Genomic DNA, 56,648 nt, shown 5'->3' on the forward strand with positions numbered 1-56,648 from the left:
GGTTAGTCCCTCCCCCTTGTGGGGAGGGGTTGGGGAGGGGTTTCTCTGGACGCAAACCTTGCCTTCCTCACGTCGCATAAACCCAATCCCAAAAAGCCTCTGCGTCATTCTGACGAATAGACTGGCAATCTGCTTTCAATGTAACTATATTGTATGCATACATAATGAGGCATTGAATGGATTTGCCGATGCCTCGCAAACGCTGAAAGCGAGATCGCCATGGACGCCGAATATCCTCCTCTCCCTCCGATGCAGACCGGCATCCGGGGCCGCTGCCCGCGCTGCGGACAGGGGCATATGTTCAAGGGTTTCCTCACGCTGCAGAAGGAATGCGAAGTCTGCAGGCTGGATTATTCCTTCGCCGATCCGGCGGATGGCCCTGCCTTCTTCGTGATCTGCTTCGCCTGCGTGCCGAGTGTGCTGCTCGGCGTCTGGCTTGAAGTTGCCTTCTCCGCGCCGCTTTGGGTCCAGCTGCTGGTCACCGGTCCCTTCATGTTTGCCACCTGTATTCCGCCATTGAGACCGCTCAAGGGATGGCTGGTCGCAAGCCAGTATTTCTACAAGGCCGAAGAGGGCAAGCTCGCTTGATCCCGGAGAGCCAAAGATCCGTACCTGTCAGGCACACTGACCCCTGGTATGAAAGGCCGTTCGAAACGTCGAGCGGCCTTTTTGCTGTCCGGGCCGCCCTGGAAGCCAAAATGCCGCAGGAAACGAGTACCCAAGTCCCTTGCGCTTAATGTACTGATCGGTACAATGCATGACGAAAGGTACAGATCAATCAAGGAGACCAGGTATGCCTGCACCGCTTCCTCCCTTCACTCGTGAAACTGCAATCCAGAAGGTCCGCCTTGCCGAAGACGGCTGGAATAGCCGCGATCCGCAGCGCGTGTCGCTCGTCTACACGCCCGAAAGCCAGTGGCGGAATCGCGCCGAATTCGTCACCGGCCGTGCCGAGATCGTCGCTTTCCTCACCCGCAAGTGGGTAAAGGAGCTGGATTACCGGCTGATCAAGGAGCTCTGGGCTTTCACCGATAACCGCATCGCCGTGCGTTTCGCCTATGAATGGCATGACGACAGCAACAACTGGTTCCGTTCCTACGGCAACGAGAACTGGGAATTCGATGCCGAGGGCTTGATGCAGCGCCGTTTCGCCTGCATCAACGATCTGCCGATCAGGGAATCGGATCGCAAGTTCCACTGGCCGCTGGGCCGGCGGCCCGACGATCATCCGGGCCTTTCCGACCTCGACCTCTGAGGCCGAGGTGACCCAAAGGTGAAGCGTGAAGACGGTTTATGAACGTGCCGATGTCGTGCCGCTGCTTGCCGAGGTCTTCCGCGAGCTCGGCTACGAGGGCACGACGCTGAGCCGCATCACCGAGCGCACCGGCATCGGCAAGGGCAGCCTCTATCACTTCTTTCCCGGCGGCAAGGAGGAGATGGCGGCCGCCGTCCTTGCCGATGTCGACGGCTGGTTCGAACGCGCTATCTACGAGCCGTTGCGCCGTGACGATGCGAAGGCGGCGATCGATGCGATGTGGGCGAATGTGATGGACTATTTCCGCTCGGGCAGCCGCATCTGCCTCGTCGGCGCCTTTGCACTCGATGAAACGCGCCAGCGCTTCTCCCCCGCTATCAGGGATTATTTCGTTCGCTGGATCGAGGCGCTGCGCCAGGCGCTGGTCCGCGCCGGCTGCGCCGAAGATGCCGCCCTTGCCGCGGCCGAAGAGGCTGTCTCCGGCATTCAAGGTGCGCTGGTGCTCTCACGGGCTCTGGATGACAAGGAAATGTTCCGCAGAACTTTGGGCCGGCTGGCCGGCAGGCTGGCTGCGACGAAACTTGGGAGATAGGCAAACTTGGGAGATAGGCGATGGCCGCTGCCTTGGCAGGCGCACGAATGCCGGCGCCGCGGGGAGCTGCGGGTGAGGGTTCTACGGCGCCGCGCGTCTTTTCAGACGCGCAAAGGACGCTGTAGCACTTTAGATTGCTGGATAATCTCATCCCCAAATCGATTCCGATTTAGGGAATTATGCGACATGGCGTCCTCACCCGTCATGATTGTGTTTAAGCGTCGTTCTGGGAGGGCAGGCGGACCGGGCGCGGATTCTCGCGCTGCGTGCGTACCTGGCGCCACTCGTTTTCCATCTGGTCGACGACGTGCTGGGGGATCCTGGTCGGAGTTTCTGCGGTGGTCTGCATCGTATACCTCTGTTCCTCAGCAAGGGTGTGCTTACGGATTGATGCATTGCACAACAAAAACCGCGTGTAAATCGACCCCGGTCACACTTGAAACGATTAAAAAAATTTCAATCGATTAAGCCGGCGTTAACCACAGCAGACCTCGGAGAAGCGTATCATGACTGCCTCACTCGATCGGCAATTCTTCTTCGACACGGTACAGCACGCGCTGTTCAAGGGCAGTCTCGCGCCGGCCCAGATCGAAGGCATGAATGCGATCCTCGACTACTGGGACGCGAATTTGGCGACTGCAGACCGGCGCTGGCTGGCCTATATATTAGCGACGGCGTTTCATGAGACCGCTTACACGATGCAGCCTGTGCGCGAGACATTGGCAACGAGCGATTCGCGCGCCGTCGAGATCCTCGAATCCGCCTTCGCGTCCGGCCGGCTCTCCTGGGTAAAGTCGCCTTACTGGCGAGCGGACGAGGACGGCAAGTGCTGGCTCGGCCGTGGGCTGGTGCAGCTTACCCATAAGCGAAACTACGAGGCGATGAGCGACGTGACCGGCATCGATCTCGTCGCTGAGCCCGATCGTGCCATGGAAATGGCGCCGGCTGTGACGATCCTGATCGAGGGCATGCTGCGCGGCAGCTTCACCGGTCATCGGCTTTGCGATCACCTCAATGAAGAGCGGGAAGACTGGGTCAATGCCCGCCGCATCGTCAACGGCACCGACAGGGCGGAAAAGCTTGCCGGCTATGGACGGGTTTTCCTCGCGGCGATCCGATCACATCCAGCTCTTTGAACGGAGGGCATAGGCTTGACGCGGCATTGTGGCCCGGTTGAAGGCCCGGGCGGCGCGTGTTATCGCCGGGCTTGGGCCTTGAGAGCCCGGGCTTGGAGAATTGCCACAGGAGTGCCCCGCTTGATCCGCCATATCGTCTTCTTCACCGTGCCGGAGGAAAACCGCGAAGCGGTGCGCAAGGGGCTCTCCATCCTGACAGGCATTCCGCATGCGCTGAAGCTGGAGATCGGCGAAAACGTCAAGACGGACCAGTGGGGCAACGCGGTCGATTTCGTCGTCTACGGCGAATTCGAAAGCGAGGAAGCGCTGGCAGCCTACAAGGCGCATCCCGACTATGACCGTTCCACACGCACCGTAAAACCGCTCCGTGATACCCGGACTGCAGCGGATTTCGATAGCGGCAGGGCGGTCACGAGGCCCCTGCGGGATTGACGCCAACGGTTGCGCCGGTCTAACCGGTTGAATCTGAATAAGAATATTCGATAGTACCCGCTTATGTCGGGAACTTTCGGGCTAAGTCATTGATTCTGAATAAGTGACGCATCAGGCCTGGACTTTTTTATAGTAATTTTCATTCAGCAAAGACTGCTTCTATTTTGAAATTTCCTTATGCGAAATTATGAGGCTAAGTGGATCACTTATTCAGGATCAATGACTTAGCCCGAAAAACACGGCAAAAAAGGCAAATTTCGAAAATTCTTATTCAGGATCAAATGGATAGGGGGACTCAGGAGACAATGCCGGCGGCAGATGATTCAATCTGTGAAGAACCTGAATCAGTCTTTTAGAGAAGAACTGTAAATGATTCAGAAGCTTAATGGATTGACCGCTCTCGATGCCGCAGGAGCGGGCTCCTTTCGCCTGACAGCAGGCACCGGTTCTTCGGCTGCTTATGAGAATATTCTAATTAACGGATATTAAGAATGGCTGATCTTGAGCGAAGCATCAGCCGCTGGCAGGCGAGCGCCGCCTTGCCCCCTGCCGGTCAGGCCGGCTGCGCGCTCGGCCTTGCGCTGCGCACCAATGCCATCAGCATCAGCACGAAAACCAGAGCGATGGCCGCAAGCACTGCGCAGGTTATGATCGTCGGGCCGGCGCCGGCGCGGTCGAGGAAGGCGGTGAAGATGACGGGTGCGATGGCGTTGGCGAGGTTCTGCGGCATCGACAGACGGGCAGCCTGCAGCCCATATTCCTTGGCCGAGAAGAGGGCGAGCGGCAGAAGCGCGCGGGCAACCGCCAGCACCCCTGAGCCGAAACCGTAGAGCAGCACGAAGGTGATGAGCAACGGTATCGACGGCGAAACGAGGAAGAGCATCAGGAAGCCGAACAGCATCAGGCTGACGCCCATAATCGATGTCAGGATCGGATTGCCGCGCCTGCCGAGCAGCATGTCGAGCGCGCGCGCCGAAATGCCGATCACGCCGCGGGCCGAACCGAGCTGCAGGGCAAGGGCTGGCGATGCGCCGGTCTGACGGAGAATTTCGAGCAGCGATGGAGAGACGCCGAAAGTGATGAAGGTGCAGAGCGTGGTGGAGACGGCAATCAAAAGGAACGCCTTGCGGCGGTCGGCCGGCGAAAGCGCCACCGACGCTGTTTCGGCCGCTGCCCCCTGTATATGGCTTGCGACCGGCTTCGGCAGACCGAAGAGATGCAGCGGCAGGCAGACGAAGAACTGCAGGCCTGCGGAGATGAGAAAGGTGATGCGCCAGCCGAAAGTCTCGTTGAGCAGCGTCAGGATCGGCCAGAAGATGGTCGCCGAAAGACCGGTAAACAGCATGAGGATGGCGATGACGCGTTTGCCGTTTACCCCTTCGCGCTCCACGACGGCCGTGTAGCAAGGCGCCGAAAGGCCGAGCGCGCCGCCAAATCCGATCACGACCCAGGCGATGGCATAGGCAACGATGTTTGTCGTGGCGGCAAGCAGCAGCAGACCGATCGCGAAGGTGATCGACGAGGCGGCCAGCACTTTCGCCGCGCCATAGCGGCCGAGCCAGCGCCCGGTGACCGGACCGGCAAAGGCGCTGATCACCATCATGATTGTCAGTCCGGCAAAAATCGCTTCGTTCGGAAGCCCCAGGGAAGGCGCGATGACACGGCCCATGACCCCAAGCATGTCGAAGGTCGTGCCCCAGCCGATCAACTGGGTGACTGCCAGCACGCCAACTAATTGCGCTGTACGAAGCGGAAATGATGTCTGCATGATTCTGAAATGACGAAAGGGGCGGTAAAGCGATAGCAGTTTCAACCATTCGGTGAAAGGTTTGATGGAACAGATGCCGTGCGAATTTGGCCGATACCGAGATTTCCCTTGTGGCTGAGGGACATGCGCCAATCATTCGGGAATTATGCATATTTCCCGCAATAGTCGAGAATTGTTCTAAAAAACCTGCGTTACCGTGCATTCATTTGCCATTCAGGTCGCTTGAGTACATATTCGGGCCAAGTTGGCACTACATTGAAAGCACAGCACATGGCCTCTCTTCTGAGCGTCGCAGCACTGGCCGCCGGCCTGGCGGTTTCGGCGCCCTCGCCGGACGATACGCACACGCTTGTCCTGCGTGTGTCGGGCGATTGCAGCGCCGCGGCCCAGCAGGTCGTGGAGGAGACGGGCGGCCAGCTTCTTTCCGTGCAGCCGGTGGGCAATACTTGCATCATAACCGTTCTCGTCCAGGGTAACGGCCAGCGTCCGCGCAAGGTGACGGTAAAGGTTCCGATGTAAGCGGAATCGGCTTATCAAGGTTCCAGTGATTTGCAGCGGAAGAAGGCGAAACGATGCGCATTCTGGTAGTCGAAGACGACGTCAATCTGAACCGGCAGCTCAGCGACACGCTGAAAGAGGCGGGCTATGTCGTCGATCAGGCCTTCGATGGCGAGGAAGGCCATTTCCTCGGCGACACCGAGCCTTATGACGCGATCATCCTCGATATCGGCCTGCCGGAAATGGACGGCGTCACCGTACTCGAAAAATGGCGCGGCGCCGGCCGCACGATGCCGGTTCTGATCCTGACTGCCCGCGACAGGTGGAGTGACAAGGTCGCCGGCATCGATGCCGGTGCCGACGACTATGTGACCAAGCCCTTCCATGTCGAAGAAGTGCTCGCCCGCATCCGCGCGCTCATCCGCCGCGCCGCCGGCCACGCCTCCTCGGAAATCGTCTGCGGCCCGGTGCGGCTCGACACCAAGAGCTCAAAGGCAATCGTCAACGGCGTGGCGTTGAAGCTCACCTCGCACGAATACCGGCTGCTTGCCTATCTCATGCATCACATGGGCGAGGTTGTTTCTCGCACGGAGCTCGTCGAGCATATGTACGATCAGGATTTCGACCGCGATTCCAATACGATCGAAGTCTTCGTCGGCCGCCTGCGCAAGAAGATGGGTGTCGATCTGATCGAAACGGTGCGCGGGCTCGGTTACCGCATCCAAGCGCCGACCAATGCGAATTAAGTCGCTCACCGCACGCGTGCTGCTTCTGACCACAGTCTGGTCGACGGTGGCGCTGGTGGTGATCGGCCTGCTGATTTCGACGCTCTACAGACGAAGTGCCGAGCGCGGCTTTCAGGACCTGCTGCGCGCCCAGCTCTATAATGTCATCAATTCCGTGACGATCGGCGATCAGGGCGCGCTGTCTGGCAGCCCGCAGCTCGGCGACCTGCGCTTCGCCCAGCCGAAGACCGGTTGGTACTGGGTGGTCGAGCCGCTCGGCACCTATACGACCGCACCGCTCGTCTCGCCGTCGCTGGGTTCCGCGACGATCCCTGTATTGTCGGTCGTCGAGGCGCCCTTCGACAAGAATTACGAGCGCTATTATCAGGTGATGGATGCCTCCGGTAACCGCGTGCAGGTGGCAGAAACGGAAGTGGTGCTCGACACCGATGGCCGTGCCGCCCGCGTCCGTGTGACAGGCAATGTCGATGTCGTGGAAGACGATGTCCGCAATTTCTCCCATCGCCTCTATCTGGCGCTTGCCGGCTTCGGTGTGGGCAGTCTCATCGTCAATGCGCTTGCCATTCTCTACGGCCTCAGACCGCTGGATAAGGCCCGCGCCGCCCTGGAGCGCATTCGTGCGGGCGAGAGCGAGCAACTGAAGGGTGATTTCCCCCGCGAGATCCTGCCGCTTGCCAACGAGGTCAATGCGCTGATCGACAGCAACCGCCGCATCGTCGAGCGGGCGCGCATGCAGGTTGGCAATCTCGCCCACTCCCTGAAGACTCCGATCGCGGTGCTGCTCAACGAAGCCCGCGTGCTTGAGAGATCGCATGGCGATCTCGTGCGCAACCAGGCCGAGGCCATGCAAGGCCAGGTGCAATCCTACCTCAACCGCGCCCGCATCGCCGCCCAGCGCGAATCCGTGCTTGCGCGTACCGATGCCGAGCCGGCGCTGGAACGATTGGTGCGCGTCATGCGCCGCCTGAACGTCGATACCGAATTCGAGCTGATCGTCCAGCCGCCGCACCTGGCTGTCGCCATGGAGCAGCAGGATCTCGAGGAAACGGTCGGCAACCTTCTGGAAAACGCCGCCCGTTTTGCCAAGAGCAAGGTGCGTCTCTCGGCGGTCGAAGCCGGTGATGACGTGAAGGGAATAGAGGCAAGTCCCCGCAAGCATTGGGTGGAGCTTGCCGTCGAGGATGACGGTCCGGGGCTGGAGCCCGACCAGATTCGCGAGGCGCTGAAGCGCGGGCGCCGGCTGGACGAGAGCAAGCCTGGTACCGGCCTCGGCCTCTCCATCGTCACGGAGATTTCCAACGAGTACCAGGGCCGTCTGGAGCTCACGCGCGGGGAGTGGGGCGGGCTGAAAGCCAAGCTTATCCTGCCGGGTGTGACAAAGGATGTTGCATGAGCAACTGCTTGATGTCACAAAGATAGTGGCAAATGTATAGCATGCATTGCCTTAATGCTGACACGGGGACACTGCACTTCGATCGGCTCAACTGACACCCCTGATCGTGGTTCGATTGCAATGACTCTAAGTTCGCAAGGCATGATCGTTTCTTCCCTTCTCGTCATCGTTGCGCTCTCTGGCTGCACGACGACGAAGGGCGCTACGACAACGCATGGTCTCTTTGGCGGCGGCAAGCCCCCGGGTTCGGCTGCTTTCATCTCTGCCTTGCAGGGCGGCATCGTCGGCCGCACCGCCATAGAGCTTGGCGATAGCGACAAGCAGCGGGCGCTGGAAGCCGAATACCGCGCGCTCGAAGGCGCTGCCGTCGGCCAGCCGGTTACCTGGACCGGCCGTGATGCCAAGGGCAGCGTCGTAGCCGCCGCACCGTATCAGGTCGGCTCGCAGAACTGCCGCCAGTATACCCACACGGTAACGGTGGACGGCAAGGACACGCTGGCGCGCGGTGCCGCCTGCCGCAACGAAAACGGCACCTGGTCGCCGCTCGGCTAGAGCAATTCCAGTAAAAGTGTGCAGCGGTTTTGCGTCCGGAATTGCGTGATGCTCTGATCTCTCTTGCCCGTTATCCTTGCGGCCAAAAGCCTCAAATCTTCGTCAACACGGCATTGCCAGTTGGAATGAAGGCGCGCTTCAAGTAATTGGGCCGATATGCTGTTCTGGATTCTCGTGGCCGTCCTGACGGCGGCTGTTGCCGCCATCCTGCTTTACCCTCTTTTGCGTGGAGCGAAGGCGGCCGAGGATACGCGCGCCGGTGAGGCGGCCGTCTATCGCGATCAGTTGCGCGAACTCGACAGGGATCTCTCGAGCGGCCTGATCAGTGCCGACGAGGCCGATTACGCCCGCGCCGAGATCGGCCGCCGGCTGATCGCCGTTTCCGGCACCGTTACGGCCGAAGCACGCAAGCCCGCAAGGCATCACCGCCTGACCGAAGCCTTCATCGTGCTGCTCCTACCCGTCATCGGGCTCTGTCTTTACATCAATACCGGCAGGCCCGACCTGCCGTCGCAGCCGCTGGAGGCGCGGCTTGCCAATCCCGGCAATGACATGGCCGTTCTCGTCGCCAAGGCGGAGCGTCACTTGGCGCAGAACCCCGACGACGGAAAGGGCTGGGATGTACTGGCGCCGATCTATTTCGGCACCATGCGTCTGTCCGATGCCGAGACCGCCTATCGCAACGCCATCCGCCTGCTCGGCCCAAGCCCCGCGCGTCTCGATGGTCTTGCCGAAACGCTGATGGCGATCTCTGAAGGCGTGGTGACGGAAGATGCGCGCAAGGTGCTGGAACAGTCGCTGGCGCTTGAGCCGAACAACCCGCGTGCGCGTTTTTACGTTGCCCTGAGCATGGAGCAGGCGGGCCGGCCGGAAGAGGCGCGCGACGCCTTCGAGGCACTGGCGAAGGTTTCACCTGCCGATGCCCCCTGGCTGCCGCTGGTCAACGAGCATATCGCCAAGAACGGCGGCACGGTTGCAGCGCAAGTGCCGCCTGCCACCCCACCTTCGGTTCCGGGCGGGCCATCGGCCGAGGATGTGGCGGCGGCTGCGACGATGAGGAGCGGCGACCGTCAGCAGATGATCCGTGGCATGGTGGAGAGCCTGGATGCCAAACTGTCTGCCGATCCTGACAATTTCGAGGGCTGGATGCGTCTTATCCGCTCCTACGCCGTTTTAGCCGACAAGGAGCATGCCGCGGATGCGCTTAAGCGCGGGCTTGCCGCCTTCCCGGCATCGGGCGATCAGGGCAGGCAGTTGCTGGCGCTGGCAAAAGAACTCGGCATCGCCCCGGAAAGATCGGTGGCCACGGAAGGATCGGTGGCCCCGGAAGGAAAGAGTGCCACGGAAGGAAAGAGCAAATGACGCGCAAGCAGAAACGCCTGGCGGTGATTGCCGGCGGCATGAGCTTCATCCTCGCCGCCGTGCTGCTCGTCATGTTCGCCTTCAGCCAGTCGGTCGCTTATTTCTATATGCCCGGCGATCTCGCCAAGACGCCGGTGGCGCCCGGCACCCGGATCCGCCTCGGCGGCCTCGTCGGCGCGGGCAGCGTCCTGCGCGGCGAGGGTTCGGTGGTGCGCTTTGCGGTGACCGACCCGAGCGGAGAGATCGTCACTGTCCGCTACCAGGGCATCCTGCCGGACCTGTTCCGCGAAGGGCAGGGGGTGGTCACCGAAGGCACGTTCGAGACCGGCAGCAATATCTTTACCGCCGATACCGTGCTTGCCAAGCATGACGAGACCTATATGCCCAAGGACGTCGCCGACAGGCTGAAGGCGCAGGGCCTCTGGGAAGAGGGCAAGGGAGGTTCACCGCAGGGTCAGCCGCCGCAAGCTGCGGAAGCCAAGGCTCAGGAAGCAAAGAGCCAGGAAGCCCGCGCGCAAGAGACAAAGGCCCAAGAGACAAAGGCCGAGGAAACGAAGGCCCAGGAAACGAAGGCGGCACCATGATCATCGAGATCGGCCATTATGCGCTGGTACTGGCGCTCGCAACCGCGATCGTCCTGTCGCTCGTGCCCGTGATCGGTGCCAGGCGCGGCGATCAGGCGATGATGGATGTCGCGCCCTTGGGCTCCATCCTGCTCTTTGGCCTCGTCGCCTTCTCCTTCGGCGTGCTCACCTATGCCCATGTCGTCTCCGACTTCTCGGTCGAGAACGTCTGGGAGAACTCGCATTCGCTGGTGCCGCTGATCTACAAATATTCCGGCGTCTGGGGCAATCACGAGGGCTCGATGATGCTCTGGCTCTTGATCCTGGCCCTGTTCAGCGCCTTGGTCGCGATCTTCGGCCGCAATCTGCCCGATACGCTGAGGGCCAATGTTCTCTCGGTCCAGGCCTGGATCTCGGTCGCCTTCATCCTTTTCATCCTGTTGACCTCGAATCCCTTCGCCCGCCTCGATCCGGCCCCTGCCGAAGGCCGCGACCTCAACCCGGTGCTGCAGGATGTCGGGCTGGCCATCCATCCGCCGCTGCTCTACCTCGGCTATGTCGGCTTCTCGGTCTGCTTCTCCTTTGCCGTCGCCGCCCTTCTCGACGGCCGTATCGATGCGGCCTGGGCGCGCTGGGTGCGGCCCTGGACGCTCGCTGCCTGGACTTGTCTGACGCTTGGCATCGCCATGGGCTCCTACTGGGCCTATTACGAGCTCGGCTGGGGCGGCTGGTGGTTCTGGGATCCGGTGGAGAACGCCTCCTTCATGCCCTGGCTTGCCGGCACGGCACTCTTACATTCCGCCCTCGTCATGGAAAAGCGCGAGGCCTTGAAGATCTGGACGGTGCTGCTGGCGATCCTGACCTTCTCGCTGTCGCTGATGGGCACCTTCCTGGTGCGCTCCGGCGTGCTGACCTCGGTGCATGCTTTCGCCAGCGACCCGAGCCGCGGCGTCTTCATCCTCTGCATCCTCCTGATCTTCATCGGCGGGGCGCTGGCGCTGTTTGCCTTGCGCGCGCCGCTTCTGTCGGCCGGCGGTCTGTTTGCGCCGATCTCGCGCGAGGGTGCGCTGGTCGTCAACAACCTGATCCTGACGGTTGCCTGCGGCACGGTTCTGACAGGCACGCTCTACCCGCTGCTCCTGGAGACGCTGACCGGTGACAAGATCTCCGTCGGCCCGCCCTTCTTCAACCTGACCTTCGGCCTGTTGATGGCGCCGCTTCTCATCATCGTGCCCTTCGGGCCGCTGCTTGCCTGGAAGCGCGGCGATCTGCTCGGCGCGCTGCAGCGGCTCTATGTCGTGGCCGGTCTCGCCTTCGCCGCAGCCCTCGTCTTCTTCTATCTCCAGCATGGCGGCCCGGTCATGGCCGTGCTCGGGCTTGCTGCCGGCCTGTTCCTGATCTTAGGCGCTGGCGCCGATCTCTGGTATCGCGCCGGCATCGGCAAGGTGAAGGCCGGTATCGCCTGGCGAAGGCTTTCCGGCCTGCCGCGCTCGGCCTTCGGTACGGCACTCGCCCATGCAGGCCTTGGCGTCACCGTGCTCGGCATCGTCGCGGTGACCACCTTCCAGAGCGAGCACGTGGTCGAGATGAAGCAGGGCCAGGCGACGGAGGCCGGCGGCTACAGCATTCTCTTCGACGGCATTGAGCCGGCGACCGGCCCGAACTATAGCGAGGACCGCGGCCATTTCTCGATCCGCCGCGGCGGCGCAGAGATTGCCGATGTCTGGTCGGCCAAGCGGCTCTATACCGCAAGGCAGATGCCGACGACGGAAGCCGGCATCCTGACCTTCGGGCTCAGCCAGCTCTATGTGTCGCTCGGCGACGCGACGAAGGATGGCGGCATCGTCGTGCGCATCTGGTGGAAGCCGTTCATTCTCTGCATCTGGGGCGGGGCGCTCGTCATGGCGGCAGGCGGCTTGGTGTCGCTGACCGACCGGCGCCTGCGCGTCGGGGCGCCGAGCAGGAAGGCGAAGACAAAGACTAATGCCGCAGCACCTGCGATGGAGCCGGCGGAATGATCAGGCGTTTCCTCCTCGTCCTGACCCTGATCCTGGCGGCCGCACCGGCCTTTGCCGTCAACCCGGACGAGATGCTGGCCGACCCCGCGCTCGAAGCCCGTGCCCGCACATTGTCTGCCGAACTGCGCTGCATGGTCTGCCAGAACCAGTCGATCGACGATTCCAATGCCGATCTCGCCAAGGATCTGCGCCTTCTCGTGCGCGAGCGCATCACCGATGGCGACAGCGACGACGAGGTGCTGAACTATATCGTCTCGCGCTACGGGGAATTCGTGCTGCTGAAGCCGCGCTTCAGCCTGCGGACACTCTTGCTCTGGGGCGCGCCCGTGCTGCTGATCCTCGCCGGTGGAGCCTCGCTCATCGTCTTTGCCCGCAGGCGAGCCGGCAAACCCACCGGCAGCAAGCTCACCGCAGAAGAACAGGCAAGGCTCGACGAACTGCTGGAAAAGTGAAAACCATTCCGCCGCATAAGCCGCGGAATGGCTGGTCTTCAAGCTTTCCGATAGGGAAATAGCGCCCGCACGGCAGGATCGCGCAGCCACAACCCACCCCACATGAACAGCCCGAGATAGATGCTGAACAGGACATGGCTGAAGAGCGGACTTCCGGCCCGGATCTGTGTCGCCATCGCACCGCCGAGCAGGCCCATCATCAGCACTGCACCGAACACGCTCGTCTGCGGGATGAGGTAGAGCAAGAGGCAGGTCAGCTCGATCAGGCCGATCATCAGCACATAGCCGTTCGGCCATCCGAGCTGGGTCATCGTTTCCTCGGCAATCGGCAGGCCCAGAAGCTTGGGCGCAATCGATGCGCCGAGCATGAAGAGCGTGAAAAGCCCGGTCAGCCCGCGACCGGTCCAGATCATGGCTTTTTCGCTCATGGCCCTTTCTCTCATGATTCGCCCGCCGGGAGCGTGTTGACCATCCAGGGTGTGCCGAAGCGATCGGTGAACATGCCGAAGCCCGGCGACCAGAAGGTCGCATTGAAGGGCATGGTCACCTTGCCGCCCTCCGAGAGCGCGTCGAAGACTCGCCTGGTCTCTGCTGCATCCTCGCTGTGATAGGTGGCGCTGAAGCCGCCCATATCCTCCTGATATCCGAGAGGTGCGTCACAGCCCATCAAGGACTGGTCGCCGACATCGAGCCAGGCATGCATGATCTTGTCCTTGAAGGACGGATCGATCGGCATGTCGCCGGGCGCTTCCCCGAAAGTGTGCATGGCCGTCAGCTTGCCGCCGAGTACTTTGGCGTAGAATTCGAAGGCCTGCCGGCATTCGCCTTTGAAGACGAGATTCGTTACGAGTTTCATGCTTCTCACTCCCTTTGATGTCCTTGCCTTGCGATCCAGCTTTCCAGCCTGCCGAAGGTGCTTTCCCAGCCATAGCGATGCCCGGTGACGCTCTCTTCCGATTTCAGGTCCGCATGGGTGAAATCCATCCGCGTGCGGCCGTCGGCCAATTCCTCGAAGGTGACGGTCACCAGTGTCACGACTGGCTCGCCGTCCTCGTGCGATCCCTCCCACTGGAAGGTGAAGGAGAGGCGCGATGGCTCTTCGATCTCCTTATAGACGCCGCTCTGCCATAGCAGACGGCCGTCTTCCGCATTCTTCAGGCATGCCCTATAGGCCCCACCGACGCGCAGATCCTGCACGACGCTGACGGCCGGCCATTCGACAGGACCGAGCCATGCGACAACCATCTCCGGCCGCGTCCAGGCCGCCCATAAAAGAGCACGCGGTGCATTGAATATCCGCTGCATGTGCAATGTGGGGCGCGACAGCTGATCGGCCATGATAATCCCCTTGTCGTGATGGAAGATGCGGGTCAACGGTCAATTGCCCCGGCCGCTGTCGTCCGCTTTCTGGATCTTTTGAAGATATCCATCCAACCGGTCGAAGCTCGATTCCCAGAAACGCCTGTATTGCTCCAACCAGTCGGCAATGCTCTTCATCGCCATCGGCTCCAGCTTGGCCGGCCGCCATTGCGCCTCCTTGCCCCGGCTGATGAGGCCAGCCTTTTCCAGCACTTTCAGATGTTTCGAGACTGCCGGAAGGCTCATGTCGAAGGGGGCGGCGAGTTCGTTGACCGAAGCCTCGCCTTCGGCCAGCCGCGCAATGATCGCCCGGCGGGTGGGGTCTGCGAGGGCTGCGAAAGCGGCGCTCAAAGTGTCGGTCTGCATGATGGCCTCGTATGTAACTTTACGGTTAAATAAAGGCCGGAAACCGGAGTGTCAACCGATCGGTTAAATACGGCCTTTCACATCTCGCGTGCAACCAAAAGAATGTCGGCACATTACGAATTTTTCATGGACCGGACAGTTCGCAGTAAGGTGCGGCGTCCTATATCTCGGTCCATCACTGATCCGGCATCGCCGGAACGAAGGTCTGAACAAGAAGAGAAGGTGCTCTCATGCTGAAAAATTTTCGCGGACGTCCGTCCCTCAAAACGGTGCTCCAGGCGTCCACCGTTGCCGGTCTGGCAGCCGCCGTACTCGCAACCGGTATCCCTGTCGAGATCTCCCGTTCCTATGCCGAGGCTGTCAATGTCCAGTCTCCTTCGGTTCCAAGCTTCGCCAATGTCGTTGACGCCGTTTCCCCGGCCGTCGTTTCCGTCCGCGTCGAAAGCCGCGTCAAGCCGGCCTCCGACGATGGCGACGGTTTCACCTTCGATTTCAACGGCCGCGGCTTCGATGATCTGCCCGACGCTCTGAAGCCGTTCTTCCGCCAATTCGGCGAACAGGGCCACCAGGGCCAGAACCAGCAGCGCCGCTTCGGCCAGCCTGGCGGCCCGGGCCGTCTGCGTCCGGTCGCTCAAGGGTCAGGCTTCTTCATTAGCGAAGACGGCTACATCGTCACCAACAACCACGTGGTTTCCGATGGCTCCGCCTTTGTCGCTGTCATGAACGACGGCACCGAGCTCGATGCCAAGCTGATCGGCAAGGACCCACGCACCGATCTCGCCGTGCTGAAGGTCGATGGCAAGGGCCGCAAGTTCACCTATGTCAACTGGGCCGATGACAACAAGGTTCGCGTCGGTGACTGGGTCGTCGCCGTCGGCAACCCCTTCGGCCTTGGCGGCACGGTCACGGCCGGCATCGTTTCGGCCCGCGGCCGTGATATCGGCTCCGGCCCCTATGATGACTACCTCCAGGTCGATGCAGCCGTGAACCGCGGCAACTCTGGCGGACCGACCTTCAACCTCAACGGCCAGGTCGTCGGCATCAACACGGCGATCTTCTCGCCATCGGGCGGCAGCGTCGGTATCGCCTTCGCAATCCCGGCCTCCACCGCTAAGGATGTCGTGGCCGACCTGATGAAGGACGGCACGGTTTCGCGCGGCTACCTCGGCGTTCAGATCCAGCCCGTCACCAAGGATATTGCCGACTCCCTCGGCCTCTCCGAAGCCAATGGCGCTCTGGTCGTTTCCGCACAGGAAGGCACGCCAGGCCAGAAGGCCGGCATGAAGACCGGTGACGTCGTCACCGCCGTCAATGGTGAACCGGTCAAGGATGCCCGCGATCTCAGCCGCCGCATCGGGGCCATGACGCCCGGCAGCAAGGTCGAGCTTTCGGTATGGCGTTCCGGCAAGGCTCAGTCCGTGACCGTCGAGCTCGGCACGCTGCCGGCCGACCAGCAGGCTTCTGCAGAAGACGAAAACGATCAGCAGCAGGCTCAGCCGCCGGCTTCCGAGAAAGCGCTTGCCGATCTCGGCCTGACGGTCGGCCCCTCCGATGACGGCAAGGGCCTCGCCATCACCGGCATCGATCCGAATTCGGATGCTGCCGACAAGGGCATCAAGGAAGGCGAAACGATCACCTCGGTCAACAACCAGGAGGTCTCCAGCGCCGACGATGTCGTCCGCGTCATTAACCAGGCCAAGAAGGACGGCCGCACCCGCGCGCTGTTCCAGATCCAGTCGAAGGACGGCAGCCGTTTCGTCGCACTTCCGATCAACGGTCAGGGCTGATCTCGGCCCTCAGAAGGCAGGAACCGCGCAGACGTAAAGGCTGTGCGGTTCCAAATTCTCCAGATCTGCCAAATTCTTCACATGCGAAGGACGACCGCGATGCCCACCGCACAACAGGAAGATGCTTTGAACCTTGCCGAAACGCAGCCGGCGGTTAATGTCGGCCGCATGAAGATTCTCATCATCGAAGACGATCTGGAAGCGGCGGTCTATCTCACGAAAGCGTTTCGCGAGGCGGGCATCGTTGCCGACCATGCAAGCGACGGCGAGAGCGGCCTGTTCATGGGATCGGAAAATACCTACGACGTTATCGTCATCGACCGTATGCTGCCGCGTCGCGATGGTCTCTCTGTCATCAGCGAGTTGCGACGCAAGGGCGTCCATACGCCCGTTCTCATTCTTTCCGCCCTCGGCCAGGTCGACGACCGAGTGACCGGCCTGCGCGCCGGTGGCGACGACTATCTCCCGAAGCCCTACGCTTTCAGTGAGCTGCTTGCCCGCGTCGAAGTGCTCGGCCGCCGAAAGGGCACACCCGATCAGGACGTCGTCTATCGCGTTGGCGATCTCGAGCTCGACCGCCTTTCCCATGAGGTCCGCCGCGGCGGCAAGGAAATCCCGCTGCAGCCGCGTGAATTCCGCCTGCTGGAATATTTGATGAAGAATGCCGGTCAGGTGGTCACCCGCACCATGCTGCTGGAAAATGTCTGGGATTACCATTTCGATCCGCAGACCAACGTCATCGACGTGCATGTCTCGCGCCTGCGCTCAAAGATCGAAAAGGACTTCAGCCAGCCGCTGCTGAAGACGATCCGCGGCGCGGGTTATATGATCAAGGATGAGGGATGAGCCGCTTCTGGGTTCTCTTCAAGTCCACAGCAGTCCGCCTTTCGGCCCTTTATATTCTGCTCTTCGCCATCTGCGCCGCAACGCTCGTCGTCTATGTGACGGCGATGTCGGAGCGGCTGCTGTCGGGCCAGATCCGCGATGCGGTTGCCCAGGAGGTGACGCAGGTGCAGCGTGCCTATGACGCCGGTGGGATGAACCTGCTTCTGCGCACGATGGAGCGGCGTGCCCGCCAGCCGGGCGCCAATCTCTATCTCATCGCCGGCCCCTCGGGCGATATCCTCGCCGGCAACGTCGCCTCCGTACAGCCGGGTGTCTTCGAGGAACAGGGCTGGACGTCGGTGCCCTTCACGTATCAGCGCTACACCGATAGCGGCGTCGTCTCGCATATGGCAATTGCCAACATCTTCGTTCTCGACAACGGCCTGCGGGTGCTGATCGGGCGCGACCTCGGCGAGCCGGAGCGTTTCCGCAAGTTGGTGCGCCAGGCGCTGATGATCGCGCTCGCCATCATGGGTCTAGGTGCCATCATCATCTGGTTCGGCATCGGCCGCAACGCACTGAAGCGCATCGATCGCATGTCGGATGCCGGCAAGAAAATCATGGCCGGCGATCTCTCGCAGCGTCTGCCGGTCAGCGGTTCGGGCGACGAGTTCGACCGGCTCTCCGTCTCGCTGAACAGCATGCTGGAACGCATCGAAAAGCTGAACGAAGGCCTGCGGCAGGTATCGGACAACATCGCCCACGACCTGAAGACGCCGCTGACGCGGCTGCGCAACAAGGCCGCCGATGCGCTCGACATCGAGGACGGCCAGGTGCGCCGCAGCGCGCTGGAAGGCATCATTTCCGAATCCGATCAACTGATCCGCACCTTCAATGCGCTGCTGATGATCTCTCGCGTAGAGGCCGGCTCCGTCGCCGCCGAAATGTCGCCGATCGAACTGTCGGCCATCGTCGCCGACAGCGCCGAACTCTATGAGCCGGTCGCCGACGAAGCCGGCATGGCGCTGATCTCGGAAATCGAGCCCGGTCTTGAGATCCTGGGTAACCGCGAACTGATCGGCCAGGCGATCTTCAACCTGCTCGACAACGCGATCAAATATTCTGCCGATACCGAAGGGGCAGGCTCCGTTTCGGTGAAGCTCAGACGCCGTCCCGACGGCATCTGCCTCTCCGTTGCCGATCACGGCCCGGGCGTCCCGCCCGACCGGCGCGAGGACGTGCTGAAGCGGTTCGTGCGCCTGGACGAGAGCCGTTCGAAACCGGGCACCGGCCTTGGCCTCTCGCTGGTCGAGGCGATCATGGAGCTCCATGGCGGCACGCTGGAACTGTCCGATACCGAGCCCGGTCATGCCGAACGCCCCGGCCTCACCGTCAGCTTGGTTTTCCCCGCCAGGGCGGCCTGATTTTCCTGGCAATTTTCATATTGGCGCTTTCGTTTCGACACCCTAGATCTTTTCTTGGTCAGATTGAAGCATTCTGCCGGAGCAGGGTTTCGTCAGGGCAGAAGCGATTGGCGAACGGCATACCCCAAGGTACGTCCGAGCCGATCGCTTCTGATCCTGGCGGAAAGATGCCCGGCCCTAGCTGGTTTGCAAGCAAACCAGCGGGGTTGGCTGAAACGGGCCGCCTGATCGACCGGCCGGCTTGGCCGTAGATCTGGGCTACGACGCGCGCCGGCCGGTCGACCACCCGACTCCGTTTGAGCCAACAGAATGTTTCAATCTGACCAAGAAAGGATCTAGTTTAAAATCGCATTGCAGCATGGCAGGGAGAGCGAATGCTGACGAAATCGAACCACGGCCTGAAGGATGTCACTGAAGGGCTGCTGCGGCCGCTGAGCCAGGCGGAGCTGAAATCGGCTCTTGCCGATCTGCAGGATATCGGCAAGAGCGAGCCTGTCGTCGCCGATATGCTGAGGGCCGAAGGGCCGCTCCGCGACTTTATCGCCGCCGTCCTGACGCTCTCTCCCTATCTGCGCGAAATCGCCAATCTCGATCCGGCAATCCTTGCCTCCGCGATCAGCGATCCGCTGGAGCCGCAGATCGAGGCGTTGATTTCTGAGGCGCGCGATTGCTGGAAGCCGGACAGCGACGGAAGCGCGCCGGGCGAAAGCCAGGTGATGACGAGGCTGCGTATCATCAAGCGCAAGGTGGCCTTCCTCATTGCCCTTGCCGATCTCTCCCGCATCTTTGATGGCCGGACGACGACGGCCTGGCTCAGCGAACTTGCCGAGGCCTCGGTCAGGGCCGCCATCGATCACCTGCTGCTGTCTACCCACCAGAGCGGCAAGCTGAAGCTGAAAAATATCGCTGCACCGAGCGAAGGCTCCGGCCTGATCGTTCTCGGCATGGGCAAGCTAGGCGCTTCCGAACTCAATTATTCCTCCGATATCGACCTCGTCGTCTTCTTCGACGAAGAGGCCGGCATCGTGCCCGATCCCGATGACGCGATCGAGATCTTTCCGCGCATGATGCGGCGGCTGGTGCGGATCCTGCAGGAACGCACCGCGGATGGTTATGTCTTCCGCACCGATCTCAGGCTGCGGCCCGATCCCGGCTCCACGCCGCTCGCAATCCCCGTCGATGCCGCCATGATCTATTACGAGGGCAGGGGGCAGAACTGGGAACGGGCCGCCTTCATCAAGGCCCGTGCGGTTGCCGGCGATATCGCGGCCGGCGAGCAGTTCCTGCGCGGCCTCGCTCCCTTCGTCTTCCGCAAATATCTCGATTATGCGGCGATATCAGATATCCATTCCATCAAGCGGCAGATCCACGCGCACAAGGGTCATGGCGCTATCGCCGTGAAAGGCCACAACGTCAAACTCGGCCGCGGCGGCATCCGCGAGATCGAATTCTTCGTGCAGACGCAGCAACTGATTGCCGGCGGCCGCATGCCGGCTCTTCGCTCCCGCGTGACGGAGGAGACGCTCTGCGAACTCACCAGGGCAAAATGGATCGACGCAGAAACCCGCGATGAGCTCACGGAAGCCTATTGGTTCCTGCGCGACGTCGAGCACCGCATTCAGATGGTGCGCGACGAGCAGACCCATCTTCTTCCGGAGACGGACGCGGAACTGAAGCGCATCGCCTTCTTGATGGGCTTCAATGATACGCCGAGTTTTTCCGAACGCCTGGTGGAGGTGCTGAAGGCGGTTGAGCGGCGTTATGCAGACCTCTTCGAACAGGAAACAAAACTCTCCGTCGGGACAGGTAATCTCGTCTTTACCGGCCAGGGCGACGATCCCGATACGCTGGAAACGCTGAGGAAACTCGGCTTCGAGCGTCCTTCGGATATTTCCCGCATCATCCGCACCTGGCATTACGGCCGCTACCGTGCCACCCAATCGGTCGAGGCACGCGAACGCCTGACGGAGCTGACGCCGGAGCTTCTGCGCGTCTTCGGCGAAAGCAAGCGGGCGGATGAGGCGTTGCTGCGCTTCGATAGCTTCATTTCCGGCCTGCCGTCGGGCATCCAGCTCTTCTCGCTGCTCGGCAGCAACCCGGCGCTGCTCTCGCTCATCGTCAACATCATGTCCTCGGCGCCGAAGCTCGCGGAAGTCATCGCCGCCAGACCGCATGTCTTCGACGGCATGCTCGACCCCGGATTGATGGCGGAACTGCCGACGCGTGACTATCTTGGCGAGCGGCTGAAGGCCTCGCTGGTGCAGGCGCGGCACTATGAAGAGATACTGGACAGGCTGCGTATCTTCACGTCCGAGCAGCGCTTCCTGATCGGTATCCGCCTGCTGACCGGCGCAATCAACGGCGACATGGCGGCCCGCGCCTTCACCCATCTCGCCGATCTCATCATTGAAGCCGCTCTGGACGCGGTCACGAACGAGATCCGCCTCGCACACGGCAATTATCCCGGCGGACGGATTGCGATTGCCGGCATGGGCAAGCTCGGCAGCTTCGAACTGACGGCGGGCTCCGATATCGACCTCATCCTGCTCTATGACTACGACGATACCGCCGGTGAATCCGACGGTGCAAAGCCGCTCGATGCGACACGGTACTTCACCCGCATCACCCAGCGCCTGATCGCAGCCCTCTCGGCCCCCACGGCTGAAGGCGTGCTTTATGAAGTCGACATGCGGCTTCGTCCCTCCGGCAACAAGGGGCCGGTCGCAACCCGCATCAATGCCTTCGGCAAATACCAGCGCGAGGAGGCCTGGACCTGGGAGCACATGGCGCTGTCGCGCGCCCGGCTGATCTGCGGCGATCAAAGCCTGATCGGCGAGGCGGAAGCCATCATCACAGATGTGCTCCGGACAAGGCGGGACATCGCCAAAGTCGCCCATGACGTGGCCGAGATGCGCGACCTGATCGAAAAAGAGAAGGCGCCTGATAACGCTTGGGACCTCAAGCTCGTTCCGGGCGGTGTCGTCGATATCGAATTCATCGCCCAGTATCTTGCGCTGATCGCGCCGGAAAAGGGCGTCGAAATCAAGATCAACGGCCTCACGACAGGTGCTGCCCTGAAGGCTCTCGGCGAGAAGCTGATGGGTTCGGGCGACCTCGATACCTGCCTTGAAGCTTTCGCGCTCTATACCGAGCTTTCGCAGCTGATCCGCCTTTGCATCGATGGTCTGTTCGATCCGAAGGAGGCGCCCGCCGGCCTGACCGAGCTCGTCTGCCGGGCTGGAGACTGCCCTGACATCAAGACTTTGGAGGGTGAAGTGAAGAGACTCTCCAAAGCCGTCCGCAAGGTCTTCCAGACGGTTGTGAAGGCTTAAGCCTATCGGCGTCAGCCGTGATCGGGAATGCGCAGCGAGATCACCGTACCGATAGATTCGCGGGAGCGTATCTTCATGCTGCCGCCATGCAGATTGGTCAGCGAGCGCGAGATGGCGAGACCAAGGCCGGAGCCGCCCTTGCTCTTGGCATATTGGCTCTGCACCTGCTCGAAAGGCTGGCCGATCTTGATGAGTGCTGCGCGCGGGATACCGATGCCGGTATCGGCGATGGTGACCATGACGCCATCGGCGACACGGCGGGTGCGAACCGCAATGCGCCCGCCTTCATTGGTGAACTTCACGGCATTGGAGAGCAGGTTCAGCAGCACCTGCTTCATGGCGCGGCGATCGGCCATCAGCGTCATGCCCGAGGAGATGCGCTGCTCGATGACGATGTTCTTTTCGGCTGCAGGAATGGCGGTGAAGCGCAGGCTTTCCTCGATCAGCGGCACGAGATCAATCCGCTCGCGCGACAGCAGCATATGGCCTGCCTCGATCTTCGACATGTCAAGAATATCGTTGATGACGTTGAGGAGATGCTTGCCGCTGTCATGGATGTCGCGGGCATATTCGTTGTACTTGGCCGAGCCGAGCGGCCCGAACATCTGGTTCTGCAGGATCTCCGAGAAGCCGAGAATGGCGTTGAGCGGCGTGCGCAGCTCATGCGACATGTTGGCGAGGAATTCCGACTTCGCCTTGTTGGCCGCTTCCGCACGCTCTTTCTCCGCGAGATAGTTGGAATTGGCGGTGGAAAGCTCGGCCTTCTGCAATTCCAGCGTCTGTCGGGAGGCGGAGAGATCATTGATCGTCGCCATCAGCCGGCGCTCGGAATCGCGCAGCCGCTCCTGATGGCGCTTCAAGGGCGTGATGTCGGTGCCGACGGATACGCGCCCGCCGTCGCGGGTGCGCCGCTCGTTGATCTGCAGCCAGCGTTCGTCGGCAAGCTGCACTTCCGTCGTGCGCGAATAGCCGGAGCCGTCCGCATCGGCAATACGCCGCTCGATCACGGGGCGTGCCGCTGCGGCATGGACGACCGTACGCTCGGTGCCTGGCACGAGCACGCTGTCGGGAAGGCCGTAGGCCTGCTGGAAATGCGCGTTGCACATGACGAGCCGGTCGTTCTTGTCCCATAGCACGAAGGCTTCCGAAGTGCACTCGATGGCATCGGCCAGACGCTGGTCGGCCTCAGCGTAGCGTTGAGCAAGCCGATGCTGCTCAGTGACGTCCATGGCGATGCCGATCATGTGCATGCGGCCGGAATGGCCGCGAATCACCTGGGCGCGGGCGCGCATCCAGACATAGTGGCCGCCTGCATGACGCATGCGGAAGATCTGATCGACCTGGCCGGAATCGCCCTTGGCGACGGCGCGCGCGATCTCGTGCAACCCGTTATCCTCCGGGTGCATGAGCCGTGCCGCATCGGCAAAGCTCATCGTCTTGTCGGAGCCGACAAGTCCGAGCATATCGTACATCGAGCGCGACCAGAAGAATTCGCGATTGTGGAAGTCGAAATCCCAGAGGCCGCAGCGGCCGCGCGACAGCGCCGTCTCGACCCTGAGATTGGATTCCAGGAAGATATCGTCGGCATCGCGCGCCCGCTTCACCTGCATGTAATAGGCGTAGAGGATGACGAGCAGGATGGAGGAAATGCCGGCAAACAGCGTGACGTTGAGGGTGAGTTCCTCGCGCCAGAGACGGTTGATCTCTTTCAGCGACGTGGCGGAAACGATATAGCCGCCCGCCGTGCCCATCAGCGAGATCTCGGCATAGTGTAATTCGCCGCCGATGCTGGTTTCGATGACATCGGTGCGGTCGCCGAAGCGGCGGATGGCTGATATCTCGGGGAAGAGGGCCGAGACATCGGCGCCGACATAGGCGGCGCCGGCCGTCGTTGCCGCAAATACCTTGCCGCTCGCCTCCACCAGCAGCACGAATGCGCCGTTTTCCAGCCGGTCCTGCGGCAGGAATTTCGCAAGGCGCGCTTGCGCCTCCGCGGCGCTGCCGCCGTCGAAGAGATCGGCCGCATCGGCAAAGACGGCGGCCGCGGTTGCAGCCGAGAGCGCCGTCGCATGGCGCGCGGAGGCTTCCATGCGGCTGTATTCGCTGACCATGCCGAAGAAATGCGAGGCCGCCACGACGGCAAGGAAGGCAACGATCAGAACGGGGATCGTGCGCTTCAGGAGAAGCTCTGCCGTCGGCAGGTGGCGCAGCAATGGTTCAGGAGCTTTCGCAGCATTTCCGGACAGGCTGTCGCGCCAGGCTTTGAGCCCGCCAAAATCGACACGCAGCCGTCCTTCGGCCGCGGTTGCCCGCCGCACGTCCATCATCTCTGAACCTGATCCCTCGTGTGATTCGCGCGCCGCTCGCTCGAACTACACACAGAGAATCATGCGTGATTCGCCTTGTCCAGAGCTGCTGGTAAAAATTTATTAACCATTTGTGATTGCTTATATTTCAGAGGGATTTGCCGATGGCCGGCCTAGCTGTCTGGAGAGCGCAGGACAGCTAGGCGGCAAATCATTTGCGGCAAATCACTCCTTGAGGGTGCGCTCGACGATATCGCGGACATCGGTCGAAAGGTTCGCCGCCCGTTCGATCTCGAGCAATGCCGAGCGTGCGTGATCTGCACGGGCCGATTCCAGCGAGCGCCAGGAGCGCATTGAGGTCAGCAGGCGTGCGGCAAGCTGCGGGTTGCGCTGGTCGATGTCGAGGATCTGGCTGGCCAGGAAACGGTAGCCTTCGCCATCCGCGCGGCCGAAGCCGGTCGGATTGCCGAAGGCGAAGGTGCCGACCAGCGAGCGCATGCGGTTCGGGTTGGTGCGCTTGAAGAGCGGGTTTTCCATCAGTGCCTTGACGCGATCGACTGCGCCCTGTCCGGGAACGCCGGCCTGGATCGCAAACCACTTGTCGACGACGAGCGCGTTTTCCTGGAAACGGCTGCGGAAGGCTTCGAGCGCCGCCTTTGCCTCTGCGCTGTCGGGGAAGCGATGAGCGAGGATCGTCAGCGCATGGCTGAGATCGGTCATATTGTTGGCGCCGTCAAAGGCAGCCTTGGCACGGGAAGGGTTGCCCTCGGCATAGGAAAGGTAGGTGAGGGCGGCGTTGCGCAGTGCACGGCGGCCGGCGCTCTTGGCATCCGGACTGAATTCGCCTGATGTGATCATCGCGTCGTAGAGGGCCGCGAAGGTGGCTTTGCCGGCTTCGGCGATCTGTCTCATGATCGCCTGACGGCCCGCATGCACGGCGTCGGGATCGATGTTGCTGCCAAGCTCGCGGGCAATGTCGGATTCGCTCGGCAAAGCCAGCGCCTGGGCGCGGAAGGCAGGCTCGAGGCTTTCATCGGCGGCAGCCGCAATCAACGTATCGACGAAGGTCTGCTCGCAGACGATTGCTGCACCCTCGCGGGCATCACGCGCAGCCTTCAAGAGGTTCGGCAGTGCCAGATCGGTCAATGCCTGCCAGCGGGCGAAATGATCCGTCTCGTAGCGGGCGAGCAGCGCCAGATCGGCCGGGCTCTGGTCGAAATGCAGGTTGATCGGCGCAGAGAAGCTGCGGTTGATCGAAACAACAGGACGCGAGGCAACGCCATGGAAGACGGCCGTCTGTGTCCGCGCCGTCAAATGCAGCACCTCGCCGGCAAATTCGGCGCCGTCGACGGTAGCAGGCTCGATCTTCGAACCGTCCTCGGCAAAAAGCGCGAGGCTCAGTGGAATGTGCATCGGCTCCTTGGTCGGCTGGCCGGGCGTTGCGGGGATCATCTGCTCCAGCGACAGGCTGAAGCTCTTGGCGCCTGCATCATAGGTGCCGGATGCGGTCACCAGCGGCGTGCCTGCCTGATGGTACCAGAGCGAGAATTGCGCGAGGTCGCGGCCGCTCGCATCCTCGAAGCATTTGACGAAATCCTCGATCGTGACGGCCTGTCCGTCATGGCGATCGAAATAGAGGTCCATGCCCTTCTTGAAGGTCTCGCGGCCGAGCAGGGTTGCGATCATGCGCGTGACTTCGCTGCCCTTCTCGTAGACCGTCGTCGTATAGAAGTTGTTGATCTCGCGATATTTCGTCGGGCGCACCGGATGGGCGAGCGGGCCGCCGTCTTCCGGGAACTGCTCGGATTTCAGGTGGCGAACTTCGGCGATGCGCTTGACCGGGCGCGAACGCTGGTCGGACGAGAATTCGTGGTCGCGATAGACCGTCAGGCCTTCCTTGAGGCAGAGCTGGAACCAGTCGCGGCAGGTGATGCGGTTGCCGGTCCAGTTGTGAAAATATTCATGCGCGATGATCGCCTCGATATTGGCGTAATCGGCATCGGTCGCCGTTTCAGGATCGGCGAGCACGTATTTGTCGTTGAAGATGTTGAGGCCCTTGTTCTCCATGGCCCCCATGTTGAAGTCGGAGACGGCGACGATCATGAAGATATCGAGATCGTATTCGCGCCCGAACACGTCTTCATCCCACTTCATCGAGCGTTTCAGCGCGTCCATCGCATAAGCCGCGCGCGGCTCCTTGCCATGCTCGACATAAATCTTCAGCACGACCTCGCGGCCGGACATCGTGGTGAACGTGTCTTCGACGACGCCGAGATCGCCGGCGACCAGCGCGAAGAGATAGCTCGGCTTCGGATGCGGGTCGAACCAGGCGGCGAAATGCTTGCCGGGACCATAGCCGGCACCGCCGAGGAAATTGCCGTTCGACAGGAGCAGCGGATTGGCCTCTTTGTCGGCGATGATGTTGACCGTATAGGGCGCCAGTACATCCGGCCGGTCGGGAAAATAGGTGATGCGGCGGAAGCCTTCGGCCTCGCATTGCGTGCAATAGATGCCGCTGGTGCGATAAAGGCCCATCAGCTGGGTATTGGCTTCAGGATTGATGATCGTGGTGACGGTGACTTCGAAAGGCGCCGTTTCCGGCAGGCCGCGGATGGTGAGGCTTTCGGCCGTTACCATGTAGCGTTCCGGCGCCAGCTCGTTCTGGTCGAAGAGAAGGCTGGAAAGATTGAGTTCGTCGCCGTCGAGGACGAGGGGAGCGGAGGGATCGGCGCCTTTGCGGCGATGGAAAATCAGCCGCGCTTCCACCTTTGTCTCCGTCGGATCCAGTTCGAAGGTCAGGTCGACGCGTTCCAGCACGAAATCTGTTGGGCGGTAATCTGCCAGATTGACGACCTGACCGGTATCTGTTCGCATGTTGCCTGAAGACCTTTTTTAGACAATGGCCGAATACAGAGGCGGGCGCGCTCTGCTGAAATTGGCGGCCATGATTACATTAAAGTCTGAACTAAACTTAAAGCAAATTGGCCGTGAACGCGAAGTTCACAGCCAAATTATTATGGTCGAATTATCGTGCATGCAGCAGAACAAGACTGCTATTTGAGATTGAGGGCGTTCTTGATCGCAACATCGCTTTCCGTCTGCTGCACCACGACGCCATACCAGCCGAGCCCGTCATAATCCTCGTAGCCGAGCGTACGGGCGAAGGCGACGATCGAGCCGTTATTGTCGTAATAGCTGCCCTTCGACTGGCTGGTCTGATTGGCGAGCGCGAAATGGGCAAACAGCATGGCTGGATTGGTGCTGGCAATCACCCGGCTCGCGCCGTCGAGCAGCATGACGGTGGTCTTTTCCGCAAGCTGCGGCGGCAGGTTCGCCTCCTTCTCGACGATGGCCTGACCCTGGTTCTGCCAATCGAAATAGACGCCGAGCGTGCCGATGAGCCTGCCGTCGACCTTGCCGCCTTCGCGGATGCCGGTGGCGTAGACGAGCGCATGCCGCTGATCGTGGAGAAGGCTCGGCTTCACCTCGTCGACGATATAGTCGTCGCCGGACGCGCAGCCTGCTGCTGCCCGGAACCAGGGGTCTCCGGCAAGCGATGCACCCGATATCTTGCGCTGGAACCTCGGGTTGGCCGATGCGATCACCCGGCCGGAGAGATCGGTCATGACGAGGTCGAGATAGACGGTATAGAAGCGGTTGATGGTGCCGAGCCGTTCGGCGGCGAAGGCGACACGTTCCCTGTCCGGCTCCTGCAACGCCTGCCAGAGCGCCGGATCCGTCGCCCACCAGCGCACGTCGGCAGTGCGTTCGAAGAGGTTGCGCACGATAAGCTGAACCAGTGTCTGCGCGAGATCGGTCAGCCGCACGCCTTCCATCTCGGTCACCAGCGAATCCGCCATCGCACGGCTGAGCCCGATGCGCCCGAGTACGTTGCTTTCGAATTTGCTGGTGATTTCGGTCGCGATCTGCGCCAGCCGCTGCACTTCATTGGCGACGACGGCAAAGCCCTTGCCGGTTTCGCCGGCACGCGCCGCCTCGATCAGCGCGTTGATGGCAAGCAGCTTGATCTGTTTGACGATGCTGGTGTTGTCGGTGCTGAAACGCTCCAAATCCGTGCTAATGCCATCGGTGACGACACGCATCGAACGGGGCGTTGCGTTCTGCGACTGGGAAACGATCTCTGCGCTGAGCGGCTTCATTGAAAAGTTCCTGAAAATACTGACGCGACGGACTGCGGCACGAATGCGATTCTTTTGTATGATTAATTAACTCGGAACGATGCGGCGGCATGGTTTGCAACTGGTTAACGCAATGGGTGCAGGTGCGAACATTTTCGGGTGAATAAGCGTAAAATGAGAAGTTTTTTCATCAAAAAACGAAGTTGCACAGAAAAGCGGCAGATTAAAAGCAGGTAAATACTTGCTGTTTGCAGCACCCGCCCGAAATCAGAATCGATTTTCGGAAGGCCTGATGCGCCGATTCTAAAAGTTAGAGCATCCGAGTGGACGCGCTGCGCTCGTGTGCGCAGATTTTTTCCCACCGGTGCATTTCTTCGGTTACGATGAAAAAATCGTCCGCTGCGTTCGAGTCGAACGCGTCTCCCCCGCTCGGTATACCCGCATAAGAGCCTGGATCATGGAATCGGTTCTCAGAAACCCGATGAGAGGCATTGCGCTGAAAGTCTCATCGGTCGTGGTCTTCCTGGCCATGCAGACATTCATCAAGCTGGCAGGGTCGGATATCCCGCCGGGGCAGGTGACTTTCTGCCGCTCCTTCTTCGCGCTGTTTCCGATCATGGCCTATCTCGGCTACCGGCATCAGCTGCGCTCTGCCTTCTATACGGCCAATCCCGTCGGCCATCTGAAGCGCGGCACGCTCGGCATCATCTCGATGGGGCTCGGCTTCTACGGGCTTCTGCATCTGCCGCTCCCGGAAGCGATCGCGCTCGGTTATGCCACGCCACTGATCGCCGTCATTTTCGCAGCGGTTTTCCTGGGCGAGACGGTGCGCGTCTACCGCTGGAGTGCTGTCTGCTTCGGCATCATCGGTGTCGCCATCATCTCCTGGCCGAAGCTCACGCTGTTCAGGGAAGGCGGCATGGCGGCCGAACAGGCGGTCGGTGCACTCTGCGTGCTGCTATCGGCTGTGCTCGGCGGCATGGCGATGATCCAGGTTCGCCGCCTTGTCGAGGACGAGAAGACGGCGACGATCGTGCTTTACTTTTCGATTACCGCTTCGGTTTTCTCGCTGGCGACCATCCCTTTCGGCTGGCTTCTCCTCGACTGGCCCTCGGCTCTTTTCCTCATCGCAGCAGGTTTTTGCGGCGGTGTGGCGCAGATTCTTTTGACCGAGAGCTACCGGCATGCGGACGTGTCCACCATCGCTCCTTTCGAATACAGTTCGATCCTGCTTGGCGGTATCGTCGCTTATTTCGTTTTCGGCGACATTCCGAGCAGCACCATGCTGTTCGGCACCGTCATCGTCATCGCCGCCGGCATCTTCATCATCTATCGCGAGCATCAGCTTGGCCTCGAGCGCCGGCAAGCGCGAAAAGCCGGCGCACCCCAATCCTGAGCGGCTGAAGCCATCATAGGTCGATTTCATATCGCAGTGATTGAAAAGTTATGGTGCCTATCGTCAAAAAACAGTAGGACTGGTAAAATCTTAGGATATCGCTTCGCCCGAAAATATGAATATGAAAGTGAATTACTTTCATTTATTCAAAGCTATGCATAATCGATAGGCCATAGATGCCGGGGGAGTTTCGGTATCGCTGCTCCGAACGCTGGCTTGCGAGCGGGGTGAGGAAAAGCATATGGCGTTCACGGCAGAACAACTGGCGCAGAACCCTTCCTTTGTAGTGAGCATTCGTTTTCTGGCCGGCCAAATGCGCGGCTTGTTCGATGCGGGGCCGCGGCTGGCGCGCCTGCTGGCCTCGCATCAACGCTGGCTGCTGACGCAGACGGCCTACGCGCTGCATCTGGAATATAACCCACAGGACCCGACCTCGGGCTTCACTGCCGTTCGGTTGACCGGTAAGATCACGGCGCACAAGGTTGCCAGCCGCAACACGGTGCTGGCCTTCATCGAAGAGCTCTTCACCTACCGCTTCATTACCCACACGCCTGGTGACGAACGCCGCCGCCCGCGCCATTTCGAGCCGGCCGAAGTCAGCCATCAGGCAATGTTCGGCTGGTTGCACTCCAACCTCGGGGCCCTTGACCTCATCGATGGCGGAAACCGAGCGGCATTCCTGCGGGAAAATCCCCTGCTTTTCCGCCAGATCCAGCCGCGTGTCGCTTATAACTGCCTCGAGGATGGCAACTGGCGCGAACCGCCGGAGCAGGTGGCGATGTTCCTCTGGACGGAAGCGGGCGGCATGGTCATCGATCATTTCATGTCCAGGCTTGACCTCGAAGGAGCCGATCTGTCACGGCTGGCGATCGGCAAGGTGGAAACCCGCGCGCTTGCCGGTGATTTCATGATGTCGCGCACACATCTCCAGCGGCTGCTTGCCAAAGGAGCACAGCGCGGCTGCGTCGGCTGGTACGACGAGAAGAAGTCGCAGCTATGGATGTCGCGCGATTTTCTGACGGAATATGTCGGCTGGCAGGCGATCAAGTTCGCCTATGTGGACGAAGCCTTCGAATGGGCAAAGGTGCAGCTCGAAAGCGCAGACGCCTAACGCAATTCCAGCAAAAGTGTTTAGTAGTGTGCAGCGGTTTTGCGTCCGGAACTGCGCGAAAATAGGCTCAGAGCGCGATGGCGGAAGCTGGAGTCTCGATCTCGGTCGAAGTGTCGCAAAGCTCGCGGCGATATTCGTGCGCAGCGCACACGGCAGCTCGGATGTGCTCGAAAGAGTCGAGGTGACGCAGCAGTGAAATCAGAATTGTTGACATCGGTCGTTACTTTTTGAAATGCGAAAAGGCAGGCGAACCGCCTGCCGGATCATCATTCGGGAATCTTCAATATTCCTGGAAATCGGCGAAAATCGCGGCTGGACGCGACGTGCGGCTACTGATGCCGGTACCACGAGCGATCATCTGCTCGTTTGTGGCAAAGCCGAAACGGCTGTAGCCCTGGGTGGCGCGAACCTGATCGCTTGCTTGGCGCAGGGTTTCAAACCCGCAATGTATAGGACGAAAACGCTTGCTCATGGCCTTGGTTCCTGTTCATTCCTCCCAAGACACGTCTTCTATATTGCAGTGCAGCATTGATTCTTCAATGCACCCTTACAGGATGCAGCCATGCGTATACTGCATGGACAAATTCATAATATTTTTAAACTTGTCTAATTCGTAAGCAGAGACAGCTCTTTAAGTCTAGCCTGAAAGGCCAGCAGATCGCTCCACGCCAGCCGCTTATTGACCGGCGCGGTTAACAGGTCCTGCGGATGCAGGCTGGCGATGGCCGGAATGATCTGATCTGCGACAGCGATCTCCTTCCACCGGCCGCGAAGCCCGTGGATCGTGTCATTTTCGCCGAAGAAGAACCGGGCCGTATAATTGCCGAGCAGCAGAATGGCCCGCGGTTCGGCGAGCGCTATTTGCCGCTCGATGAAGGGACGGCAGATCTCCGTTTCGGCCGCCGAAGGCGTGCGGTTGCCCGGCGGACGCCAGGGAATGATCTGCGTCAGGAGAATGGCTGATCGGTCGAGGCCGATCGAGGCCAGCATCCGGTCCAGCAACTGGCCCTGACGGCCGGCAAAGGCCGTGCCCTCGCGCTCGTCGTCCGCACCCGGCGCCGGACCGATCACCATGATACCGCTTGCCGGATCGCCGCTCGCGAAGATGGTCGAGCGGGCGCTGTTTTTCAGATTGCAGCCATTGAAGGCTTCGAGCGCCGTCTTGAGTTCCGCAAGCGAACGGGCGCTCTCGGCTGCGAACCGTGCCTGTTGCACCGCTTCCCCGTCGGGGATTGCCGGTTGCGGCCGCGAGGCAGGAGCTGGTGCGGCCGCGCGCTGCTGTGGTGCAGGGCGGGTGGGTATTTGCCGTTCCGGTGCAGGCTGCCGTTCCGGGTGCGGCTGCGTGGCCGGAGCCGCCGCACGGCGTGCCGCCTTCATGATCTCGAACTCGGCGAAACGGTCGACCGGCTCTTCCTCCAGCAGCCAATCCACACCCGCTTCCGCATGGAAATGCAGAAGTGCTGCAAGTTCGGCCGGACTCAAGTCGTTGGCGGAGATCATGGTGCGACTTTAGCGGAGCGAAAACGGCAATGAAAGGGCGGGCAGAGCAGCCCGCGCCCTTTCGCCCGTCATTGCACAGTCCATTGGTCGATATCGCTGCGTTCGCCGATCAGCGCCAGACCATGGGCGATCGACAGCAATTCGCCGCCGGTCTCGATCTTGTCCCTGTCGAAGCGCTCGGTAAAGATGCGCCGCACGGCCGGCACGAACGACGTCCCGCCGGTCAGGAATACCTTGTCGATGGCGGACTCATCCGTATTGGTCTTTTCCAATACCTCGTCGAGCGCCCCTTCGATGCGGGCAAGGTCGTCGACGATCCAGCTTTCGAAATCGCTCCGCTTGATCATGCGGTGGCCGCCGCGCCCGAGCGGAGTGAAATCGAACGGAGCCTCTTCGGCAGAGGAAAGCGCCATTTTCGTCGCCGAGACCGCCTGATAGAGCGGATAACCTTCGTCGTGGTCGATCAGGTCGACGAAGATTTCCAGTTTCTCCGGTTCCAGCGCCGTGCGCACCAGCTTCTTCAGATCCTCGAATTCCCGCGACGTCTTGAAGATCGACAGCTGGTTCCAGCGGCTGAAGCTCGCGTAGTAATTGGAGGGGACTTCAAGGATCTTGTCGAAGCTCTTGAAATGACTCCCTTTGCCAATCTGCGGTGCAACGATGTTGTCGATCATGCGCGCGTCGAAATGATCGCCGGCAACACCGACGCCCGAATGGCCGATCGGCGTTGCCGTCAGCTTGCCGGCCTTGGTCTCGAAGCGGATCAGCGAATAGTCCGTCGTACCGCCGCCGAAATCGGCGACGCACACGGTCGCATCGGACTTCAGGTTCTGCGCGAAGTAGAAAGCGGCCGCAACCGGCTCATAGACATAGTGAATTTCCGGAAAGCCGAAGCGCGTCAGCGCCTCGTTGTAGCGCTGCACCGCCAGCACCGGATCTGGATTGGCGCCGGCAAAATGCACCGGGCGGCCGGCGATGATGCGGGTAACGTCCGCAGGCCAGTTCTCGCCGGCATAATGGCGTAGGCGCCGGATGAAGATTTCCATCAGATCTTCGAAGCTTTGCCGCTTGCCGAAGATGATCGTGCCCTGGAAGAGCGCGCTTGCCGCAAAGGTCTTGATCGATTGCAGGAAGCGGCAGTCGCCGGGATTGTCGATAAACTGCTGGATCGCCGCGTGGCCGGCCTCGACCTTCAGCGCCGAAGCGCCAAGCTGCGCATCCTTCATGAAGGAGAGCGCGGTGCGCATGCTGTCGGCCGTGCCGGCGCTGCTGGTCAGCGATATGGAATGCGTGTCTGCGCCGCCGTCTGCCAGCGCCAGAACAGTATTGGTCGTGCCGAAGTCAAGCCCGAGCGCCCGTGCCATGGCCGTGCTCCCTATCAGATCTGTCGAAAATCATTGAACCGGGGCAGGTGCCCCGAAATACGAAAGGGCGCCTTATGGTGCGCCCCTGACATGTTGTGAGAGGCGCGTGATCGCACAGGAGAGGTCGGAAAGCAACCCGTTCTCGTCAGTTTCCGAGCTGCGCCCGAGTCTCCTCGGCCATCCTGCCGATCCATTTGCGAAACATCTCCATGGCAGGCGTGACGGAGCGGGATTTGAGCCGCATCAGCCAGTAGCTCCCCTTGGAAATCGAGATCGGGAAGGGCTGCTCGAGCTCGCCCGCCGCAAGCTGGCGGGAAAACATCAAAGGTGGCGCCAGCGCCACCCCCGCACCCTGCAGCGCCGCCTCGATCATCAGCACGGAGGAATCGAAGACCATGCCGCGGATCGGCGGCGGCGTGACGCCTGCCGTCTCGAACCAGCTCGGCCATTCGTCGGCGCGGTAGGAACGCAGCAGCGTCTGATGGGCGACATCTTCGGGGCAGGAGAGCTCGCGGGCGATCGAGGGGATAGAGAGCACCGAGAGCGGCGCTTCGAACAGGGCTTCCGCCTCTATGTCGTGCCAGGCACCGTTGCCGAACTTGATCGTATAGTCGAGGCCCTCGGCGGCAATATCGACGCGGTTATTATTGGTCGAAAGCCTGAGATCGATGAAAGGATATTGTTCGCGGAAATCGGCAAGCCGCGGCAGGAGCCAGCCGACGGCAAGCGTGCCGACGGCGCCGAGTTTCAGCACTTCGCGCACATGCCCGCCCTCGAACCGCTCCAGCATATCGGCCATTCGGTCGAAGGAATCCTGCAGCGCCGGTAAGAGGGCGAGCCCTTCTTCCGTGATCATCAGCCCGCGCGGCAGGCGGCGGAACAGGCTGACCCCGAGCCGCTGCTCCAGAAGCTTCACCTGATGGCTGACGGCCGCCTGTGTGACGCAGAGTTCGATCGCCGCCCGGGTAAAGGAAAGATGCCGCGCCGCTGCCTCGAAGGCGCGCAGCGAGTTCAGCGGCAGATAGGGTCGAACCATGCAATGGCCTAATCTGATTTATGGCTTATCCCGTTCCCGCAGGTGCATACCATTAACGGTGCTGGCAGGCGGCTTGTGAACTGAAGGCGAAAAGCCATGTTTGGTCAAGACTACCCTGAACGCCGCAAAGCACGTCGATATAGGCTCATCAAGGCGCAAAATGTGAACAGGAAGAGAGAGCCAAAGACAGTGACAAGTCCCGTATAGCTGTCGAGACTCCACCACACGAGCGGATTGGAAACGGGCAGCCGGATAAGGATTGAGAACGCAGCGAAGCAGGCTAGCGTAGCGCAGGCGAGACTAACCACCGCTGCACAAAACATGCCGATCATTCTCTCCATCCGCGACATTCTCCTGTCTTTTCACTCCGCAGCGACGGCCTGCGGCTCCTCTGCCACGTGCTCTTCCTTCTTTTCGCGGCTGAGCAGGCGGTGGAGGAAATTGCCGAAGCGGTCCATCTCGACGAAGATGACGGGCGTGATGAACAGCGTCAGAAGCTGCGACACGATTAGGCCGCCGACGACGGCGATGCCAAGCGGCTGGCGCAGTTCCGAGCTCGCCCCCGTGCCGAGCGCGATCGGCAGGGCGCCGAGCAGGGCGCAGAAGGTCGTCATCATGATCGGGCGGAAGCGCCGCACGCAGGCTTCGTGGATGGCCGCCGACGCCTTCTCGCCGGTCGTGCGCATGGTTTCGACCGCCACGTCGATCATCATGATCGCGTTCTTCTTGACGATGCCGATCAGCATCAGGAGGCCGATGAGCGCGATGATCGAGAGATCGAAGCCCATGATCTTAAGCGCCAGCAGCGCTCCGAAGGCGGCCGCGGGCAGGCCGGAGAGGATGGTCAGCGGGTGGATGAAGCTTTCATAGAGCACGCCGAGCACGACATAGATGGTCAGCACCGCCGCCAGGATCAGATAGGGCGTATTGCCCTGCGACTGCTGGAAGATCTCAGCCGTACCGCCATAGGAGGTGAAGACGTCGGCCGGCATGTCGAGGTCCTTCTTGATCTGGTCGATCCTCGCCGTCGCGTCGCTGAGCGATACGCCTTCCGGCAGGTTGAAGGAAACAGTGGTCGAGACGAGCTGGCCCGTCTGGTTGATGGTGACGGGTCCGACCGTCCGCTCGACATGTGCGAAGTTCGACAGCGGCACCAGGCTGCCATTGGAAGAGGCGACGCGGATTTCAGAGAGTTTCTGGTCGTCCCACGGCTTGCTCGTGTCATATTCGACGATGACATCGTAGCTGTCGCCGGTCGACTGGATTTCCGCGGCTGCAAAGCCACTGAAGGATTCCTGCAGCGTCGTGCGCAGCGTGTCGTTGTCGATCCCGTAGGCGGCGGCCCGCTCGGTGTCGATGACGATACTGGCCTGCAGCGCGTTGTTCTGCGCATCCGAGGTCACATCCGTGAACAGGCGGTCGGCGCGCATCGCCTGCTGGATCTTACCGGCCCATAGGTTGGTCTGGTCGGCGTTCAGCGCCTGGATGACCAGCTGATACTGGCTGGCGGTCTGGCGCCCGCCGAAGCGCAGGCTCTGGTTCGGCGTCACGAAGGCCTGCAGGCCGGGGATCTTGTTGATGTCAGCGCGCAGCTCGCGCAGCGTCTGGTCAAGCGGTGCGCGCTGATCCTTGTCCTTCAGTTCGACGAACATCGAGCCGTTGTTCTGTGGCTTGTTGGGGTTGCCGCCGATGGTCGACATGACGTGGCTGACGGCCGGGTTCGCCTTGACGACGGCCGCGGCCTGCTGCTGCAGGGCCTCCATCGCCGAATAGGAAATATCCTGCCGTGCCTGCGTGCTGATCGTCAGGCGCCCGATATCTTCCTGCGGGAAGAAGCTCGTCGGCAGCGTCATGAAGAAATAGACGGTCAGCGCGACGGACGCGAGGAAGACTCCGAGGATGAAAGGGCGATGGCGAAGGCACCAGCCGACCGCGTTGTCGTAACCGCGCAGCGTCCGCTCGAAACCGGCATCGAAGATGCGGATGAGGAGTGGCGGACGGCTGTGGTTGCTGGAAAGGCGCGAGCCGAGCATCGGAGTGACCGTCAGCGAGACGATCGCCGAGGCGATGATGGCGATCGCCACCACCATGCCGAATTCGTTGAACACCCGGCCGACGACACCGCCCATCAACAGGATCGGGATGAAGACCGCGATCAGCGATACCGACATGGAGATGATGGTGTAGCTGACTTCGCCGGCACCCTTGATCGCCGCCTCCCGCACCGGCATGCCTTCCTCGACATGCCTCAGGATGTTTTCCAGCATGACGATCGCGTCGTCCACCACAAGGCCCACCGCGAGCGTCAGCCCCAGCAGCGAGATGTTGTCGATACTGTAGCCCAGCACATACATCATGCCGAAGGTCGAGATCAGAGACAGCGGAACGGCAAGGCCCGGAATGATCGTTGCGGTCGCGTGGCCGGTGAAGAGGTAGATGACGAGAACCACGAGACCGATCGTCAGAAGCAGCGTGAACTTCACGTCGGCGATGGCATCGCGGATCGGCTTGGCGGCATCGTTCATGATGACCGTGTTGACCGAGGGCGGGATTTCGGCGTGAAGCTGCGGCAGCTTGGCGTTGATCGCGTCGACGACGTCGACGGTGTTCGCGTCCGGCTGGCGCTGGATGGCAAGAATGATGCCGCGCTGGCCGTCATACCAGCTGCCCGTATACTGGTTCTCGACGCTGTCCTGGACATCGGCGATATCGCCGAGATGGACCGGCGCGCCGTTCGGATTGGCGATGACCAGCGAACGGAACTGCTCGGCATTGGTACGCTGCGTATTGGCCGTGATCGTCATGGCCTGCGAACTGTTCTGCAGCGTACCGACCGGCTGCTGGCTGTTGGCTGCCGCAAGCGCCTTGTTGACGGTGTCGATGCCGATGCCGCGGGTCAAAAGCTTGTTAGGGTCGACCTCGACGCGCACGGCATAGGTCTGCGCACCGAAGACGCTGACCTGGGCGACGCCCGGAAGCGTCGACAGCGACGGCGATATGATGTCTTCGGCGATCTCGTCGAGCTTGCTGCGCGGCATGGTGTTGCTCTGCACCGAAAGCAGCATGATCGGCGCATCGGCCGGGTTTGTCTTGCGGTAGCTCGGCGGCGTCGTCATGTTGTCGGGCAGCTGCCGCGTCGCATGCGAAATGGCCGCCTGCACGTCGGCGGCGGCCGCATCGATATCGCGGTTTAGGTCGAATTGCAGCACGATACTGGTGCTGCCGAGCGAACTCGACGCGCTGATCTCGCTGATACCGGGGATCGTCTCGAATTGCTTGATCAGCGGTGTCGCGACCGAGGTCGCCATCGTCTGCGGCGAAGCGCCGCTCAGCTGCGCGGAAACGTTGATGGTCGGAAAATCGACCTGCGGCAGAGCCGCGACCGGCACGAGCCGGTAGCCCGCAAGACCCGCCAGAACGACGCCGATCGCAAGCAGCGTCGTTGCGACTGGCCGCTGAATACAGAAATTCGGGATCATTGCTCAGCCCTCACGGCGATCGTTTCAGCCTGCGGCTGCTGCTGAGGCTGGTCGGCGGAAGCGACATCAAGTGTCTTGTCGTCGAATTGCTCGCTGACCGCCTGCTGGTCGTTGAGCTGGCCCTGGCCTTCGACGACCACGTGGTCGCCCTCCGAAAGGCCGGATGCGATGGCCGTGAAGCCGCCATTGGCACGGGCGACGGTCACAGGCGTCAGATGCGATTTGCCGTTCTTGGCCACGAAGGCGAAGAAACCGTCGGGGCCGGGGCTGACGGCAACCGTCGGCACGACCACCTGCTGCTCGTCATTGTTGAAATGCACGACGATATTGATCGACTGGCCGGGCCACAGAGCGCCGGAGGCGTTTTCGAACTTGGCCTTGGCAAGGATCGTGCCCGATGCGGTGTCGACGGTGTTGTCGTAGAAGCTGATCTCGCCTTTGCGCACTTGCCCCTTGGTGGAATCGGGCGCCGTGCTGACCTCGACCGGACCGGAGGCCAGCGCCTTCTTCAGGACCCGCAGGTAGCGCTCCTGCAGATGGAACTTCACATAGATCGGATCGTATTTGGCGATGGTGACGATGGCTGTGCCGGCATTGACGAAAGCGCCCTTGCTGAGGGCGATATCGCCGAGCCTGCCGTCGAAGGGCGCGCGGATATCGGTATGTTCGAGGATGACCTGGTCCGAAGCGAGCGTGGCCTTGTCGGCCTCGACCGTCGCGGCGGCCGTATCGCGGGCGGCTCTCGCCTGGTCGAGGCTCTGTTGGGTGCCGGCCTTCTGGTTGAAGAGGTCCTGCGCCCTTGTCAGCGCCGTCTCGGATTCTGAGAGCGTCGCCGTATCGCGAACGATCATCGCATTGTCCTTGTCGACGGCGGCCTTGGCCGTCCGGTCGTCCAGCTTGGCAATCAGATCGCCTTCCTTGACCGTCGCACCGTCTTCGGCTTCGATGCTGACGACGAGCCCCTGTTCCTGCGCGGCAATCGTCGTATTGTCCTCGGCATCGGCCCAGCCGGTCGCCGTCACATCCATGGGCAGAGCGGCCTTCACGGCTGCCACGGTCTTGACCATGGTCGGACCGTTCGCGCCGCGCCTGCGCCCGCCACCCTGTTGCGGGCTACCCTGCTGCCCGCCGCCGCTCTGCGCCTGATCGGCCTGCGCCTGCTGATGGCCGTTGTGCTGCCCACCCTCAGGCTTGTCGATGAGCCGTGACAGATACGGGATATCGGACGCATAGGGAATTTTGTCCCCGAACTGCCAGAAGCCAACTGCGGCCACGGCTATAATGCTGACGGTGATCCAAAATGTCTTCATGGGCGAGACCGGTCTTGTCTTGGGCAGATTGCGTGATTTTCGACGCCGATTGAGCCGCCTATATTGCGGCGCAAAAAAGACATAATCACTCCGGCGGTGATCACTAACCGGTTATAACGGCTTAAATTTTCGTAATGAACATCCTGTAATATTCAAGCTATACTAATATATATTTGGGTAGGCAGCGTCGTCCACCTGGTGACCTGCCAAGCGCAGGCTGGAATCGCCGAGCGACTTTTGAGCCGCACTGCAGGTCTCGCGCAGGATGGAACTTGGAGAACGCGGAGGCAGGCAGTCATGACCGAGTTGAATGCCGGTGAATTTCGCTCACTCATCACCAACATCTTTCCGGAGCTCACGGCTTCCGTTTTCAGGCTCGCGACGAAGGGCTGGGATTCGATAGCCATCGATGTAGACGACCGCCTGATCTTCAAGTTTCCGCGCAACCCGGCCGCCGAACGGGCGCTGCTGAAGGAGGCCGCCCTTCTCGGCATCATCGGGCCGTCGCTGTCGATCGCGGTGCCCGATATGCGCATCCATGACGGCCCTCCGATCTTCTCCAGCCATGCCAAGATCCGAGGCGAACATCTCATCACCGACGATTATGAGGCTCTGCCGAACGCGGTCCGCCAGCGTCTCGGCGACGATCTCGCCCGCTTCTATGCCGAACTGCACGATCTCGATGACGACCGCATGCGTGCGCTTGGTGCCGGGCCGATCCTGCCGTGGCAATCGCCCGAGACCGTGAGGGAAAAGGCCCTGCCGCTGTTATCCTCTGAGTTGGCAAGCTATGCGGAAAAGATCATCTGGGATTTCCAGGCCCTGCCGCCCGATCCCTACGGCATCACCTACGGCTTCTTCGACGGCCACGGCTGGAATATGGCCTTCGATCATGCTGCGGGCAGGCTGAACGGTCTCTATGACTTCGCCGATTCCGGCTTCGGCCCGCTGCATCAGGAATTCATCTATTCGAATTTCATCTCGCCCGATCTGACGACGCGGATCGTTTCGGCCTATGAGACGTTGACAGGTCGCCGGCTCGACCGTCGGCGCATCGCCATTCTGACCGGCTTCCATCGCCTGTCCGAACTCGCCGAACTTGCTGATGATCCCGCCTATATCGGCGCAAAGATCGATAGCGTCACGGCATGGGCCGCCGCTTCGGCCCATGCCGGATGATGCAAGAAGTCAGACGGAACGGGCTGCGCCGCCGTCGCAGCGGATCAGCGAGCCGGTGATGTAACTTGCCGGCTGGCTGCAGAGGAAGGCGGCCGTTGCGGCGAATTCCTCGACCTTGCCGTACCGCCCGACCGGAATGCGCGCTTCCTTCTCTGTGCGGATGTCTTTGACGCTCTTGCCGGTCCGCTTTGCTGCGGCACCATCGAGGTCGTCGAGCCGTGCGGTGAGGATGCTGCCGGGCAGCAGCAGGTTGGTAGTGACGCCATGGCCGGCCACTTCCGATGCCAGCGTCTTGCTCCAGCCGGCAAGGGCCGGGCGCAGCGTGTTCGACAGCGCCAGATTGGCGATCGGCTCGATCACGCCTGAGGAGGCGACCGTCAAAATGCGACCCCAGCCCTGCGCCTTCATGCCGGGAAGAAGCGCGTTGGTGAGCGTGATGACGCGCGCCACCATCGAAAGGAAGTAGCTTTCCAGCTTTTCCGGCGTCATATCCTCGGTCGTGCCGGGCGTCGGGCCGCCGGTATTGTTGACGAGGATGTCGAGCCCGCCGAATTTCTCCTGCACGGCTGCGGTGACGGTACCGACGAAATTGTCGTCCGAAAGATCGGCCCAGATCCAGTCGGCCTTGCCCTTGCCGAGCGCATTGATCGCCTTGCAATTGGCTTCGAGCTGCTCTCCGCTGCGGCCGCAAAGAAGAACGTTTGCCCCTTCCTGCGCCAGCGCCTTTGCAATGCCGAGCCCGAGGCCGCGCGAGGAAGCCAGTACGAGTGCGCGTTTTCCCTTGATGCCGAGATCCATGATTTCCTCCATTTCCTGTCGCCTCTCTATAAGGCGCAAGTCCCGTGAAAGAAAAGCTCGAAGAGGCGCTTTCGCGGCACCCCACTAATTGACGTTGACGTAAGCGTTATATAATCTTCTGTGCGGATGAATGTCATTGTGCGAATTGGAGGATTGGCTGTCGCTTCCCGGCTCGACAATGTTTTCCGGTTTTGACAAGAGAATACCTTCGAATGGGGATGAACGGCCTTGAGAAGGCCGAGCGGAGACAAATTGATGACCGAAATGACTGAGCTGCCGGAACGCGAAAGCATGGAATTCGACGTGGTGATCGTCGGCGCCGGTCCGGCCGGCCTTTCGGCCGCCATCCGCCTGAAGCAGGTCAATCCGGAACTCTCGGTCGTCGTCCTGGAGAAGGGCGCTGAAGTCGGCGCCCATATCCTCTCCGGCGCCGTCGTCGATCCCATCGGTATCGACCGCCTGCTGCCCGGCTGGCGCAGCGAAAGCGACCATCCCTTCAAGACCGAAGTGACGGACGATCATTTCCTGCTGCTCGGCCCGGCCGGTTCCATCCGCCTGCCGAACATGATGATGCCGCCGCTGATGAACAATCACGGCAATTACATCGTATCGCTCGGAAACGTCTGTCGTTGGCTGGCGACGAAGGCCGAAGAACTCGGCGTCGAGATCTATCCGGGTTTTGCCGCAACCGAAGTGCTCTACAATGACGAAGGCGCCGTCATCGGTGTCGCGACGGGCGACATGGGCATCGAGAAGAACGGCGAACCCGGCCCGAATTACGCACGCGGCATGGCGCTGATGGGCAAATATGTTCTTGTTGGAGAGGGCGTCCGGGGTTCGCTCGCCAAGCAGCTGATCGCCAAGTTCGACCTCTCGAGCGATCGCGAGCCGCAGAAATTCGGCATCGGCATCAAGGAGCTCTGGGAGGTGAAGCCCGAGAACCACAAGCCCGGCCTCGTGCAGCATTCCTTCGGCTGGCCGCTTGGCCTGTCGACCGGCGGCGGCTCCTTCCTCTATCACCTGGAAGACAATCTCGTCGCCGTTGGGTTCGTCGTCCACCTGAACTACAAGAACCCCTATCTCTACCCCTTCGAGGAGTTCCAGCGCTTCAAGACCCATCCGGCCATCCGCGGCACCTTCCAGGGCGGCAAGCGGCTCTCCTATGGCGCGCGCGCCATCACCGAGGGCGGGTATCAGTCGGTGCCGAAGCTGTCCTTTCCCGGCGGCGCGCTGATCGGCTGTTCGGCGGGTTTCGTCAACGTGCCGCGCATCAAGGGCAGCCACAATGCCGTGCTCTCGGGCATGATGGCGGCCGACCGTATCGCCGCGGCGATTGCATCGGGCCGTGCCAATGACGAGGTGGTCGAGATCGAGAATGACTGGCGGGGGAGCGATATCGGCAAGGACCTGAAGCGGGTGCGCAACGTCAAGCCGCTCTGGTCGAAGTTCGGCACGGCCGTCGGCGTCGCCCTCGGCGGGCTCGACATGTGGACGAACCAGCTCTTCGGCTTCTCCTTCTTCGGCACGCTCGGCCATGGCAAGACGGATGCGCAGTCGCTGGAGCCGGCCTCGCAGCACAAGAAGATCGAGTATCCGAAGCCTGATGGCGTGCTCACCTTCGACCGCCTGTCCTCCGTCTTCCTGTCGAACACAAACCACGAGGAAGATCAGCCAGTCCATCTGCAGGTGAAGGACATGGCACTTCAGAAGTCGTCCGAACTCGGCATCTATGCCGGCCCGTCGACGCGCTACTGTCCGGCCGGTGTTTATGAATGGGTGGAGAAGGACGGCGAAGAAACCTTCGTCATCAACGCCCAGAACTGCGTCCACTGCAAGACCTGCGACATCAAGGACCCCAACCAGAACATCAACTGGGTGCCGCCGCAGGGCGGTGAGGGACCGGTCTATCCCAATATGTGATCTGTTTTATCCGACGCCGAGCGCCTCGGCGATCCTTGCCAGGCGCTTGTCACGGGTCAGAAGCCGGGTGCCTTCGGCCAATTTGGCCGAGGCAAGCAGATGAGCATCGATATAGCCGATGCCGCTTCCCATGAGCGAATGCTGCTTGATCAGGAAGAGGGCTTCGAAATTGCTGACGACGGTCGCCTGCGGCAACTCGGAGAGCGATTGAAGGATGAGATCGTATTGCGGCATCGAGCCGAGCGCTATCTCTCCGAGAACGAACGGGTGAACTAAAATCTGCTGTCTCTTGAGCAGAAATTCTACTTCCTCTTCCCGCTTTCGCAGATGATCGATCCAAACGGAGGTGTCGAGTATTATCACTCGGACTTATCCCAATCCGATCCGCCCCAAGTTCCGTCACTGTTCCAGCGTCGTCTCGGTGGGGCTTGTAGATCTGGTGCGCTACCGCCCAGCATAATGAGACGGCGCGCTGCTTCTTCCCGTATCAAGCGCGTGAGGGCCTCTTTCAAGAGTGCGGAACGCTCCCTGATGCCAGTGACTTCCTGAGCCCTGGCAAGCAATTCGTCGTCCAAAGTTACCGTGGTTCTCATTTCGGCCTCCTGCTGCATCAAAAATAGCATCAAATGATGCGGTTCTCAATGCGGCTGCAAACAAACGCCGGCATCCTTTAATGACGGATCGCGGTTTAGCGTTTCATTAACCATAATTTCCTTAGCCTGCGACATCTTCTTGACGCACCAAGGACACGTTCATGACGATCTCGCGCCGGGGCTTCCTGATTGCTCTGCCACTCTTTGTCGCCGGTTGCTCGTCGACCACTCTGAACAGCCAGACGAATTACGCGGCACTTCCGGATGAGAAGTTTCCGCTGAGGCAGGTACCGATCGATCAGATCAAGCCGGAGCTGCGCCGCACCGAAGTCGCCTATGAGGGCGGCCATGCGCCCGGAACGATCGTCATCGATACGCCCGCGCGGCGTGCCTACTACGTCCTCGGCGACGGCAGGGCGATGCGCTACGGCGTTGGCGTCGGCCGCGAAGGCCTCGCCTTTGCCGGCAATGCCTATATCGGGCGCAAGGCGGAATGGCCGAGCTGGACGCCGACGGAAAACATGCAGCGCCGTGAGGAGCGTTATCGCAAACTCGCCGCGGGTTTGCCGGGTGGTCCGAACAATCCGCTTGGTGCGCGCGCCATGTATCTTTATCGCGGCGGTAACGACACGCATTTCCGCATCCACGGCACCAATCAGCCGCAATCGATCGGCCTTGCCATGTCGAGCGGCTGCATCCGCATGATGAACCACGATGTGATCGACCTCTATAACCGCGTCGAAGTCGGCGCCAAAGTCGTGGTGATCCAGGCAACGGCCTGACATAAAGTTGCGCAAAAGCCGCCGCAGCATGTCGCTGACGGCGGCTTCTGATTGATCGAAGCGGTCAGCGGTGCTTGGCGGCAATGCCGGTCGAGAGCGCCACGCCAATGCCGGTGACGACAGCGGCGCTGACTTCGGCAAGGCCCATCTGCTCGCTAAGCAGAAAGCCGCCGCCGAGAGTTGCGAGAACCGGTGTCAGCGCCGTGAAGGCCGCAGCCTGCGTTCCGCCGAGAGTGCGGACGGCCGTGCCATAGGCGACCATGGCGACCAGACCGGAAAGAATGCCCTGGCTCAGCACCTGCAGGCCGATTTCCGGAAGCGGAGCTTGCGGCAGCGAAATGCCGAAGACCAGCGCAAGGGTGGCCATGATCAGGAAGGACCAGATGGCGATCAGCGCGCTCGCCTGGATGGCTGAAAGACCCGAGCGGCGGAAGGCATGCGTATAGCTTGCCCAGAGAACGGCGCCTGCCGGCAGCAGCACGAAGCTTGTCCAGGGCAGGGAAGCATCTGCAAGGCTGCGCGTGAGCAGGATCAGCACACCGGCGACGATCGCCACTAGCCCGGCAATCCGCGTGGCATCCGGTCGTTCGCCGAAGAGCAGAATGCCGATCAAGGCTGTGGCGAGCGGCATGGAGCCGCCGAGCAGAATGCCGGACGAGGCGGCCGGCGTGGAATGAATGGCAAGCGTCGTCACCAGGAAGAAGATCGCGCCGCAGCCGGCGACCATGATCGCCAGCAGATGTAGCGGCAGACCCTTCGGCAACAGCCCGGTGCGCAGCCAGATGGGTGAGAGAACGAGGGCCGGAATGCCGAAGCGGATGAGGCCGATATCGATCGAGCCGAGCGGCGTCGCAGCGCTGTGGCGGGTCGCCAGAAACCATGTCGACCAGATCAGCACCGTGATCGTGCCGGCGGCATAACCGAGGGCCTGTGAAGGCGATTTGTCGTTTGAAAATGCGATCGTGCTCATCGTCCTGATCCTTTCCTCCGTCCGAATCCCATCCGGTTGAAGAGAAGATTAGCGCCAGAGGCCGAGGCATGTCCTTGCTATCTGTGGCTCAGAAATCGTGCTATGCGCAATGATCTGCCAATTCATGCTGATGGTTTTTGTAATTATGCCAAATCTCGATAAATTCGATATCGCCATTCTGAAATGCCTGCAGGAGGATGCGCGTGCCACCAATGTCGAAATCGCCGAGAAGGTGAACCTCTCGCCATCGCCTTGCCTGCGCCGCATCCGCAATCTCGAAAAGCTCGGCGTCATCCGCCGCTACACGGCCGATATCGACCGCAAGGAAGTCGGTCTCGGTCTCACCGTCTTCGTGGAATTCAAGGTCGCCCGTCACAGCAAGGAGAATTCCGAGGCGCAGCAGGCAGCACTGCTCGCCATTCCCGAGATTGTCTCCTGCTTCCTGATTTCAGGCACCGCCGATTTCCTCGCGGAGGTCGTCGTCGAAGACCTTTCGGCCTACGAGCGGTTGCTGACGGAGACGCTGCTGACCCTGCCGAACGTCACCGATATCAGGTCGAATTTCGCTATCCGCAGCATCAAGACGCATGGACCGCTGAAGCTGCCCGAAGGCAGTGGATGACGCGCAACGGTCCTGCGTTGAAGGGATGAGATGGAGCTGATCCTGCCCAGAACGAACCGGATCATCGGCACGGTGCATAGGATGCATAGGATGCATAGGATTTTTTATACGCCGTGTGGGAATTGTCAGATGGTGACATGACAGATGTGTATCTGACATTTCCTATAGAGCGTGTGAAACTGCCTATGCATCCTATGCATCCTATGCATCCTATGCATCCTATGCATCCTATGCAGGCACTGAAGCCCTCGTCCGAAATTGCATCAGAGCAAGGCTCTCGATGGGGATGATTTCAGGCCGGCCGGCCTGAAATCTGAAGCCGGGTCTACAGCAGCGTCCCGCTGAGAATGAGCAACGCCACCGAGAAGTAGATGACGAGCCCGGTAACGTCGACCAGCGTGGCGACGAACGGAGCCGATGCCGTTGCCGGATCGAGCCGCAGTTTCTGCAGCAGGAACGGCAGCATCGAACCAGACATCGAGCCGAAGGTGACGATACCGACAAGCGCGGCAAAGACCGTCAGGCCGACCAGCTGCCAGTGCGGGCCGTAATCATAGAGCCCGGCCGTCTGCCAGAAGATCACGCGGATCATGCCGACGAGCCCCAGGATGGCGCCGAGCACGACGCCCGTGGGCAGTTCGCGCAGCAACACCCGCCACCAGTCGGAGAGCTTCAGTTCGCCGACGGCGAGCGCCCGGATGATGAGCGAGGTTGCCTGCGAACCGGAATTGCCGCCGGAGCTCATGATCAGGGGAATGAAGAGCGTCAGCACGACGGCCTTTTCCAGCTCGCCTTCGAAATGCTGCATGGCGCTGGCCGTCAGCATTTCGCCCAGGAAGAGGGCACAGAGCCAGCCCGCCCGCTTGCGGATCATGCCGGAGAAGCCGATCTTCATATAGGGCTTGCCGAGCGCTTCCATGCCGCCGAACTTCTGGGCAGCCTCCGTCGTGTCCGCGATCATCGTGTCGATCACGTCATCGACGGTGACGATGCCGAGCACCATGCCGTGGTCGTCGACGACGGGCAGAGCCAGCAGGTCGTGCTTGCGGATCAGCCGCGCGACATCCTCCTGTTTCATCAGCGGGTTGGCCGAAACCGGCAAACCCTTCTGGGCGACCGAGAGGATGGAGGCATCGGGCTCGCCGGTAATGAGGCGGCGCAGCGTCACGACATGCATCAGCGCGCCGGAATTATGGTCCAGCACATAGATGGCATAAACGGTTTCGCGCGAGCGTTCGACCTGACGTACATGGTCCAGCGTCTGCGCGACGGTCCAGTCGTCAGGCACGCTGACGAATTCCGTCGTCATGATGCTGCCGGCCGTGCGCGGCGGATAGCCCATCAGATGCTGGATGGCGACCCGCACCGGTTCTTCAAGGCTGGAGAACAGCCGCACGCGATCATCGACATCGAGTTCCAGTAGGACGTCGGCGACACGGTCGTTGGACATGCCGTGCAGCAGGCGGGCCGAATCCGTGCTGTCCATCAGCGCCAGAATGGCCGGCGCATTGCGCAGCTCCGGGCGGTCGAGAATGTTGACGGCATAATCCTGCGGCATCCGCGAAAGGATGCGGCCGGCCTCTGCCGGGGCGAGCCCGTTCAGCGATTCCACGCGCTCGGCGATGGTCGCGACACGGTTGTTATTCATGAAGGCACGAGCGGCATAGCCGGCCCGCAGGGGGAAGCGATTGATATTCATTGGCTCGCCTTTCCGTCGATCCGCCGTAGCGTCCGAGCGGGCGAGCCTGGAGCATCAGGTCAGCGCGCGACGGCCGCGTACGGCAAAGGCAATCGACTGCTACTGTCGCTTGGCATCTTGATGATGGCTCCGTTGATATCCGTGCACGACATGCGTCATCCACGTGTCACACTAGGTGGTCCCGAATGCGGAAAAAGTCAAGCTGGTTAAATGTTTAACGCCAGAATGCCGCACCCTCGACGCGGCATCATAAGTCAGCATCCTTTACACAATATTTAAGGTCGGATGAGGTAGGTTTTCGCTTCCGGAAACCTCAGAAACCGGCGAGAACCGCCTTGCCCTTCATCTTGCCGCTTTCGACCATCGCATGCGCCTTTTTCAGGTTTGCGGCATTGATCGTGCCGACAGTTTCCGACAGCGTCGTGCGGATCTTGCCGGCATCGACGAGCTCGGAAATCCTGTTCAGGATCTTATGTTGCTCGATCATATCAGGCGTGCCGAAGAGCGGGCGGGTAAACATCAGCTCCCAGTGAACCGAAGCCGCCTTGCGCTTGAACGGGACGATATCGAAGGTCTTGGGATCGTCGATCAGCCCGAAACGGCCCTGCGGTGCGAGCGCCTCGACGATGTCGGCGACATGCTTGTCCGTATTCGTGGTCGAGAAAATGAAGCCCGGTGCGCCGATGCCGAGTGCTGCGACCTGCGGTGCGATCGGCCGCGAATGGTCGATGACGTGATGGGCGCCGAGCTCCTTCACCCAGGTTTGGGTTTCCGCACGCGAGGCCGTGGCGATGACCGTCAGATCCGTCAGCGCGCGGGCGATCTGGATGGCGATCGAGCCGACGCCGCCCGCACCTCCGATGATGAGCAGGGCAGGGGCAGCGCCCGGCACGGGGTCGGTGACACGCAGCCGGTCGAACAGCGCTTCATAGGCGGTGATCGAAGTGAGCGGCAGGGCGGCCGCCGCTGCGAAATCGAGGCTCTTGGGCTTGCGGCCGACAATGCGCTCGTCGACGAGTTGGTACTCGGCATTAGAGCCAGGACGGTTGATGACGCCGGAATAGAAGACCTCGTCGCCTGGCTTGAACAGCGTGACATCGGGACCGATGGCCTTGACGATGCCGGCAGCATCGAAGCCCAGAACCCTCAGCTCGTCGGCGGGTGGCGCCATGCTGGCGCGGACCTTCACGTCGACGGGGTTGACGGAGACGGCCTTGATTTCGACGAGCAGGTCATGGTCCTTGGCCTCGGGGGTCGGCAGATCAACATCGATCAGCGAGGTTTCGGCAGCGATCGGCTGCGGGGTTTTGTAGGCGACGGCGCGCATCTTTGAAACTCCTGTGTTTATTGCACGAGAGCTAGATGCGACCTATGTTCCGGCAACGCAAGAATGCACAAATTCTGTACGTAGTACCAAAAAGGATACTGTAAATGTCGCGCCCGCGCGCCAAACTGGTCACGAATTTTCCCGGTTGCCCGGTCGAGGCGACGCTGACTTATCTCGATGGAAAGTGGAAAGGCGTGATCCTTTTCCACCTGATGGACAGGACTTTGCGCTTCAACGAGCTGAGACGCCATCTGCCCGCCATCACCCAGCGCATGCTGACGAAGCAGCTGCGCGAGCTGGAAGACTCCGGCCTCATCTCACGAACGGTTTACCCGGTCGTACCGCCGCGCGTCGAATATGCGCTGACACCGCTCGGCACCACGCTGAAGCCGGTCATCCGGGCGCTTGCCGCCTGGGGCGATGAATTCGTCTTCTGCAGTCCGGAGGGGAGGGAACTGCGTATTGCAAAGGCTCTAAACGCGCCGGCTGCGGAGATCCAGGCGTAGCGAGGCCGCGAAAACGAAGAGGCCGAGGAAAGACAGGACGGCGCCGACATAGCCGGTGGCCGCAAAGCCATAGCCAGCCGCAATGACAAGGCCGCCGAGCCATGCGCCGAGCGCGTTGGCGATGTTGAAGGCCGAGTGATTGGAGGCGGCGGCCAGTGTCTGTGCATCGGCGGCGACATCCATTAACCGCGTCTGCAGCGCAGGACCGGCGGCAAAGCCGCAGCCGACAAGGAAGACGCAAAGCCCGAGCATGTAGGGGTTGGAAGCCGTTAGAGAAAACATCGTCAGCACGACGATATTGTAGACCAGCGAGCCGCCGATCGTGCCGAGCAGCGATTTGTCCGCCAGCCACGAACCGATGACATTGCCGGCATTCATGCCGACGCCGAAGAGCACGAGCATGAGCGCAACGGCCGTTTCCGGCAGCATCGCCACCTGCGTCGTCGTGGAGGCGATATAGCTGAACATGGCAAACATGCCGCCATACCCGACCGCCGCTATGCCAAGCGTCAGCAGGATCTGCGGGCGGCGGAAAGCGCCGAGTTCGCGCAATGCGCTTGCCCCTTCGGCAACCTTGTCACGCGGTACGTAGAACCAGATGAGGGCGACCGTCACGAGACCGATGATGCCGACGGTGAGGAAGGCGACCTGCCAGTCGAGCGCTTGGCCGAAGAAGGTGGTCAGCGGCGTGCCGAGCAGGGTCGCGACAGTCAGGCCGAGCATGACGCGGCCGACAGCCCGCGCGCGGCGATGCGCCGGCACCATGGAAGCGGCGACGAGCGCTGCGACACCGAAATAGGCGCCATGCGGCAGGCCGGTGATGAAGCGCAGCACCGTGAAGCTTTCGAAGGTCGGCGCGACGGCGCACAGGATATTGCCGACCGCAAAGAGCAGCATGAGGCAAAGCAGCAGCGTGCGCCGCGCCATCTTGGCGGCGAGCACGGCGATAACAGGGGCGCCGATGACGACGCCAAGGGCATAGGCGCTGATGACATAGCCTGCCTGCGGGGTCGTGACCGAGAACGTGTCGGCCACATTGGGCAGCAGGCCCATGATCGCGAATTCGCCGGTACCGATGCCGAAGCCGCCGGCGGCGAGCGCCAGTTGCACCAGTGCGACGGTCATCGCCGAGGGCAGGGCTGCCTCCGGTTCAGAATCGATGGAATCGTTGACGGCAACCTGGCTCACGGGCGGTCCTCGGAGGGTCTAAGCTTGGCAACGGCCCCTGGCGTTGGGCGCGGAGCCGGTCATTTTAAATTGGCAGGCAGAAATGGCGGGAGGTGGAGGTGCTGTGACCTCCAGTCTTCCATTTATTGAACGCAAAGCTGAAGGCGTCGAATGCTTTTTTTGCAGTGCAGCGTCCTGCTATCTGCATACGTCCATTGCAATATTTGCGTTTCGGCGATTTGACGGGGCAAACCATCCGGCTTGAAATCGCAGGTGCATCAACCATCTCTTGAGGGCAGGGACAGCGAGGATAGGAAACAAGCACCTCATGAGGCTCGTCGGCTTTTTCAATCGCGACGGCGGTACCTTCAGAACGACGGACATGCAGGCCTATGAGAAGCGCGCGGAGGAGGTCTTCCGCGATGCCGGGCATGATTTCGAAGCGATCGTCTTTTCCGGCAGCGAGATCGTTCCCGCCATGGAGCGTGCTGCACGGCGCGACGATATCGACGGTATCGTAGCCGGTGGCGGGGACGGAACGATCTCGGCCGCTGCATCCATCGCCTGGAAGAACGGGGTGGCGCTTGGCGTCGTGCCGGCCGGCACCATGAATCTCTTCGCCCGCTCGCTCAAAGTGCCGCTCGATATCTGGCAGGCGCTCGATGTGCTGGCTTTCGGTGAACTGGATAATGTCGATATCGCCAGCGCCAACGGAAGGCCGTTCATCCACCAGTTTTCCGCCGGGCTGCATGCGCGCATGGTGCGCTACCGCAATTCCTACAGCTACCGCTCCCGCTTCGGAAAGATACGCGCCAGCACCCGCGCCGCCTTCGGCGTCGTCTTCAACCCTCCGGAATTCGAGGTCAGTTTCGAGGCCGCCGGTATGCGGGAAACCCGACGCGTTTCGGCGATATCCGTCTCGAACAATCCTTTCGGCGAGAACGCGCTGCTCTATGCCGACAATCTGCGCAGCGGCGAACTCGGCTTCTACACGGCAAAACCGCTGAAACCGCTCGGCGTCGCACGATTGGCGATCGACATGCTGCGCGGCAAGTTCCGCGAAAACGACGCGGTCATGGTCCTGCACCCGGCCGAGGTGCATCTGCACTTCCCGAAGCTGCGCGCCAAGGCGAATTGCGTGATGGACGGAGAGCTTCTGCCGCTGGAGCGTGATGTCACGGTGAAGCTTCATCCCGGCGAGTTGAAGGTGCTGGTCAAGCAGGGATTGGCAGCGCAGGAGGGCGAACGTGAACGGCGCGAGCCGGCCGCCTCACATCCATGACTTGGAAAGGCGCTAAAGCGAAGCGGAGCGCCTGGCTCTGAAAGGAATGAGGGCGCTTGCGACGATATCCCGGTCGGCCTCGTCGCCGAAAACACAGGTGCGATTGCGCCCCTTCTTCTTGGCGCAGTAAAGCGCCTCGTCGGCCGATGCGATGAGTTGGCGCCAGCCATCTGCGCCGCACGGGCTGGAGGCGATACCGATGCTGACGGTGATAGAGATATCTATGCCGGTTTCTGCATCACGGATGATATGCGCCTGAATGCGGCCGCGAAGTTCTTCCGCAAAATCCACGGTGTTCGAAAGGTCCGATGTGGAAACGAGAACGGCGAACTCCTCGCCGCCATAGCGCGCAACGATGTCGGTCGGCCGCATCGCGCTCTGCAGCAGCGCCGCGATTTCGACGAGCACTTTATCCCCCGTCAGGTGCCCATAGGTATCGTTGACCGCCTTGAAGTGGTCGATATCGATCAACATCAGGCAGATATCTTCCTCGCGCTCCGAAGGCACATTGCCGAAGCCTTCCAGCGCCCGGCGGTTCCAGACGCCGGTCAGTCCGTCCTTTTCGGCCTGCGTCTTCAGGCGGGCCTCGTATTCGGCGCGCTCGTCCAGCTTGCCGCGCAGCAGTTCCAGCGCTTCGAACAGGCTGCGCATCTCCGGCGCCTTGGAGATCGTCTCGAGGTCTGTCATGCCGCTGCCCTCGGCAAGCGCAATGATCTGCCGGCGCGCCGTCAGCAGCGGATCGAGCATATGAAGGCGGATCGAGCGGAAAAGCATAAACAGCACCGCGAGAGCCGAAGCCGTGATCACAGCGATGACCGACAGCCGATAGGACGCGGCATCATGCTGGGTTCGGTAGCGCTTCACCACATCGTCGAGGAAGAGCGTGCGCAGCCGTTCGAGCGGCCGCAGCGTCGGAACATAATCGCGCGTCAGATCGACTGCCGAAACTGAATAATCCCCCGAGATCTTGCCCTGCTCGATCAATATCATCACGAGGTCGAGGCCGGATCCGAAAAAGATCGTGTCGACATCCTTCATGAGGTCGGCAGACAACGCATCGTGGTCGGTGATGACCTTCTGGCCCTGCATCAGCGTTCGCAATTCCAGAAGCCGGCCGATGGTGAGGCTGGCATCGGTGACATTGCTGTCGCGCAGCGGCTGGCGCGTTGCGATTGGCCCCATGATCTGCGAGGCGGCCCGGCCGCCATATTCGCGCATGTCGCTGATCATCCGTCCCGTCAGGAAAGGCGCTGTCAGTTCCGGCCGCCCGCTCGTGAAGGCCGCCACATGCCAGTCGACGACGGCTTGAAATGTTTCGATCACCTCGATCATTTCCCCGATCGCGGCCTGGACGCCCTCCGGCCGGCGTTCGGCAAGCGGCGTTGCGGCAATCCGGTCCACGGTCTCGCGGGCTTTGCGAAGCTGGTCCCTTGTATCGGCAAGAGCCTTCTGCAGATCGGGCAAGGGGCAGAAAATCTCGACGGCAATCGGCTCGTCGAGAGCCTCGAGCGCCAGATCGCTGATGCGCCGGAAGGTCGTCAGCCGCTCTATCGCCAGGAGGTCGCTGCCCGGCTCGATCGCCAGGATATCGTTGGCCGGGCCACGCTCCGCGGACATGCGGGTGGCAGCCTCCAGGACCTGGCGGAAGCGCTCGATGGCAAGCAGGTTGTCTTGGGTCGAACGGTAGCTCTCATACGTCGGAATGAGGGCGCTTGCTGTCAGAACCAGGGTGAGAAAGGCAACGATAACGGTTGCAAACAGCAGCTTTCCCTCAAGAGTGATGCGGTTCATCAAACCGATCCCTTTCCCTGTCCCGTTATCCTCGCCGGCTCCGTTGCCGTTCGCTGAACATGCCGATATCAGGCATATATTACCGAATTTGAGTATAGCCGGCGATAATGCCGAAAGGGTTAAGAAAAGGCGCCTAAATGACTGCTCTGTGACGAGTTATATTGACCAGGAAAGGTTCTAGGCTCGGGGCCTATTAATTTCGTTTGAGATGTGATTCTGCCAAATGGTCTACAGGATTTGAACAAACAGAGCCGCTCAACAACTTCGTCCATGTCGCCGTAACTTCGGCTGATCCGCTCCTCGAAGATGATAGCTGTTTCCACGCCCATCTCCTGCTACCATGATCCGCTGCAAGACTACTTGAACTCGATGGATGGCAACGAATTACCGGACCGTGGTTTCCTTGCGGCACATGTCGATGAATGCGCGTAACGGCGTCGATGTGAAGCGGCTTGGATAATAGAGGCGTGGTCCCTCTTGTTCGGCCCACCAGTCGGGCAGTACCGGAACGAGAGTTCCGGCGCCGAGATCATCATCAAGCCAGTTGCGGAACGTGCCGATAATGCCCAGTCCGGCTTGGGCGTAGCTCAATCCCGTATTCAATGCGTTCACGCTTAGAACGAGCCGCGTCAAAGGTTTCACATTTGCCGATTTATCTCCGTTTCGCAAAGCCCAGGGAATAAGCTGTCCGCTGGGCAAGCCGTATCGGATCGCGTAATGGTCCGTCAGTTGAGATGGTGTTTCAGGAAGGCCGTACTTCTCGATATAGGATGGTGCGGCCGCAAGCGCCATCTGCTGCACGCGAGGACCGATTGGAACGGAAATCATATCCTTCTCGACGGATGCGCCGTAGCGGATGCCCGCGTCGCATCCTGCCTCAATGATGTCGACGAGACTGTTCTCCATAACGATCTCGACTTCCACGGCCGGATGTCTCCGCTGGTATTCCACGATTAGGGGCGGCAGGATGTCCGGCATGACCGCCCCTGGAACGTTGAGTTTCAAGCGCCCTTTTACGAAGTCTGCCGAGCGCATCGTTTCCAAACAAGCCGCATCCATTTCAGTCATCAGAGGCTGTAAGCGGCTTGCCAGTGCCTGGCCTTCATCTGTCGCCCGAATGCTCCGGGTGGTTCGCAGGAGAAGCGGCACGCCAAGTTGCTTCTCGATCCGCGAGACCGTCGTACTGACTTTCGATGGCGCGATCCCCAGCCGTATCGCTGCAGCCCGGAAACCTCCTTCGTTTAGCACTGTCAGAAACACTCGCAGGTCATTTGGAGGTACATTGTTCTTCATAGAGAACAAGCTATTCGAGATTTTGTAGATTAACAATAAAACGGCCTACAAATATATCCGCTGTAACAGTCACCTGCCTGAAAAGGGCTTCAAACAAAGGAATGCAGCGATGCTCATCGTTACAGGAGCCTCGGGCAAACTCGGCCGCAAGATCGTCGAAAACCTGTTACGTCATGTGTCCGCCAGGGAAATCGGCGTCAGTGTGCGTGATCCGAACAAAGTTTTGGATATGGAAGCAAGCGGAGTGCGTGTCCGCCGGGGCGATTACAGCGACGCCGCCAGCCTGCGCCATGCGTGGGCCGGTGCAAAACGACTTCTCCTAATTTCCTCCAACGCAGCTGCAACAGGTGGCAACCCGTTGGAGCAGCACGCCAACGCCATAGGTGTTGCACGCGAAATTGGTGTGAAACGCATTTTCTACACAAGCCAGGTATCCAGTTCGGCTACGTCTTATTTCCCGCCCGGCCGTGATCATGCCGCCACGGAGGCCATGCTGGCGGAGTCGGGTATTGCCTGGACAGCAATGCGCCACGGTTTTTACGCGGCAAGTGCGCTGATGATGAACAAGCGTGGTTTCGACGCGGGCAAGCTGGAAGGTCCTGAAGACGGCAAGGTTGCATGGGCAACGCATGACGATCTCGCGGCCGCTGACGCCAGACTGCTCGTCGGGGACGAAGTGATGGACGGCCCGACAGCGCCGCTCACCGGAAGCGAATCTCTGGATCTCGCCGATCTTGCGATTATCGCAGGAGAACTTCTGTGCAAGCCTATTTCAAGGTCGATCGCAAGCGAAGAGAGTGTGAAAGCGAATGCGCAGGCTGCTGGGATTTCTGATGGGACAATAGCAGTGATGCTGGGATATTACCGCGCAGCCCGTGCGGGAGAGTTCGCGGCAACTGATCCCACACTTGCAAGGATACTAGGACGCGCACCCGAGACCATGAGGACATTTCTGAAGACGAACCTCTAGTGTTGTGACTCTAATGGTTGTTTCGCCCTCGCGACCTTTTCGAGGATTTGGACGGGGGGACTTTGTCCAGACGAAGGGTTCGGAGTCGGGTGATGTCGGCAAAGAAGCGCTCCTAAAGCGCGTCGCGATCTTTCAGATTCGCTTGCTGCGCTTTAGGTCTTTGCTTTGACGCATGTCGTTGCCGCAAAACCGCTGCACACTTTTTGCTCGACATGCTTCAGAGGCGTGCGAGATAAGTTCGGTAATCG

General features: G+C 61.0%; 51 protein-coding genes (1 of these 51 running past the window's edge). 26 read left to right on the forward strand and 25 right to left on the reverse strand.

The window, feature by feature from the left end; translation table 11 throughout:
• The first annotated feature begins 219 nt into the window (after positions 1–219).
• The 5 genes from JNB85_RS10885 (at position 220) to JNB85_RS10905 (ending at position 3,415) form a co-directional block, all read left to right on the forward strand.
• A complete protein-coding gene (locus tag JNB85_RS10885) occupies positions 220–588 on the forward strand; it encodes a DUF983 domain-containing protein (RefSeq protein ID WP_220334379.1) in 369 nt (122 codons plus the stop codon).
• Positions 589–793: 205 nt separating this feature from the next.
• Positions 794–1,255, forward strand: coding sequence for a nuclear transport factor 2 family protein (locus tag JNB85_RS10890; RefSeq protein WP_220334380.1), 462 nt, complete (start codon positions 794–796; stop codon positions 1,253–1,255).
• Positions 1,256–1,280: 25 nt separating this feature from the next.
• On the forward strand, positions 1,281–1,847 hold the full coding sequence (locus tag JNB85_RS10895) for a TetR/AcrR family transcriptional regulator (RefSeq protein ID WP_220334381.1): 567 nt from the start codon (positions 1,281–1,283) through the stop codon (positions 1,845–1,847).
• 506 nt (positions 1,848–2,353) lie between these two features.
• The gene (locus JNB85_RS10900; RefSeq protein WP_220334382.1) at positions 2,354–2,983 is read left to right on the forward strand and encodes a hypothetical protein; all 630 of its coding nucleotides are present in this window, start codon (positions 2,354–2,356) and stop codon (positions 2,981–2,983) included.
• A gap of 120 nt (positions 2,984–3,103) precedes the next feature.
• On the forward strand, positions 3,104–3,415 hold the full coding sequence (locus JNB85_RS10905; protein WP_220334383.1) for a Dabb family protein: 312 nt from the start codon (positions 3,104–3,106) through the stop codon (positions 3,413–3,415).
• A 553-nt stretch (positions 3,416–3,968) separates the two neighbouring features.
• Here the strand turns inward: JNB85_RS10905 and JNB85_RS10910 are convergent.
• Positions 3,969–5,183 carry an MFS transporter gene (locus JNB85_RS10910; protein ID WP_220334384.1) on the reverse strand — a complete coding sequence of 405 codons (1,215 nt, stop codon included), beginning with the start codon at positions 5,181–5,183 and terminating at the stop codon, positions 3,969–3,971.
• Between the two features lie 270 nt (positions 5,184–5,453).
• On the opposite strand from JNB85_RS10910, the gene JNB85_RS10915 reads away from it, so the two are divergent.
• The 8 genes from JNB85_RS10915 to JNB85_RS10950 all read left to right on the forward strand — a co-directional run bounded on the left by JNB85_RS10915 (position 5,454) and on the right by JNB85_RS10950 (position 12,767).
• Complete coding sequence (locus tag JNB85_RS10915) at positions 5,454–5,702, forward strand: hypothetical protein (RefSeq protein ID WP_220334385.1); 249 nt, start codon at positions 5,454–5,456, stop codon at positions 5,700–5,702.
• Positions 5,703–5,755: 53 nt separating this feature from the next.
• The gene (locus JNB85_RS10920) at positions 5,756–6,427 is read left to right on the forward strand and encodes a response regulator transcription factor (RefSeq protein ID WP_220334386.1); all 672 of its coding nucleotides are present in this window, start codon (positions 5,756–5,758) and stop codon (positions 6,425–6,427) included.
• Positions 6,417–7,820, forward strand: coding sequence for a sensor histidine kinase (locus JNB85_RS10925; RefSeq protein WP_220334387.1), 1,404 nt, complete (start codon positions 6,417–6,419; stop codon positions 7,818–7,820). The genes JNB85_RS10920 and JNB85_RS10925 overlap by 11 nt, the downstream gene beginning before the upstream one ends.
• 120 nt (positions 7,821–7,940) lie before the next feature.
• Positions 7,941–8,372: a hypothetical protein gene (locus JNB85_RS10930; RefSeq protein ID WP_220334388.1), complete on the forward strand. Its 432-nt coding sequence runs from the start codon at positions 7,941–7,943 to the stop codon at positions 8,370–8,372.
• A gap of 156 nt (positions 8,373–8,528) precedes the next feature.
• A complete protein-coding gene (gene ccmI, locus JNB85_RS10935) occupies positions 8,529–9,734 on the forward strand; it encodes a c-type cytochrome biogenesis protein CcmI (protein ID WP_220334389.1) in 1,206 nt (401 codons plus the stop codon).
• Positions 9,731–10,318, forward strand: a complete 588-nt coding sequence (gene ccmE / locus JNB85_RS10940; RefSeq protein WP_220334390.1) for a cytochrome c maturation protein CcmE — start codon at positions 9,731–9,733, stop codon at positions 10,316–10,318. Before ccmI ends, ccmE begins: the two co-directional genes overlap by 4 nt.
• Entirely contained in the window at positions 10,315–12,315 is a 2,001-nt protein-coding gene (locus JNB85_RS10945) for a heme lyase CcmF/NrfE family subunit (protein WP_220334391.1), read from the forward strand. The genes ccmE and JNB85_RS10945 overlap by 4 nt, the downstream gene beginning before the upstream one ends.
• A complete protein-coding gene (locus JNB85_RS10950; protein ID WP_220334392.1) occupies positions 12,312–12,767 on the forward strand; it encodes a cytochrome c-type biogenesis protein in 456 nt (151 codons plus the stop codon). The genes JNB85_RS10945 and JNB85_RS10950 overlap by 4 nt, the downstream gene beginning before the upstream one ends.
• A 38-nt stretch (positions 12,768–12,805) precedes the next feature.
• Here JNB85_RS10950 and JNB85_RS10955 read toward each other — a convergent pair whose 3' ends face one another.
• The 4 genes from JNB85_RS10955 to JNB85_RS10970 are packed head-to-tail and all read right to left on the reverse strand — an operon-like array spanning position 12,806 to position 14,492.
• Positions 12,806–13,195: a DoxX family protein gene (locus JNB85_RS10955; RefSeq protein WP_220334393.1), complete on the reverse strand. Its 390-nt coding sequence runs from the start codon at positions 13,193–13,195 to the stop codon at positions 12,806–12,808.
• Positions 13,196–13,206: 11 nt separating this feature from the next.
• Entirely contained in the window at positions 13,207–13,623 is a 417-nt protein-coding gene (locus tag JNB85_RS10960; RefSeq protein WP_220334394.1) for a VOC family protein, read from the reverse strand.
• A 5-nt stretch (positions 13,624–13,628) separates the two neighbouring features.
• A complete protein-coding gene (locus JNB85_RS10965) occupies positions 13,629–14,105 on the reverse strand; it encodes an SRPBCC family protein (RefSeq protein ID WP_220334395.1) in 477 nt (158 codons plus the stop codon).
• A 39-nt stretch (positions 14,106–14,144) separates the two neighbouring features.
• Positions 14,145–14,492 (reverse strand): ArsR/SmtB family transcription factor, encoded by a 348-nt coding sequence (locus tag JNB85_RS10970; protein WP_220334396.1) that lies wholly within the window; start codon positions 14,490–14,492, stop codon positions 14,145–14,147.
• Between the two features lie 230 nt (positions 14,493–14,722).
• On the opposite strand from JNB85_RS10970, the gene JNB85_RS10975 reads away from it, so the two are divergent.
• The 3 genes from JNB85_RS10975 to JNB85_RS10985 all read left to right on the forward strand — a co-directional run bounded on the left by JNB85_RS10975 (position 14,723) and on the right by JNB85_RS10985 (position 18,528).
• Positions 14,723–16,279: a Do family serine endopeptidase gene (locus JNB85_RS10975; RefSeq protein ID WP_183744588.1), complete on the forward strand. Its 1,557-nt coding sequence runs from the start codon at positions 14,723–14,725 to the stop codon at positions 16,277–16,279.
• Positions 16,280–16,378: 99 nt separating this feature from the next.
• The gene (locus JNB85_RS10980) at positions 16,379–17,125 is read left to right on the forward strand and encodes a response regulator transcription factor (protein ID WP_275957762.1); all 747 of its coding nucleotides are present in this window, start codon (positions 16,379–16,381) and stop codon (positions 17,123–17,125) included.
• Complete coding sequence (locus JNB85_RS10985) at positions 17,122–18,528, forward strand: sensor histidine kinase (protein ID WP_220334397.1); 1,407 nt, start codon at positions 17,122–17,124, stop codon at positions 18,526–18,528. Before JNB85_RS10980 ends, JNB85_RS10985 begins: the two co-directional genes overlap by 4 nt.
• 58 nt (positions 18,529–18,586) lie before the next feature.
• Here the strand turns inward: JNB85_RS10985 and JNB85_RS31100 are convergent, their stop codons facing one another.
• Positions 18,587–18,814, reverse strand: coding sequence for a hypothetical protein (locus JNB85_RS31100; protein WP_338050325.1), 228 nt, complete (start codon positions 18,812–18,814; stop codon positions 18,587–18,589).
• 88 nt (positions 18,815–18,902) lie between these two features.
• Between JNB85_RS31100 and JNB85_RS10990 the strand changes: the two genes are divergently transcribed.
• Complete coding sequence (locus JNB85_RS10990) at positions 18,903–21,860, forward strand: bifunctional [glutamine synthetase] adenylyltransferase/[glutamine synthetase]-adenylyl-L-tyrosine phosphorylase (RefSeq protein ID WP_220334398.1); 2,958 nt, start codon at positions 18,903–18,905, stop codon at positions 21,858–21,860.
• Between the two features lie 11 nt (positions 21,861–21,871).
• Here JNB85_RS10990 and JNB85_RS10995 read toward each other — a convergent pair whose 3' ends face one another.
• The 3 genes from JNB85_RS10995 to JNB85_RS31030 form a co-directional block, all read right to left on the reverse strand.
• On the reverse strand, positions 21,872–24,187 hold the full coding sequence (locus JNB85_RS10995) for a PAS domain-containing sensor histidine kinase (RefSeq protein ID WP_220334399.1): 2,316 nt from the start codon (positions 24,185–24,187) through the stop codon (positions 21,872–21,874).
• 204 nt (positions 24,188–24,391) lie between these two features.
• Positions 24,392–27,040 (reverse strand): aminopeptidase N, encoded by a 2,649-nt coding sequence (gene pepN / locus JNB85_RS11000; RefSeq protein ID WP_220334400.1) that lies wholly within the window; start codon positions 27,038–27,040, stop codon positions 24,392–24,394.
• A 179-nt stretch (positions 27,041–27,219) separates the two neighbouring features.
• Positions 27,220–28,326 carry a methyl-accepting chemotaxis protein gene (locus JNB85_RS31030; RefSeq protein WP_220334401.1) on the reverse strand — a complete coding sequence of 369 codons (1,107 nt, stop codon included), beginning with the start codon at positions 28,324–28,326 and terminating at the stop codon, positions 27,220–27,222.
• A 436-nt stretch (positions 28,327–28,762) separates the two neighbouring features.
• Here JNB85_RS31030 and JNB85_RS11010 point away from each other — a divergent pair, with 436 nt between their 5' ends.
• Positions 28,763–29,701 carry a DMT family transporter gene (locus JNB85_RS11010; RefSeq protein WP_220334402.1) on the forward strand — a complete coding sequence of 313 codons (939 nt, stop codon included), beginning with the start codon at positions 28,763–28,765 and terminating at the stop codon, positions 29,699–29,701.
• A gap of 241 nt (positions 29,702–29,942) precedes the next feature.
• On the forward strand, positions 29,943–30,812 hold the full coding sequence (locus tag JNB85_RS11015; RefSeq protein ID WP_220334403.1) for a hypothetical protein: 870 nt from the start codon (positions 29,943–29,945) through the stop codon (positions 30,810–30,812).
• A gap of 280 nt (positions 30,813–31,092) precedes the next feature.
• Here JNB85_RS11015 and JNB85_RS11020 read toward each other — a convergent pair whose 3' ends face one another.
• The 6 genes from JNB85_RS11020 to JNB85_RS11045 all read right to left on the reverse strand — a co-directional run bounded on the left by JNB85_RS11020 (position 31,093) and on the right by JNB85_RS11045 (position 39,501).
• Positions 31,093–31,284, reverse strand: coding sequence for a hypothetical protein (locus JNB85_RS11020; protein WP_220334404.1), 192 nt, complete (start codon positions 31,282–31,284; stop codon positions 31,093–31,095).
• Positions 31,285–31,418: 134 nt separating this feature from the next.
• Positions 31,419–32,312, reverse strand: a complete 894-nt coding sequence (locus JNB85_RS11025; protein WP_220334405.1) for a uracil-DNA glycosylase — start codon at positions 32,310–32,312, stop codon at positions 31,419–31,421.
• A gap of 68 nt (positions 32,313–32,380) precedes the next feature.
• Positions 32,381–33,676 (reverse strand): Hsp70 family protein, encoded by a 1,296-nt coding sequence (locus JNB85_RS11030; protein WP_220334406.1) that lies wholly within the window; start codon positions 33,674–33,676, stop codon positions 32,381–32,383.
• Between the two features lie 145 nt (positions 33,677–33,821).
• Positions 33,822–34,712: a LysR family transcriptional regulator gene (locus JNB85_RS11035; protein WP_220334407.1), complete on the reverse strand. Its 891-nt coding sequence runs from the start codon at positions 34,710–34,712 to the stop codon at positions 33,822–33,824.
• 362 nt (positions 34,713–35,074) lie between these two features.
• The gene (locus tag JNB85_RS11040) at positions 35,075–38,191 is read right to left on the reverse strand and encodes an efflux RND transporter permease subunit (protein WP_220334408.1); all 3,117 of its coding nucleotides are present in this window, start codon (positions 38,189–38,191) and stop codon (positions 35,075–35,077) included.
• Positions 38,188–39,501: an efflux RND transporter periplasmic adaptor subunit gene (locus JNB85_RS11045; RefSeq protein ID WP_220334409.1), complete on the reverse strand. Its 1,314-nt coding sequence runs from the start codon at positions 39,499–39,501 to the stop codon at positions 38,188–38,190. The genes JNB85_RS11040 and JNB85_RS11045 overlap by 4 nt, the downstream gene beginning before the upstream one ends.
• 297 nt (positions 39,502–39,798) lie before the next feature.
• Between JNB85_RS11045 and JNB85_RS11050 the strand changes: the two genes are divergently transcribed.
• Entirely contained in the window at positions 39,799–40,680 is an 882-nt protein-coding gene (locus JNB85_RS11050; RefSeq protein ID WP_220334410.1) for a phosphotransferase family protein, read from the forward strand.
• 9 nt (positions 40,681–40,689) lie between these two features.
• Here JNB85_RS11050 and JNB85_RS11055 read toward each other — a convergent pair whose 3' ends face one another.
• Positions 40,690–41,478, reverse strand: coding sequence for an SDR family oxidoreductase (locus JNB85_RS11055; RefSeq protein ID WP_220334954.1), 789 nt, complete (start codon positions 41,476–41,478; stop codon positions 40,690–40,692).
• Between the two features lie 255 nt (positions 41,479–41,733).
• Between JNB85_RS11055 and JNB85_RS11060 the strand changes: the two genes are divergently transcribed.
• The gene (locus tag JNB85_RS11060) at positions 41,734–43,398 is read left to right on the forward strand and encodes an electron transfer flavoprotein-ubiquinone oxidoreductase (protein ID WP_220334411.1); all 1,665 of its coding nucleotides are present in this window, start codon (positions 41,734–41,736) and stop codon (positions 43,396–43,398) included.
• A gap of 6 nt (positions 43,399–43,404) precedes the next feature.
• Here the strand turns inward: JNB85_RS11060 and JNB85_RS11065 are convergent, their stop codons facing one another.
• Positions 43,405–43,761, reverse strand: coding sequence for a type II toxin-antitoxin system VapC family toxin (locus JNB85_RS11065; RefSeq protein WP_220334412.1), 357 nt, complete (start codon positions 43,759–43,761; stop codon positions 43,405–43,407).
• Complete coding sequence (locus JNB85_RS11070; protein ID WP_338050326.1) at positions 43,758–44,021, reverse strand: type II toxin-antitoxin system VapB family antitoxin; 264 nt, start codon at positions 44,019–44,021, stop codon at positions 43,758–43,760. The genes JNB85_RS11065 and JNB85_RS11070 overlap by 4 nt, the downstream gene beginning before the upstream one ends.
• 131 nt (positions 44,022–44,152) lie before the next feature.
• Between JNB85_RS11070 and JNB85_RS11075 the strand changes: the two genes are divergently transcribed.
• Positions 44,153–44,773 carry a L,D-transpeptidase gene (locus JNB85_RS11075; RefSeq protein WP_220334414.1) on the forward strand — a complete coding sequence of 207 codons (621 nt, stop codon included), beginning with the start codon at positions 44,153–44,155 and terminating at the stop codon, positions 44,771–44,773.
• Positions 44,774–44,837: 64 nt separating this feature from the next.
• Here the strand turns inward: JNB85_RS11075 and JNB85_RS11080 are convergent, their stop codons facing one another.
• Positions 44,838–45,743: a DMT family transporter gene (locus tag JNB85_RS11080; RefSeq protein ID WP_220334415.1), complete on the reverse strand. Its 906-nt coding sequence runs from the start codon at positions 45,741–45,743 to the stop codon at positions 44,838–44,840.
• A 145-nt stretch (positions 45,744–45,888) separates the two neighbouring features.
• Here JNB85_RS11080 and JNB85_RS11085 point away from each other — a divergent pair, with 145 nt between their 5' ends.
• A complete protein-coding gene (locus JNB85_RS11085) occupies positions 45,889–46,365 on the forward strand; it encodes an Lrp/AsnC family transcriptional regulator (protein WP_220334416.1) in 477 nt (158 codons plus the stop codon).
• 325 nt (positions 46,366–46,690) lie between these two features.
• On the opposite strand, the gene mgtE is transcribed toward JNB85_RS11085, so the two are convergent.
• The gene (gene mgtE, locus JNB85_RS11090; protein ID WP_220334417.1) at positions 46,691–48,064 is read right to left on the reverse strand and encodes a magnesium transporter; all 1,374 of its coding nucleotides are present in this window, start codon (positions 48,062–48,064) and stop codon (positions 46,691–46,693) included.
• 313 nt (positions 48,065–48,377) lie between these two features.
• The gene (locus JNB85_RS11095; RefSeq protein ID WP_220334418.1) at positions 48,378–49,391 is read right to left on the reverse strand and encodes a zinc-binding alcohol dehydrogenase family protein; all 1,014 of its coding nucleotides are present in this window, start codon (positions 49,389–49,391) and stop codon (positions 48,378–48,380) included.
• A gap of 104 nt (positions 49,392–49,495) precedes the next feature.
• On the opposite strand from JNB85_RS11095, the gene JNB85_RS11100 reads away from it, so the two are divergent.
• Positions 49,496–49,897, forward strand: coding sequence for a winged helix-turn-helix transcriptional regulator (locus tag JNB85_RS11100; RefSeq protein ID WP_220334419.1), 402 nt, complete (start codon positions 49,496–49,498; stop codon positions 49,895–49,897).
• Here the strand turns inward: JNB85_RS11100 and JNB85_RS11105 are convergent.
• Positions 49,865–51,085, reverse strand: a complete 1,221-nt coding sequence (locus JNB85_RS11105; protein WP_220334420.1) for an MFS transporter — start codon at positions 51,083–51,085, stop codon at positions 49,865–49,867. The genes JNB85_RS11100 and JNB85_RS11105 overlap by 33 nt on opposite strands.
• A gap of 307 nt (positions 51,086–51,392) precedes the next feature.
• Between JNB85_RS11105 and JNB85_RS11110 the strand changes: the two genes are divergently transcribed.
• A complete protein-coding gene (locus JNB85_RS11110; RefSeq protein ID WP_220334421.1) occupies positions 51,393–52,346 on the forward strand; it encodes a diacylglycerol/lipid kinase family protein in 954 nt (317 codons plus the stop codon).
• 12 nt (positions 52,347–52,358) lie between these two features.
• Here JNB85_RS11110 and JNB85_RS11115 read toward each other — a convergent pair whose 3' ends face one another.
• A complete protein-coding gene (locus JNB85_RS11115; RefSeq protein ID WP_220334422.1) occupies positions 52,359–54,137 on the reverse strand; it encodes a GGDEF domain-containing protein in 1,779 nt (592 codons plus the stop codon).
• Positions 54,138–54,521: 384 nt separating this feature from the next.
• On the reverse strand, positions 54,522–55,430 hold the full coding sequence (locus JNB85_RS11120; RefSeq protein ID WP_220334423.1) for a LysR family transcriptional regulator: 909 nt from the start codon (positions 55,428–55,430) through the stop codon (positions 54,522–54,524).
• 109 nt (positions 55,431–55,539) lie between these two features.
• Between JNB85_RS11120 and JNB85_RS11125 the strand changes: the two genes are divergently transcribed.
• Positions 55,540–56,400: an NAD(P)H-binding protein gene (locus JNB85_RS11125; protein ID WP_220334424.1), complete on the forward strand. Its 861-nt coding sequence runs from the start codon at positions 55,540–55,542 to the stop codon at positions 56,398–56,400.
• 217 nt (positions 56,401–56,617) lie between these two features.
• Here JNB85_RS11125 and JNB85_RS11130 read toward each other — a convergent pair whose 3' ends face one another.
• Positions 56,618–56,648: the final stretch of a glutamine synthetase family protein gene (locus tag JNB85_RS11130; RefSeq protein WP_220334425.1), read on the reverse strand. Its footprint extends 1,346 nt past the window's final position; 31 of the gene's 1,377 nt are visible here — the last part of the coding sequence; the start codon falls outside the window, past its right edge; the stop codon is at positions 56,618–56,620.

The organism is Rhizobium mesosinicum (assembly GCF_019511345.1).
GTDB lineage: Bacteria > Pseudomonadota > Alphaproteobacteria > Rhizobiales > Rhizobiaceae > Rhizobium > Rhizobium mesosinicum.

What these genes read in the sequence shown, in the direction of transcription:
- JNB85_RS10885 (WP_220334379.1), top strand. Translation starts at nt 220, where the DNA reads ATGGACGCCGAATATCCTCCTCTCCCTCCGATGCAGACCGGCATCCGG.
- JNB85_RS10890 (WP_220334380.1), top strand. Translation starts at nt 794, where the DNA reads ATGCCTGCACCGCTTCCTCCCTTCACTCGTGAAACTGCAATCCAGAAG.
- JNB85_RS10900 (WP_220334382.1), top strand. Translation starts at nt 2,354, where the DNA reads ATGACTGCCTCACTCGATCGGCAATTCTTCTTCGACACGGTACAGCAC.
- JNB85_RS10910 (WP_220334384.1), bottom strand. Translation starts at nt 5,183, where the DNA reads ATGCAGACATCATTTCCGCTTCGTACAGCGCAATTAGTTGGCGTGCTG.
- JNB85_RS10915 (WP_220334385.1), top strand. Translation starts at nt 5,454, where the DNA reads ATGGCCTCTCTTCTGAGCGTCGCAGCACTGGCCGCCGGCCTGGCGGTT.
- JNB85_RS10920 (WP_220334386.1), top strand. Translation starts at nt 5,756, where the DNA reads ATGCGCATTCTGGTAGTCGAAGACGACGTCAATCTGAACCGGCAGCTC.
- JNB85_RS10925 (WP_220334387.1), top strand. Translation starts at nt 6,417, where the DNA reads ATGCGAATTAAGTCGCTCACCGCACGCGTGCTGCTTCTGACCACAGTC.
- JNB85_RS10930 (WP_220334388.1), top strand. Translation starts at nt 7,941, where the DNA reads ATGACTCTAAGTTCGCAAGGCATGATCGTTTCTTCCCTTCTCGTCATC.
- ccmI (WP_220334389.1), top strand. Translation starts at nt 8,529, where the DNA reads ATGCTGTTCTGGATTCTCGTGGCCGTCCTGACGGCGGCTGTTGCCGCC.
- ccmE (WP_220334390.1), top strand. Translation starts at nt 9,731, where the DNA reads ATGACGCGCAAGCAGAAACGCCTGGCGGTGATTGCCGGCGGCATGAGC.
- JNB85_RS10945 (WP_220334391.1), top strand. Translation starts at nt 10,315, where the DNA reads ATGATCATCGAGATCGGCCATTATGCGCTGGTACTGGCGCTCGCAACC.
- JNB85_RS10950 (WP_220334392.1), top strand. Translation starts at nt 12,312, where the DNA reads ATGATCAGGCGTTTCCTCCTCGTCCTGACCCTGATCCTGGCGGCCGCA.
- JNB85_RS10955 (WP_220334393.1), bottom strand. Translation starts at nt 13,195, where the DNA reads ATGAGCGAAAAAGCCATGATCTGGACCGGTCGCGGGCTGACCGGGCTT.
- JNB85_RS10960 (WP_220334394.1), bottom strand. Translation starts at nt 13,623, where the DNA reads ATGAAACTCGTAACGAATCTCGTCTTCAAAGGCGAATGCCGGCAGGCC.
- JNB85_RS10965 (WP_220334395.1), bottom strand. Translation starts at nt 14,105, where the DNA reads ATGGCCGATCAGCTGTCGCGCCCCACATTGCACATGCAGCGGATATTC.
- JNB85_RS10970 (WP_220334396.1), bottom strand. Translation starts at nt 14,492, where the DNA reads ATGCAGACCGACACTTTGAGCGCCGCTTTCGCAGCCCTCGCAGACCCC.
- JNB85_RS10975 (WP_183744588.1), top strand. Translation starts at nt 14,723, where the DNA reads ATGCTGAAAAATTTTCGCGGACGTCCGTCCCTCAAAACGGTGCTCCAG.
- JNB85_RS10980 (WP_275957762.1), top strand. Translation starts at nt 16,379, where the DNA reads ATGCCCACCGCACAACAGGAAGATGCTTTGAACCTTGCCGAAACGCAG.
- JNB85_RS10985 (WP_220334397.1), top strand. Translation starts at nt 17,122, where the DNA reads ATGAGCCGCTTCTGGGTTCTCTTCAAGTCCACAGCAGTCCGCCTTTCG.
- JNB85_RS10990 (WP_220334398.1), top strand. Translation starts at nt 18,903, where the DNA reads ATGCTGACGAAATCGAACCACGGCCTGAAGGATGTCACTGAAGGGCTG.
- JNB85_RS10995 (WP_220334399.1), bottom strand. Translation starts at nt 24,187, where the DNA reads ATGATGGACGTGCGGCGGGCAACCGCGGCCGAAGGACGGCTGCGTGTC.
- pepN (WP_220334400.1), bottom strand. Translation starts at nt 27,040, where the DNA reads ATGCGAACAGATACCGGTCAGGTCGTCAATCTGGCAGATTACCGCCCA.
- JNB85_RS31030 (WP_220334401.1), bottom strand. Translation starts at nt 28,326, where the DNA reads ATGAAGCCGCTCAGCGCAGAGATCGTTTCCCAGTCGCAGAACGCAACG.
- JNB85_RS11010 (WP_220334402.1), top strand. Translation starts at nt 28,763, where the DNA reads ATGGAATCGGTTCTCAGAAACCCGATGAGAGGCATTGCGCTGAAAGTC.
- JNB85_RS11015 (WP_220334403.1), top strand. Translation starts at nt 29,943, where the DNA reads ATGGCGTTCACGGCAGAACAACTGGCGCAGAACCCTTCCTTTGTAGTG.
- JNB85_RS11020 (WP_220334404.1), bottom strand. Translation starts at nt 31,284, where the DNA reads ATGAGCAAGCGTTTTCGTCCTATACATTGCGGGTTTGAAACCCTGCGC.
- JNB85_RS11025 (WP_220334405.1), bottom strand. Translation starts at nt 32,312, where the DNA reads ATGATCTCCGCCAACGACTTGAGTCCGGCCGAACTTGCAGCACTTCTG.
- JNB85_RS11030 (WP_220334406.1), bottom strand. Translation starts at nt 33,676, where the DNA reads ATGGCACGGGCGCTCGGGCTTGACTTCGGCACGACCAATACTGTTCTG.
- JNB85_RS11035 (WP_220334407.1), bottom strand. Translation starts at nt 34,712, where the DNA reads ATGGTTCGACCCTATCTGCCGCTGAACTCGCTGCGCGCCTTCGAGGCA.
- JNB85_RS11040 (WP_220334408.1), bottom strand. Translation starts at nt 38,191, where the DNA reads ATGATCCCGAATTTCTGTATTCAGCGGCCAGTCGCAACGACGCTGCTT.
- JNB85_RS11045 (WP_220334409.1), bottom strand. Translation starts at nt 39,501, where the DNA reads ATGAAGACATTTTGGATCACCGTCAGCATTATAGCCGTGGCCGCAGTT.
- JNB85_RS11050 (WP_220334410.1), top strand. Translation starts at nt 39,799, where the DNA reads ATGACCGAGTTGAATGCCGGTGAATTTCGCTCACTCATCACCAACATC.
- JNB85_RS11055 (WP_220334954.1), bottom strand. Translation starts at nt 41,478, where the DNA reads ATGGATCTCGGCATCAAGGGAAAACGCGCACTCGTACTGGCTTCCTCG.
- JNB85_RS11060 (WP_220334411.1), top strand. Translation starts at nt 41,734, where the DNA reads ATGACCGAAATGACTGAGCTGCCGGAACGCGAAAGCATGGAATTCGAC.
- JNB85_RS11070 (WP_338050326.1), bottom strand. Translation starts at nt 44,021, where the DNA reads ATGCTATTTTTGATGCAGCAGGAGGCCGAAATGAGAACCACGGTAACT.
- JNB85_RS11075 (WP_220334414.1), top strand. Translation starts at nt 44,153, where the DNA reads ATGACGATCTCGCGCCGGGGCTTCCTGATTGCTCTGCCACTCTTTGTC.
- JNB85_RS11080 (WP_220334415.1), bottom strand. Translation starts at nt 45,743, where the DNA reads ATGAGCACGATCGCATTTTCAAACGACAAATCGCCTTCACAGGCCCTC.
- JNB85_RS11085 (WP_220334416.1), top strand. Translation starts at nt 45,889, where the DNA reads ATGCCAAATCTCGATAAATTCGATATCGCCATTCTGAAATGCCTGCAG.
- mgtE (WP_220334417.1), bottom strand. Translation starts at nt 48,064, where the DNA reads ATGAATATCAATCGCTTCCCCCTGCGGGCCGGCTATGCCGCTCGTGCC.
- JNB85_RS11095 (WP_220334418.1), bottom strand. Translation starts at nt 49,391, where the DNA reads ATGCGCGCCGTCGCCTACAAAACCCCGCAGCCGATCGCTGCCGAAACC.
- JNB85_RS11100 (WP_220334419.1), top strand. Translation starts at nt 49,496, where the DNA reads ATGTCGCGCCCGCGCGCCAAACTGGTCACGAATTTTCCCGGTTGCCCG.
- JNB85_RS11110 (WP_220334421.1), top strand. Translation starts at nt 51,393, where the DNA reads ATGAGGCTCGTCGGCTTTTTCAATCGCGACGGCGGTACCTTCAGAACG.
- JNB85_RS11115 (WP_220334422.1), bottom strand. Translation starts at nt 54,137, where the DNA reads ATGAACCGCATCACTCTTGAGGGAAAGCTGCTGTTTGCAACCGTTATC.
- JNB85_RS11120 (WP_220334423.1), bottom strand. Translation starts at nt 55,430, where the DNA reads ATGAAGAACAATGTACCTCCAAATGACCTGCGAGTGTTTCTGACAGTG.
- JNB85_RS11125 (WP_220334424.1), top strand. Translation starts at nt 55,540, where the DNA reads ATGCTCATCGTTACAGGAGCCTCGGGCAAACTCGGCCGCAAGATCGTC.